The sequence below is a fragment of the Achromobacter sp. ACM05 genome, from assembly GCF_019218915.1.
In the GTDB taxonomy this organism is placed as follows: Bacteria; Pseudomonadota; Gammaproteobacteria; order Burkholderiales; family Burkholderiaceae_B; genus Achromobacter; species Achromobacter animicus.
Genome location: NZ_JAHUWQ010000004.1, coordinates 114,370 through 171,834, shown reverse-complemented (window position 1 = coordinate 171,834; position 57,465 = coordinate 114,370). Strand labels below are relative to the sequence as shown.

Below are 57,465 nucleotides of genomic sequence, written 5' to 3'. Positions count from 1 at the left end.
AATAGCGCGGAACTCTGATAAAGCGACTGCGTGCCTTCGGCACGCGCGTCGGCCTCGGTCAGGTTCTGTAGCCGCTGAATGCGTACGCCCACGACGACGGCGCTGGCAAAAGGCGAGCCCGCTTCATCGGCCAGGATGATGGTTTCGCCTGATTTGCCATAGGGGCACCTGACCCAGCTCGAAGTCTTGCGCAATTCGGAAGGCTTATCCGGTGACGGTCCCATGGCCACCCATCTTCCGGAATCCGCGGCGTCCGCATACCAGACCGTGGTGAACTTGGACGGCTGCGGCTTGAGGATGCGCCGGCTTTGCACCTTGGCGCCATCCAGAATGGCTTGCTTGAGCGGTTCGCTGAATTGAAGTAACTGCCGTTTCATGTGCTAGCTGTATCCCTCGCGATGAACGCTTGCGCGCTTATTGCTGTTATGGCCGGGGCCGGCACGTGCCACCTGCTTGAGACTTGCTCAAGCTCCGCATGCGGAGTATGACGTGTCACGACTTACCTGTCAGGTAGGGCGCTTCATATGTGTTGTCTTTTTGAAAACGCCTGGGCGTTATTTGTATACTCGACCAATGACTACCGACCTCCACAATCTCAAGCCCGGTTACTACTGGTACACCATGGCCAACGACCCGCTGGCCGTCATCCATATTCATGAAGACGGCGGCGCCACGCTCATGGGCACGGACTATCGCATCGGCGCCGAAGGCGTCGCCGACATGGTCCGGCAAGGCGAACGCTTCTTCTGGATCGAGCCGCCTCAAGTCTGAGATGGCGGATCTGCTCCTCAAGAACGTCCGCACGGCACAAGGCGAGGGCGTTGACGTCCTGGTGCGCGGCGGCCGCATCCTGCGGATCGGACCGGGTCTCGATGCCGATCCCGGCGTAAACGTCGAAGACGGCGGTGGCGCCTTGCTGCTGCCCGCCCTCATCGAGGGCCACACCCATCTGGACAAGACGACGTGGGGTTCCGCCTGGTACGTGAACAAGGTCGGACCGTCCCTCACCGATCGCATCGACAACGAACGCAACTGGCGCGCCGCCACGGCACATGACGCCGCCAGCCACTCGCACGCATTGGCGCTCGCATTTCTGCGGGCGGGCACGACGCGGATCCGCACCCACGTTGACGTCGACACCGACGCCGGGTTGAAGCATCTGGAAGGCGTGCATGCCACGCGGCAGGCGCTGGCCGGCCGCGTCGAAATCCAGACAGTGGCCTTTCCGCAATCCGGTCTCTTGGCCCGTGCCGGCACGGCCGAGCTGCTGGACCAGGCACTTGCCGGCGGGGCGGACGTGCTGGGCGGACTGGACCCATCCGCCATCGACCGCGACCCCGTGAAATCCCTGGACGTGCTGTTCGGCCTGGCCGACAAGCATGGCAAACCGGTCGACATTCATCTGCACGAACCCGGCGAACTCGGCGCCTTCACGCTGGAGCTGATCCTCGACCGGGTGCAGGCGCTGGACATGAAAGGCAAGGTCGTGATCAGCCACGCGTTCTGTCTGGGCGCCCTCGACGCCGCTCGTTTGAACGGGCTGCTTCGGCGGCTGGCGTTGCTGGACGTGGCCCTGCTGACCACCGCGCCGGCATCGCGGCCGGTGCCCGCAGTGCGCGCCTGCCGCGAGGCGGCCGTGACGCTTTTTGGCGGCAACGACGGCATCCGGGACACCTGGACGCCGTACGGCAGCCCGGACATGTTGGAACGCGCCGCGCTGATCGGGCTGCGCAACGATCTGCGCCGCGACGACGAGATCGAGTGGGCGTTTGAATGCGTGACCCGCGCGGCAGCCCGCGCCTGCGGGTTTGCGGATTACGGCCTGGCCCCCGGCGCGCGTGCCGACCTGGTGTTGGCCGACGCCAGTTGCATTGCCCAAGCCGTGGTGCAGCGCACGCCCCGGCGCCTGGTGGTGTCCAGCGGCGTGGTCGTGGCGCGCAACGGCGAAGACGCCATCGCCTAGCGGGCGCGCTGCGCGGCCGCGGCGCCCAGGCCGAGTTGCGACTCGGCCAATTCCACAAACGCCCGCATCAATTCCGAACGCACGCCGGAGCGCAACCAGATCGCCCCCACCGTCCTGACCGGACAAGGTTCGGGCAGCGGCCAGCGTTTGACGTGCGCGGACGGTGTGCCCGTACTGGCCCAATCGGGCAGCAACGCGACCCCCAACCCCTCGGCGACCAGTTTGGCAATGGATTCGATGCCGTCCAGTTCAAAGCGGACGCGCGGACGCAGGCTGCGCGCGCGCAGGTAGTCGTCCGCCATCTTGCCGCCCACCACGCTGCGGTCGTAGCAGATATACGGCTCCCGAACGATGACGGCCAAGGGGTCGTCGACCTGCATGTCGGCGGGGGTGACCAGCACCAGGGGCTCGTGCCGCAAGTCGCGCCACGCGCAGGTCTTGGGAATGGGAAACAGCGGGTGCACCAGCAGCGCGCCGTCCAGTTCGCCCGACAGCACCTTGCTGTACAGCAGCGTGGTCGGCGCGGGTTCTATGTAGATCTCGATGCCCGGATGCCGGGTCACCCACGTGCGCAGCACCGACGGCATGATGCCGGTCAAGGCAGTGGGGGTGGCGCCCAGCCGCAAGGGGCCGGCCGGCAGGTCCGTGTCCGACGCGGCCGAGCGCAGGTCACGCACGTCGCGCAGGATGGCGCGCGCGCGTTCCAGGATGCGCACGCCGGCGGGCGTGGGTTTGACCGTGCGGCCCGAGCGCGCAATCAGTGCGCTGCCGACATCCGCCTCCAGCGCGCGCAACCGCTGCTGCACCGTGGCCGGTGTCAGCCCCTGATGCCGGGCGGCCTGGGCGATGGAGCCGAGTTCCACCACATGCACATAGGTCTGTAGAAAGCGCGAATCCAAAGCCGCGTACCCTTGTCAGAAAATGGTTTTTCCATATTCTAAAGATGCGTGAAGATAATTGTTGTTTTCTTTGGTCCGGAGAAGAATACGTCCAGGCGATCAGGCAGCGCGCGGCGCGCCGATCGGTCCAGTCGATTTCACTGCTTTCAAGGAGCCACCCGTGCCCATCATTGAATCCATAGACGTATGCGCCGCGGCGGTGCCTCTGGATAAGGTCACCTCGTTTTCCAACCGCACCGTGTCCACCCGCCACTACGGCCTGGTCAAGGTGCGCTCCACCGATGGCGTGGAGGGTATCGGGTTCTGCTATGTCGGCAGCGCCGGCGGCGCAATCTTCGAGGCCGCCGTCCAGAGCCTCTTGGGCCCCGTGCTGCTCGGCAAGGATTCGCACGCGGTCGAAGGGTTGTGGCAATCCATGTATCAGGAAGCGCTGCTGCAAGGCCGGCAAGGCACGGTGATGCGCGCGTTGAGCGCGCTGGACATCGCACTGTGGGACCTGAACGCTAAGACGGCGGGCCTGCCCCTGCACAAGTTCCTGGGCGCGGTCGAGCTGGAATCCGTGCCGGCCTACGCCAGCGGCGGTTACTACCTCGATGGCAAGACCCCGCAGCATCTGGGCGAGGAAATGGCCAGCTACGTGGCCAAGGGGTTTGGCGCCGTCAAGATGAAGACCGGCCGCCTGTCGCCGCGCGAGGAAGAAGCGCGCCTGAAGGCCGCGCGCGAAGCCGTGGGTCCGGACGTCGAGCTGATGATGGACTGCAACAACGCCTGGCAGGACGTGACGCAGGCCATGCAATACATCCGCCGCTTCGAACAATACGAGCCGTACTTCATCGAAGAACCGTTCAGTCCGGATGACATCGACAGCCACGCCAAGTTGGCGCGCCTGACGCATCTACCGATAGCCACCGCCGAGATCGGCTACGGCCGCTGGTATCACAAGGAACTGCTGGACAAGGGCGCAGCGGGCATCCTGCAGACGGATGCGGCGGTCTGCGGCGGCATCACCGAATGGAAGCGTATCGCCGCCACCGCAGCCAGCTACGGCGTGGTCGTGTGCCCGCACTGGTTCCACGACGTGCATGCGCCGCTGGTCGCGGCCACGCCCAATGCGCGCTATGTCGAATTCTTCTGGGACGATCAGGTCCTGAATTTCCGCAAGCTGGTCGACCGCCAACTGACCCACAAGCAGGGCCGCGTGATTCTGCATCAGGAGCCGGGTCTGGGGTTCGGCTTTGACGAGCGCATGGTCGAACGCTTCGGCAAGTGGACGCGCGTCGCCCGTTAGGCCCGTCTTCCACTAGGCCCGTCTTCCATCAGGCTCGTCGACCGGCGCCGCGCAAAGGTTGCATGCCGTGCACATGCGGCAGCGGCGCCGGTTCATGCAGGCGTAGTACCCGAAGGTCCGCATCCAGGCCGCGTCAGACGGCCGGATGCAACAGCGGCAGGCAGTTCCACATAACCAGTTGCCGGCCGTCGGACCGGCGCGCGAGGAGACAACGATGCAACGTAGGCAATTCATGACCAGCGCCGCGGCGCTGGGGGCGGCCCTTGTGCTGCCGTCGGCGGCGCGGGCGCAGGACATGCCCTCCGGGCCGGTGAAGATCGTGGTGGGGTTTCCCGCGGGCGGCGGCACGGACGTGCTGGCCCGGCTGCTGGGGCAGAAGCTCGGCGTGCTGTGGAACATGCCCGTCATCGTCGAAAACCGCGCGGGTGCGGCCGGCATCATTGCGGCCGAACAGGTCGCGCGCCAGCCCGGCGACGGCAACACGCTGCTGATGGCGCACGTGAACAGCCATGGCATCGCGCCCGGCCTGCAGCCCAAGCTGGCGTATTCGGTGGACAAGGACTTCACGCCCATCGCGCTGGTCGGCAAGACGCCCACCATTTTGATCGGCGGCGCCAGCCAGCCGGCCAAGACGTTGCCCGAACTCGTCCAGCTATGCCGCGCGCAGCCCGGCAAGATCGTGTTCGGATCTGCGGGCAGCGGATCCGCGCAGCATCTGGCACTGGAAATCTTCAAGGCGCGCGCTGGCATCGACGTGCTGCACGTGCCGTACAAGGGATCGGCGCCGCTGATGAACGACCTGCTGGGCGGCCACGTGCAATATTGCTTCGAGGGAATGACCACCGCCACGCCGCTGATCCAGTCCGGCAAGGTCATCGCGCTGGCCCAGACGCTGCAGAAGCGTTCCAAGAGCCAGCCCAATGTGCCGACGGTGGCCGAGCAGGGCTATCCGGGATTCGAGGCCAGCATCTGGTTCGGTATGGTCGGCCCGGGCGGTATGCCTGCCGCCATGGTCCAGCGCATGAACCGCGACATTGACCAGGTGCTGGCGATGCCGGACGTGCAGGAGAAACTGGCGCAGGTGGGCGCGGAAGACGGCGGCGGGGGCGTGCAGCGCTTTGCCGAATTCATGAAGAGCGAACAGCAGAAGTACGCGAAGACAATCCAGGACGCGAAGATCGTGGCGGAGGGGTAGCGCTTACCGCGCCTCAGGATCCACCCAGCCCGCCGTCGCCGAGATCGAGCGGGCTTTTTCGCTGAGCAGGCGCGCGGTTTCGGATTCCAGGTCGTCGTCCACCGCGCCGACCGGTCCCATCAGTGTGATGGCGGCCTTCATTTCGCCCAGCATGTCGAAGATGGGCGCGGACAACGACGTGAAATGCGGCAGCAGCGCGTGGCGGCAGCGGCTGATGTGGTGCTTCTGCACTTCGTCGCGAATGGCCTGCACGTCCGCCATCGTGTAGGCATTGCCGGCGGTGCCGCCGTGGCTTTCGGGCACGGATGAGGCCAGCTCCTGTTCCAGCAGCTCGCGGGTCAGCGCATCGGGCAGGTGCGCCAGGAAATTTCGGCCCAGCGCGGACGACAGCAGCGGCATCACCGTGCCCACGCGCAATTCGAGCAGCGGCCGGCTGCGGCTGCCTTCGACGCGGTAGACAATCGTGGGGCCCTTGTTGCCCCACACGCCCAGGAACACCGTGTGACCCGTGGCCGCGGCCACCTCGGCCATGATCGGGCGCGCCGTCGTGAACACGTCGAATTGCTCCAGCGCGGCCAGCCCCAGCCGCAACGCATACGGACCCAGGCCGTAGTGGCCGGTGTCGGCGTGCTGCTGCACCACGCCCACTTTCTGGAAGCTCACCAGGTAATAGTGGACGTTGGGCACCGTCAGCGCACAGGCGTCAGCGATTTCCTTGAGCGGCATCGGGCGGCCGGTCTTGCGGATGACGTCCAGGATCCGGAACCCCACCTCGATCGACTGGATGCCCCTGCGCGCCGTGGCCGGCGCCTGTTCCGAATTCTTTTCAATCTTGCCGGCGGGCCTTGCCATTGCTGCCTCCACAGTGTGCGTGGCGGCAGTGTAGCAGCGGCCTTTTCCCCGCTTTTCCAGTCCGCGCCGGGTTTCCCCTAGCTTTTTCCCGTCCGGGCTTAGCTTTGATAATAGTTAATGCGTACAGCACTATCAATCTAAAACGACAGGGGAAAGCAAGCATGGAAGCAAATGTCGCAATGCCCAGGCTCGACGCCGGGCCGACGCTGAGCCGCAAGGAAGAACGTCAGGTCGTGGTCGCCTCGACGCTGGGCACGCTGTTCGAGTGGTATGACTTTTTCATCTACGGAACGCTGGCTGTCTTCATGAGCCAGGTCCTCTTTCCACAGGACAACCCCACCGTCGCGCTCTTGGCCGCACTGGGCGCACTGGCCGTGGGCTTCATCATCCGGCCGCTGGGCGCGGTGATGTTCGGCTATCTGGGCGACAAGCTGGGCCGCAAATACACCTTCCTGATCACCGTCGTCATGATGGGCGGCGCCACCGTGCTGATCGGCTGCCTGCCGACCTATGAAACGGCGGGCCACCTGTCCTGGATCCTGCTGCTGACGCTGCGGGTCGTGCAGGGCCTGGCGGTGGGCGGCGAATACGGCGGCGCGGTGATCTACGTTGCCGAACACTGCGAACCGCGGCGCCGGGGGCTCCTGACCGGATGGATCCAGATCACCTCGTCGGCCGGCCTGATCCTGTCGCTGGTCGTCATCCTGCTCGTCCAGGCCTCGATGAGCGCCGAGGACTTCCGCCAGTGGGGCTGGCGTCTGCCGTTCATCCTGTCGATCGTGATGCTGGCCATTTCGATCTACGTGCGCGCCAAGCTGCACGAATCGCCCGTCTTCACGCGCATGAAGCAGCAGAACCGCCTGTCGAAGAACCCGGTCAAGGAAACGTTCGGCCAATGGCCCAGCCTGCGCCTCGTGCTGCTGGCGCTGATCGGCGTCACCGCCGGCCAGGGCGCCACCTATTTCACCGGGCAGTTCTACGTGATGATCTTCCTGCAGCAGGCCGTGCAGCTTGATCAGACCACTGTCTACCGGCTGATCCTGATCGGCTTCATCATCGGCGCGCCGACCTTTGTGCTGTTCGGCTGGCTGTCGGATAAGGTGGGCCGCAAGTGGATCATGATGGCCGGCCTGTTCATCGGCGCCGTGGGTTACCACGCGATGTTCAACGTGCTGCTCAATGCCGGCAATCCGGCGCTGGCGCAGGCCATGCAGACCACGCCGGTCCGCGTGCATGCCGACACCAGCGGCGGCGCGTGCGACTTCGGCTTGCAGGCCGCCATGATCGGCAGCCATGCCGACCACAAGAAGGTGTGCGTGCAGGCCAAGAAATTCCTGGTCGGCAAGGGCATCAACTTTGAATATGCCGCGCCGATCCCGGGGCAGGAAATTGCGATGAGCGTGGGCGGCGCCACCGTCAACGGCTTTGACCGCGCGGCCTACGCCAAGGCGCTGACGGCGGCCGGCTATCCGGAGAAGGCGGATCCCGCGCGCATCGACCGCGCCACGATCATCCTGATCCTGGTGCTGATGACGGCCGTCGTCGCGATGGTCTATGGCCCGGTCGCGTCCTATCTGGTTGAATTGTTCCCGGCGCGCATCCGCTACACGGCGCTGTCGTTCCCGTATCACATCGGCGCGGGCATTTTTGGCGGTATCGTGCCCTTTACCGCCACGTACCTGGCGCAGGCCAGCGGCAATATCTTCGGCGGCCTGATGTACCCGGTGGCGGTGATGGTGGTCGTGGGCGTCATCGGCAGCCTGCTGCTGCCCAACACGCGTGCGAAGGCCATCGACGAAGATCCGGCCCACTGACAACAACGAGACAAAAAGGAAGCGAGCATAGATATGTCCATGCAAAAGACCTTCAAGGCCGCCGTCATCCAGGCGGCGTCCATTCCCACCGACAGCATGGCTTGCGCCGAAAAGGCCGCCGCGCTGATCCGGCAGGCGGCCGAGCAGGGCGCCCGGGTACAGGTGTTTCCCGAGGCCTTCCTGGGGGGATACCCGAAGGGCAATTCCTTCGGCGCTCCCATCGGGATGCGCAAGCCCGAAGGCCGCGACGCCTTTGCCGCCTATCATCGGCAGGCCATCCGCCTGGACGGCGAGGAGGTCGCGCTGGTGGCGCAGGCCGCGGCCGACACCGACAGCTTCGTGGTGATGGGTTGCATCGAGGCCGATGGCGGCACGCTGTACTGCACCGTGCTGTATTTCAACGGCCAGGCCGGCCTGGCGGGCAAGCATCGCAAGCTGATGCCGACCGCTGGGGAACGCCTGATCTGGGGTTTCGGCGACGGGTCCACCATGCCCGTCATCGACACCCCCTACGGCAAGATCGGCGCGGTGATCTGCTGGGAAAACTACATGCCCATGCTGCGCATGTACATGTACAGCCAGGGCGTCGCGCTGTATTGCGCACCCACGGCGGACGATCGCGACACCTGGGTGCCCAGCATGCGCCACATTGCGCTGGAAGGGCGCTGCTACGTGCTGACCGCGTGCCAGCACCTGCGCCGCAGCGCCTACCCCGAGGACTTCGAATGCGCGTTGGGCGACGCGCCGGACACGGTCCTGATGCGCGGCGGCAGCGCCATCATCGGTCCGCTGGGCGAGGTGCTGGCCGGTCCGGATTTCTCGGAAGAGACCATCCTGTACGCCGACATCGAACCCAACCAGATCCTGCGCGGCAAGTACGACTTCGACGTGTCCGGGCACTACGCCCGCCCCGACGTCTTCCAGCTTCAGGTGGACACCCGCGAAAAGCGCGCGGTCTCGGCCACGGGCGCCGCCGCCGGGCAGCAGGAGGCATGATCGATGCATTTTGATTTCAACGCCTTGCCGGCGCAGACGGTCTACAACATCCTCACCTCGACCGTCACGCCGCGTCCGATCGCGTGGGTCACCACCGTGTCGGGCAAAGGCGTCGTCAACGCGGCGCCCTTCAGTTTCTTCAACGTGATGGGGCATCAGCCGCCGACGGTCGCGATCGGCCTGATGCGCCATGCTGGCGGGGAATTCAAGGACACCGGCGCCAACATCATCGAGAACGGTGAGTTCGTAGTGAATCTGGTGCCGGAATCCCTGGTCCGCGAGATGAACCAGACCTGCGCCGACTACCCTGCGGACGTGGACGAAATGGCCGCGGCCGGTTTGACCGCGCTGCCCGCCACCCATGTGCGACCGCCCCGCATCCAGGGCAGTCCGGTGTCGCTGGAGTGTGTCAGCCAGGCAACGGTCGTGACCGGTCCGCGACAGATTGTGGTTATCGGGCGCGTGCTGGGCGCGCATGTCGAAGACGCCTATGTGCGGGACGCCGAACGCGGGCATGTGGATACGCCGGCGCTGGGCCTTATTGCCCGCATGCACGGCGGCGGCTGGTACGCGCGCAGTACGGACACCTTCCAGCTTGCGCGGCCGACGTCGCCGACCTGAGTTTCCGCGGCCTTCGGGCCGTTTTTCTTGCCTGGGTTTTCCCGTTGATTTGGTCAGCAATAGCGGCTTTTTTACAACGCTGCCGACACCTTTCAGGCAATGCGAAGAGGTTGCGTCAATAACGCCTTCATTTCCCCCGATGCCGCCCAAATCCGGACTGCTAGCATCCGTTCGACCGTCGCGAGAACCCTCGAAAATCCGAACTCTCCGCCGGCAATTTCAGACACAACGGACACCATTATTGGGGGCGGATAACCAGGGGCTTGCGAGCATCTGGCTTGAATTGGCGGCGGCGCAATTCCGCCGCCAAGGCATCCGCCCGAGCACGCATTCACACCGCCCTGGAAGTCGCCGGAGGCAGTATGAAAAACATGAAGCTTGGAACCCGCCTTGCGGGTGGTTTCGCCATCTTGCTGGCCATGATCATGGTCATGTGCATTGTCGGGCTGGTCAGCCTGGCCAACATCAACGAATCGGTCGAAACGCTGACGCAGCGATCCCTCACAAAGGAACGCCTGATCAACGACTGGGCGCGCAACATCCAGTCGGGCGTCACCCGGACCACCGCCATCGCCAAGAGTGCTGACGCCAGCCTGGCAGGCTTCTTCGCCGAGGAAGCCGCGGCATCGACCCGCAACTCGTCGGCGTTGCAGCAGAAGATCGAGCCCTTGATCGAAAGCGACGAGGAAAAGGTGCTTTGGCAAGGCATTGGCAAGGCGCGCAGCGAATACCTGCGCACCCGCGACGGCATCTTCAAGGCCAAGCAGGAAGGCAACGTGGACGCCGCCAACAAGATCTTCACGCAGGAGTTCTTGCCCGCGACGCGCCAGTTCATTGACAACATCAATCGCCTGTCCGAATTGCAGCGCGCCGATATCGACGCGCGCGCCGCAGAAATCGAAGCGTCTTACGGCAACGCGAATCTGTGGATAATCGTGATCGGCTCCATTGCGGTGGTGTGTGGCCTGTTGATGTCCGTGCTGCTGACGCGCAGCATCACCCGTCCGCTGTCCGACGCCGTGCGCGTCGCGCGCACGGTTGCGGCAAACGACCTGACCAGCACCATCGTCGTGCGCTCGCGCGACGAGATCGGCCAGTTGATGGCGGCGCTGGAATCCATGAACGCCAACCTGGCCAGCACGGTCGCCCGGATCCGCACCGGCGTGGACAGCATCGCGTCCGCCTCCGGCGAGATCGCGGCAGGCAACACCGATCTGTCCTCGCGCACCGAGCAGCAGGCTGCGTCGCTGGAGGAAACCGCCGCGTCGATGGAGCAGCTGTCGTCTACCGTGAAGCAGAACGCCGACAGCGCCAAGCAGGCCAACCAACTCGCCGCGGCGGCCTCGGAAACCGCGTCGCGCGGCGGCGCCACCGTGTCCGAAGTCGTCAGCACCATGAACGCGATCTCCGCCAGCTCGGTGAAGATCTCGGACATCGTGTCGGTGATCGACGGCATCGCGTTCCAGACCAACATCCTGGCGCTCAACGCCGCGGTGGAAGCCGCGCGCGCCGGCGAGCAGGGCAAGGGCTTTGCGGTCGTGGCCGCCGAGGTGCGAACGCTCGCGCAGCGCAGCGCGCAGGCCGCCAAGGAGATCAAGGTCCTGATCGAAGACACCGTGCAGAAGATCGGTCAGGGCTCGGGCAGCGCCGAACGCGCCGGCGCGACGATGCAGGAGATCGTCAGTTCCGTGCAACGCGTGACCGACATCATGGGCGAAATCGCGGCGGCCTCGGCCGAGCAGGCGGATGGCATTGAACAAGTCAACCGTGCCGTGTCGCAGATGGACGAGGTGACCCAGCAGAACGCGGCGTTGGTGGAAGAGGCTGCAGCGGCTGCGGGCTCGATGCAGGATCAGTCGGCGGATCTGACGCGGGCGGTGAGCGCGTTCAGGTTGCCGGGCGGTGCGGAGCGGGTGTTGGCGGTCGAGGCGGTGTCGTCCGTCCAGGCCGGCGGGTCGCAGGCGTCGCTGCGGTTGGCTGCTTATTGAGCTTGCGGCAACGGTGTGAATGACGCTGGAGCTATTTTTTGTGTTGCGGGAGGGCGCCTGCAGGTAGTGCAGTTATATGAAATCTCAAACAAGTGTGAAGGTATGCTATTAGAAAACCGGGTGGTGCCGAATTTAACGGAAGGACTAAAAGCTAGTCTAATTACTGGCCTTTGTCATTTTGAATGTCCTGCTTTGTGATTGAAGCAAGCCGACTTAGATCTATACGTATAAGTGTAACGTTGTTATCATTACGTAACATCTTGGAGGGCATACATGGCAAAGGCACGATTTCTACTACAGGCAGTAACTGAAGAAGATCACTCTTCGGTCATCAGAGAAGCACTGGGCAAAGACTTGGACGAGCTACTGATCAGTGTGGCCTTCGCGAAGAGTCAAGGCGCTGTTGTCATCAAGGCTGCACTAGAAAAGAACAAGGGGAAGTGCTCGGTTTTTGTAGGCATCCGAAACGACATCACCTCTTATCAAGCTCTAGAAGCTATTTTGGAGACTGGTGCAAAGCTCTATGCTGTTGATACAGGATCACGAACCACTATTTTTCATCCAAAGATATACCTTGCAAAATTCAAGAAGTCAGCAACGGCTATCATAGGTAGTGCCAATCTTACATTCGGCGGATTGCATAACAATATTGAAGCTAGTTCTATCCTTGATCTTGATTTGAGCTTGGCTGAGGATAAAGATTTTGTTGATCAAGCTGAAATCATATTTAATGGACTTGTAGCTACTCACCCTAATCATGTAATACACATCAAAAATAAGAGTGAAATAAAGGAAATTTTTGAGAGTGGTAGGGTTGTTGATGAAACGGTCGTCGTTAAACAAAAAAGCTCAAGAGCATCAAAAGGGAGAGGCGATACAACCCCTTTGATGAAGTTGTTCAAGAAAGTTCCTCTCCCAGTTACCAAAAAGAAGGCCGAAAAGGGATTTATCGACGAAATTGTTGTCAACGAAGACGGCAGGGAAGAAGTCACGTATCGTCCAAGTATTGGAAAGCCCAATACCCAAGACTACTACCTGGTTTGGCAGAGTAAGGAGTTGAAAGAGCGGGATCTGAATATTCCTACAGGTGGGAATACTAATCCAACTGGCTCCATGCTTTGGAAAAAAGGAGCAATGGTAGGCATAGATCAACGGCATTACTTCCGTGAAGAAGTTTTTATTGATGTGGGCTGGGTTGTTGATGCTTCATTAGCTCATTATGAGCGAGCCAAAATAACTACTCATATTTTCACCAAAGGGGAATACAAAGGGACCTTTGAGTTGAAAATTTCACATAATACCAGGACAACCTCAAGGTCATACCAGCAGAAAAATGCGATGACCAATGTTAGCTGGGGTGATGCCAAGATTTTTATTGCTCAAAATGATCTGCTGGGGCGGATAATGACTTTGCACAGAAAAGACTCCACCCCACCAGAATTTATGATTGAAATTGACTAGTCACTGATTCGCTGTCGCCGGTTCTTCAAACGCTTCCAAGCATTCAGCAGTGTTGCTTGTTTCTCGGTGGTAACTCCAAGTGCTCCTAAGACGATTCTTGATTGTTGTGCGAGAATTTTAGGGGCACTTTCTTTTTTATAGACCATGTTCAGAGCTTCCAAATCAAATTTGGTGAGCTCCTTAGGGTAAGCAATAGCTAGTTCTTCGATCTCAGAAGGAACAAGCTCAAGCACACCTCCCCCATAATGGCGGCCTTCGAGCTCTGCACTCAAAGCGGTTAGTGCTGTTGGGAAGCAAAATACCAACTTGTCAGCAGCAATGTTTTCTTTGGCTGTGATGCGATATGCTGTATCTGTCGTATAGGCTTCCACAGTATTGAGAATCAGCTTCGGAATGTCATGACTACGTTTGAGCATTCCAATCTTTGTTGAGTATACGGATGGAACCGTATACCAAGGATTTCTGATCCTGCATTTATAGCGAGTGTGTAGTTTTTCTGCTTCACCAAGAGCGATATAGTCTTTTACCTTTTTGGGAAGTTTAGTCAATTCATCCTTGATCAGAATGAAGTTGGTTGGATTCCCTTTTGTGGCATTTTCTTGATGCTGCTTTTCATCATAGATAAGTCCAGGGCAATGTTCACTCCGTCCAAACATTGGATGAGCATAGTTTCCCAATCCATATTCATGAACTACTTCATTAGAAACTAAGAAGAACTTATTTGCTCCTGTGACGATACCAACATCCACCTTGGCAATGTCATGAAATTTATGTACGCCACTAAGCTTCAATATTGACTTGTAGAGCGTCCGTTCCTCTGCGGTTAATAAAGCTTGCGTCCACTTGCCTTCAACGGTTTCACCATTGATGCGTGGTGTATTGTCAAAAATGTTCTCTGGGTCTTCTTTTAAGAAATCCTTGCCAGCTACTTTGTAGATGCCAAGCCCATAAGAGTGATCTTTAACTTCAAACTTCTTTTCTGCAAAAAGAATGACGGCGCCTTGAAGAGTGCCTTCAAACCAAATTTCTTCTGGATCTATGATAAGAAGCCTGCTGCATTGTTCACCAAGATAAGTCCTAAGTGATTGTGCATGCATAACATGAATAATTTCGGCAGGCAGAATCATTCCAAACCTGCCGCCAGGTTTCAAAGTCTTGATTGCTGCAATAACGAATGGAACCCAAGCATTTGTATGCTTGGTGAATTTTAAATGCTCATTCTTAAAGATAATTTCAGATTTTTCTTGAGATTCAGTGGGAAGATACTGATAGCGAATAAACGGTGGATTGCCCACTGCTGCATCATATTCAGCCTTTCGTGCCGACATGAGCTTGATCGCATGATCCAGAAAATCAGCGCACTTAATGGTGCTTTCTATTTTAAATTGCGACGCTCTTTTTTTTGATTTTTTTGCTTCATTATCAAACAGTTCAAAACCGTGAAAATGCAAATTTCCTGTATAGCCGACGTTATGAAATGCTTTGATAAAAATGCCATCCCCGCAGCTTGGCTCTAAGACGTGCTTAGGTGATTTCTTGGAAATCCATTTGGCGATGAAAGTAGCCAGATCTTCTGGGGTGTAGTATCCACCGCGAAGCTTTTGTTCTGATTCGTTTTCAATGAAGTTCATTTTTTATAATTCTTCATTGTGAAAATTTCGGGGTGATGGTTCTTCATGTGTTCTTCTACAGTCTTGATGAACCAATCTTTCAATGTGATTTGCTCCAATGCAAGACAGGCATAGAATTTCTTCTTGAGGTCTGGTTCTATCTCTAGAACTATACGGCCTGATTCTCCGATAGCCATGATGTGCCTTATGTGATGTTACATGAATCGCATAATGTTATCTGGATAGTAGTTTCACGTCAATAGAAAACACCCGAATGTGTTTTTTTGTTAGGCGTATGGCTTCTTAATTCATACGATATTTTCCAATATCTTCACCGGCTGCTTGAGCTTCAATTACCCACTCGAGTTTCCTATCTTGTTTGGCTCCCGACCATGTCAGATCAGCTTTCTGATGTACGACAACAGCCGATCCCTTGCTGGCTGCTTTCTTGGCAGATTTGGCATTAGTGGTGAAACCCCGTTGTGCGGAAGTCAACCCATACTTGCAATCGTAGTTTTCACGTCAGTCAAAAGGGCTTCAATCTCACCTATCTTGACGGCTCTAGCTTGAGCAGTCAGCTTCTTGACTTGCTCTTGAAGTTCATCATTGGTAGGGGTTTCAGTCGTCATTGGCAGCGACCACGGTGTACGTTCGAGACCTATAATCCGGCAACGATCTTCTTCTGCTACCTTATTGTGCTTCCAACAGACTAGAGGCATCGCTGCGGGTGAGCAACGTGATATTCAGCCCCTCGTGGCGGCTGGAGCCTGGACGGCAGCGGATACGAGAGACTTCAGCATGGAGGTGTAAGAATTAACGCCCCATCCGGGGGGCTTTAGTGAGATTTGGTGCAGATAAATCCATACCAACGGTCGCAGCTTATCTTCCCTAAATAATTGTGGCTTGGCGTTATCTCGTATTTAGACAGAGTAATGAGCGTTGCCTCGGCGTCAAGCCGTAGCCCCGATTTATGCGGGAGAGGAAGGCCTTATAGAGCGCGAAAAGCGGTTCTGTGTTGGTGGAGACAATTTCGAGTCGAAATATGTGTTGTTCGCCGGGCAATTCCTTTTTTGCGTCGCTGGAAAGGTGCTTTTCGCAGAATGCCGCAATTTGTTCTCGCTCAATTCGGCTTTATATGAGCTCCACATCAACTCAGAAGGGCGCATTGCCAGATTGAATTTCATCTCTGTCCAGGCTTCAAAACCCTCACGCAACGCTTTAATAAATTGCCGGGTGGATGCCGCCCGCTGGCGTATAATGCAAGGCTTATGTATTAAGAACGGCTCATTAAGTCCGCTTTTATGCTCAGAAAGCCGTTTCGCGCCTTTTCTCGTCAGAAGCCAAATTCCTGCCCTCGATTCGATATGGCGTAATGCTTGTCCGCTTGCGGCAAGCTTGTTCAGCGGGGGGGGGGGGGGGCACAGGACGTAATCCGCGTGTCGTGTGCTGCGACTGGGCGCCCCATGTGTCCACCACCGCCGGGCAGCGAGGTCAAACTGGAGTTACCAGGGTTCAGTGGACACCCTATTTCCGCTTGCTATGTGCAGCTTCGAATTCATTCGGACTAACTCCGCCGAGGTAGCTGTGCCGTCGCACGGAATTGTAGAAATCATCGATGTACTCCGCCAAGCTCACTCGGGCAGCATCTCGATCGGAGTAGATATGCCTTTTGATGTGTTCCTTCTTCAAGCTGCTAAAGAAGGACTCGGCTACAGCGTTGTCCCAACAGTTTCCCCGCCTACTCATGCTCGGCTCAAGGTGATTGACCTTGCAAAAGCGCCGCCAAGCATCACTGCCATACTGAGTGCCTTGGTCTGAATGGATCAGCGTGCCCCGAGGACGTCGATGTCGTACGGCTTTGATCACAGCGTCTAAGACTAATTCTCGATGGATCGTTGGCTTTGTGGCCCAACCAATGACCTTTCTGGAAAAAAGATCCATCACTACGGCCAAGTAAAGCCATCCTTGCCACGTTCGAATGTAGGTGATGTCTGTCACCCAGGCCTCATTGGGCTTCGAAACCGTAAATCTCCGCTGCAACAGGTTGGGGATCAGTGGTGATTGCTTGGGTACCGGAATATGTCTTGTGCGATAACCGTGCAAGGCCCGCAAGCCGTTCTCTCTCATGAGTCGAGCCACTCGATGTTTACTGCACGTCTCTCCGCGTTCTCGTAAGTCTTGCAAGACGCGGGGAGCGCCGTAGATGCCATGGCTCGCCATGAAAGAGGCACGAATCAAACGGAGAAGCCGAACGTCCTCCTGCGTCCGATCAGAAATTGGATCACTTAGCCAAGCGTAGTAGCCAGCACGCGCCACGCCAAGAACCCGGCACATAGCCGAAATGCTGTACTCGTCGCTATGGGCTTCAATGAACTTGTATGCTCGCCTTACTTTGCTTGGCGTCTTGTTCGCAGACATGGATCATCCCCAATCGGTTCAGATACTACTCTTGTCCACTGAACCCTGGTAACTCCAAACGTCAGGGGCCCGTGGCTCCGATGCCTCCTTTTTGAATGCCATGGGGTCCATGCCTGCTTCAAGGACTGATCGGGCGTCGTGATGCCGTTTCCGGGCCGTTGCGAGCGTCACCCGTGGGAAGACGCCAAAGGCCATGACTTCCTCTTTACCGCCGTACCGGTGCTTCCACGCCAGTACTTTCCGGCGTTGTTGACAAGTAGGTACTGCCCGCTGCTATCAGACAGTGTGCAGGGCTTTTCAGCGGGCTCGGCCTGGCGAACGGTGGCATCTGTGAGGGGCCTTGTTTTGGAGGTATCTGGCCGGACGAGCCAATAGTACCCCCAGATATACCCCCTCATAACCCCGGCTGTTAGCGCACTCCGGCGGACCCTTCCGGACAACAAAAACCCGCAGAGCGTTAGCTGGTGCGGGTTTCCGTACTTCTACGCATTTCTGCGTATGTAAAAATGGCGGAGAGGGTGGGATGTTCCGTTGAACATCCTAAGGCTCTGATGTACAAGAATTTTTAGAGGTTCCAGTCTATCATTTGTACCCACCTGTGTACACATGCAGATGGTCGCTAAGCGTGGTGACCATGCGCGTGCATTTGGCAATGGCGGGGTACTTCGCGTCACTGGCTGCCTTCGAGTAGTCCTGCTGGACTTCGCAGCCACCTTCCTGATGCTCCACGTCTGCCGCTGGGCCTTCTTCCTTCACTTTTCCGCAGCATGTGACTCAGCACAACTGCGTTGTGCACCGTGCACATGCTGCGGGTCATGTTGGCTCCCGGAGGTCCGCCAAGGATTAGTTTGCTAGTCTGTTTGGAGAAGGGCTCGCTGCTGCTCTCAGCTGATAATCAGCCGTCTCGTACAAAAAATCCAGACATGCCTTACTGCACAGCGTGCAACCTAACAGAAAATATATACTCCACGCTGCACCGGGCGTGCAACCTAACAGAAAATATATACTCCACGGTGCATTGGGCGTGCAGCCTAACAAGCTGCCGTGCAGTACTCTAGCTCGCTGCGCTTACTAACAGGAAGGACGGCAAGGCCGTCCTTCGCAGCAGCATAGCTGCTGCCTTGCTCGCTGCGCTCGCTCCCTGGCCAAGGGACGGCGGTGCCGTCCGTGCCCCTTACCCTGGATTTGGAGGGGTGTCCAAAGAATAAAGGTTATCCGCTAGACCTCAGACTATCAACGCCATGGAGCGCTACGATGTCTGAACCGTCAATGAACCAAAAAACAAGCATTAAAAATAGCTGGATACCGTTAAATGACTTTGGGGTAGCGCGGTTTGCGCAAATCCCGCCACATGTCTTTCTCGATAAACGACTCGCATTTCCACTGATTCACCTTTATTGCGTCATGTGCTTGCATGCCAATCAAAATGGGGTGTGCTATATGAGCCAGGCTAGACTCGCGGAGTTGTTAGGATATATGGCCAAGGGTGAGCCAAATAGGGCGCATGTCTCTCGATTGATAAAGAAACTCGAAGGCTTCGGTTATTTAAAGAATTCAGGTCAGCGCGGATACAACAAGACTAACCTGTACAGGCTGAGCGTTCCTAAGAACGGCGATTTTAGGGCTGCCACCCATCGACAGCTTCCGGATGATGATTATAGGGATGCATTAGAGCTTTCGGTTGTGCGTCAGCAAGGCTGCGAGAGCGCTGAGCTGCTAATCGCGGAGATTGAGGGCTATGACGCTGACAAAGGGTAGTGGGCAACGCATGCGCAAATGGGAGTAGTGGGAAAATTCCGTATAGAACTCGTTTTCTGATGCCAATCGCCCCGACGCTGTCGGGGCGATTGCTCATTGATTAATAGCGAGTAGGTCGTACCACAGATTGCCGCTAATCTCGCCGGCGATGTTATAGCTTTGGCTGATTTCGTACCTTGATGTGTCACAAGGGACGCCTCCGCTTCTGCCATGTAACCTCTTTCATGGCTTGAGAGGAAGTCGTTGTACAGTGCCGCGAGAGGCTCCTTGTTGGTCGAGACAATTTCAATGCGGAAAAGATAGCATCCTGTTGCCATCTCCGGTTTTGTATCCCCGGATAGGTTCCGCTCGCAAAGGGTGAGGATTTTCTCGCGCTCGATTCTGCTCTTATAGGCATTCTCTACTTCAATCCAGATTGCCCCCTCTTCAGTCTCGATTAGTCCGTCAGGAATCTTTCCTTGGTAGTCTACGAAGGGGGCGTAGCCTGATTGAATCTCGTGTTCCGTCCAGACCTGATGTCCTGATGCAATTGCATTGATGGGCCGCCAATTTGATGCGGCTCTGTGGCGCATGTTGCCCAACTTCTGGACCCCAAGGGGTTCCCTGTTGAGGTTTGCCTCGCTGGCCAACCGTTTTGCCCCTTTCCTCGACAGCAGCCAGAAGCCCACGCCTGTGTCTAGGTGGCGTTCCGCCTCTTTGTTGGCTGCGAGCTTGTTCAGAAGGCGCCGTGCCAAGGCGTCTTTCTGAGATTTTCTGGAGAAAACTAATTCTCCGCACATGGATACCGTCAACCAGCCAAACCGGGCTAGGTAGTGCAGCATTGCCAGCTCTTGCTCAAGGCCTACCGCCTTCTTGTCTATCGTCATCAGTCGCTCCGGGAAGTGTCAGCGCATCTGCTTTCTGATGTGCTTTCCATGTATAGCGACGAGAAAAAAAAACGCTGCCGGCGGCAGCGCTGTCTACCGCCCCTCAAGCCCTCGCTGGACGCGAGGTACGGGGCTACACGCTAGTGCGTGTCACGACAGAAACGACGCGCCCCCTGCCGCTGCTTCGCAGCAGGGCAACCCCCTTTTTCCTACAGCTGGACGCCCTAGGAGCGGTGCACTGGCTTACGCAGCGTTTCCCTAAAACGGCGTTGCCCTGCTGCTACGCAACAGGGGGCGGGGCTATGCCCCCAAAATGCTGTATCCGCTGGGGCGCATACCGGGGCTAGGGTCGCCCCTCACGCATTTCGGCTCCCCCAACCCCGGCGACGCTAGGTCGCTTTGCCGGGCTGTATCGTGCTGGACGCACTCTACAGAGCCACGGGCGAGTGACGTTCAGTCCCCGTGTGTGGCCGGGTCCACTTTAAGGCTATTAAGCATTCATGGGCGGCAGCATTTTTTGTATTTTTTTCCCGAGCCGCAATAGCATGGTTGGTTAACGCCGGGGGGATTAGACGGTATGGGTCGCCAATTTCCGAAAACATTTCCTGTGGTTGGTGCATACGTTGAGCGACTAACATGCTTAAGCTCACTTATGTCAGTTAGTACCCTATGTTCTTCCATCATTGCCAGAGTTTCCGCCTTTTCCCTTTCCGGCATTTCGGGGTTGCCTTTGACAACTAAAACCGTCTCGGAGCTTCCTTTCGACGAATTTTTGGTGTCGGCTCCCAGAATAACGATTTCAGAATAGGCGGGATACTTTAATTGCGCTGCGCGTGCATAAAGTTTCATGCACGCGGTGCGCTCCGCCCTGTAGCCGTCGTAAGTTTTGTGCTCATCTATCCAGGGAAAGAGTAAAAAGATATAAAGCCGGTTTGGGTTTGATGAGGATTGAACCACCCTTGCGCTGCGCGCGTTGGTTGGTACGGTGTGGAATTTTTCAAGAAGCGCATGTCCAAGAGCAGCGCGCGATATCCTATTTTCCGACGCCATTGCACGAAGCGCTCGCTCGTGTGTTTCTAGTGATTCTTCGCGTGCTTCGCCGACCGTTGCAGTCAAAATGGATTGCGAAAAATCGTCGATTACCGATTTCCAGAATCCCGCGTGCTTACGCTGCTGTTCATGGATAGCATAGTAGGGCAATAATTTGAAGAGCTGCCACATTCCCTCTTCAATGGTAGGCAAAGCATTCTCGGGTGCTGTAGGTAGGGACTTGTCTGCGCGGAAACAGCCAAAACCATTGGCTTGTATATTTTTCAGGTAGACAGCAAGAAAGTCTTCCTCGCCATAGAAGAACGATACTGTCTTACCTCGGATTGATTGCTCTCGCGCACATAGATAGTCTATAAAATCGGGGCCAGTGTCTAGCTCTGTCAACAGAAGACTCAAGGAGTCTTCATCGAAGACATGGATAAAGGGCTTTTTGGGGTCAAAGTCTCCGATGTGGAACGGGTTCAACAGCATCTCCTGCTCACGAAGTGGGGAGAGGAAGACAAGGGTCCCAGTGCTAGTTGATGCGCCTTCTTCTTGGTTTTGCGCAAAATAGCCCTTGGCTCGCTCGCATGAATTTCTGCAGAAGGCGATTAGGTGGACCCGAAGTTCAGATGCATTTAGTTGGAACGGAAACGGTTTGGTGCATTTTTCATCGAGGAATAGAGCATTGTCTTTGGATTTTATATATTTTTCGGCACCTCTTAGTTGGCTTACCGATTTTGATATTGATTTCCGAAACCAGCGGCCCCAGTCTTCGACTATGTTGTTTGAGTCAGGGAATGTGATGTCTTTTTCGGAGAATATTATTACGTCGTTCCCGAATACGACAAGAAGGTCAGCAACTTCGTGCTTGATGCTGCCATTGCCTTTAAGCCTGTGAACCGAGGCGTAGCTCCAAAGTCCAAAAAAAGATAGGTTGGCGAGCCTTGTGAGTTCTCTTTCGCCAGGCGTTGTGCCCTCTGTTTTGTGGATTTGATTTAGCATCGGGCGTGCGTCCCTTCTTTGAATGTTCTGTATGGTCGCTATCGGCCGCAATAGGTTGTATGACGCGTTAACGTGTGTCAAGCTTCATATGGCTTTGGAAGGAGAATTTGCGAATTCCAAACCGAATCCAAGTACGGTTTCATCGACTTGACGCTGTAGCCGTTCCCATAGTCGCCAGCGGACCCTTCTTCCTTCTGGCCGTCTTCACGACCACTAATCTGAGCCCTCATCCCGGGAGGCCACGCTGCATTCTGATGTTGAGCGATTGCGGCTCGTCGAGTATCTTCCCATAGATGGCGAAAGCTGTAGGTCGTATATCCAGCGGTGGCGTCTAGCTTGTCTCGGATGTAGCGATTGAATTTCTGAGTGAAGGCGTCGTTATTCCTCTCGTAGCTTTCAAAGACGTCTAAAAGCAGTTTACCGCCTCGTTTCTTTCGGCCCGCTAGCCACTGGTCGAAGCCCAAGTCAATCAACTTCTGATGGACGCTGACGGAGCGATTGGTCGCTTCCGTCTTGCCTTCTTTTATGCGAAAGGCCAAAAGACCATCGTCGTAGTACACATCATCTAGCATCAGGCCGCTGATTTCGGACGGCCTGAACCCCTGACATAGGGATATCAAGGGGAACCAATAACGGGCAGACCAATCCCGCACAATTCTGCTAGAGCCAATTTTCTCATCCCTTTTATACCATTCCGAACGGAAGAGGCGGTTGACGAACTCCACTGTGAAGGGTTGGCGAGGTCTGCTTCTCTCATTAATGGCACTCTTGGTGAGCTTCGAACTTGTACGACTCAATCGTGTTCGGACGCAGGCCTTGGACGTGCAGCCGTTCCCATTCGGGCATGTATGTGAGAATAGACGGCAGGGCGAAGTTCGGCGGGATGGTGGGGATTTCGATGAAATCCCCGTTGCTCCTGCTCCTCAGCTCCTTGGAGACCTTAAGTTGGGTAGCAGCAAATTTCTTGACTAGTTGCTGGAGCAGCGCGTCAGTGGCGCTTATGTCCAACCCCATGGTTTCCGCAAACTCGATAACCGCATCTTTGACGACTGGATAGCTTGGTGCGCCTTTGCCTTGTGCAGCAATCTGCCTGGCGTCTCGTTCGAGCGATTGGAGATAGGTCTCCAGTTCATCAAGTTCTTCGGTCGGAATGCCCTGGTCTCGCTGTCATCCGACCTTATTGAAGAGCCGTACCAACGATGGCATATCTGCTCAATGAGTTCGTCAGATAGAGGGGTCGACTTTGCTTCGACTAACGGGGGCGTTAATGCGGCGGCGCTGTCGCGGAGGCGTTGATACTCCTGTTCCCATTGGGCAACCAGCTTGGCAGCGACAAGGCGGGCTTGCCGAGGGTCTTCGGTGGAGCATGAACGACGTTCATAGCGCTTGCCACGAAGCGCCTGGACGTCCCGAGGTACAGGGTATCGAATATAAAGCGCGCGGGACTCGGGCGAAGGTGCAGATAAGCGTCCATGGGGTGCACATGTTTGTACACACCGGAACCTTTCTTTTCCCTGCGTTTACTGGAATCTCTGGTCATGCCAGAGATTCTAATGAATTTGGCGGAGAGGGTGGGATTCGAACCCACGGTACGGGGATACCGTACGCCTGATTTCGAGTCAGGTACATTCGACCACTCTGCCACCTCTCCGTGGCTGGGTTCCGCAGCGGTGAATTTTCATTCACTAAAAGATCCCTGGTCGGAAGGATCTTCGTTGTCGGAGCAGCGAAGCCCGCAATTCTACAGGATTTTTTTCTTTTGTGTAAAGGGGGGCGAAAAAGAACGGGTAAAAGGACCACAGCGGGTTTCATCCGGCTTTCAGCCGGCGCAATCTTTGGCCAGAATTCACCCCATTCCGCCCTCTGCGCATTCCATGGACCTCATCCTCATCCTTCTGCTCGCGGCCGTGCTTTGCGTGCCCATCACGCAAAGACTGGGGCTGGGCGCCATTCCGGGTTACCTGATCGCGGGCGTTCTCGTCGGACCGTCGTGCTTCAAGCTGGTCACGAACGTGGACACGATGATCGGCGTGTCGCAGTGGGGCGTCGTGATGATGCTGTTCATCATCGGGCTGGAACTGTCGCCCAAGCGCCTGTGGGCGATGCGCAACGAAGTCTTCATCCTGGGCACCCTGCAGATGCTGGTCTGCGGCCTGCTGCTGGGGGTGGTGTTCGGCGCGGCGCTGCGGCATCTGGCGGGCATGGAGTGGCAGGCGGCGGTGTTGTGCGGTCTGTCGCTGGCGCTGTCGTCCACGGCGGTGGCGCTGCGGTTGCTGGACGAGCGTCAGTTGACCCGCACGCCGCTGGGCCGCTCGGCGCTGGGCGTGCTGCTGTTCCAGGACATGGCGGCGATTCCGATGCTGGTCGCGGCCGGATTGCTGGGGTCGGACGGGACCTCCGCGCCGTCCTTCAAAGAAGCGCTGGTGGCCGTGGCGGTCGTGGCGCTGGCCTACCGGCTGCGTCTGCTGGGCTGGGCGGCGAAGGCGGAATTGAACGAACTCTTTACCGCCGCGGCGCTGCTGATGGTGGTGGGCGCAGCTCAACTATTCGACTATGCGGGCCTGTCGGCGGGCCTGGGCGGATTCCTGGTGGGCGTGTTGATGGCCGAGTCGCGCTACCGGCATGAGCTGGAAAAAGCGATCGACCCGTTCAAGGGCTTGCTGCTGGGCCTGTTCTTCGTGGCCATCGGCATGTCCATCAACCTCAAGGTCGTGGCCCATCACTGGATGTTCATCTGCGCGGGCGTCGCGGCGCTGCTGGCGGTGAAGGCCGTCATCCTTTATGGATTCGCGCGCTTTCTGGGGCTGCCGCGCTATCACCGGCTGCTGTTTGCGCTGGTGCTGGCCCAGGGCGGCGAGTTCAGCTTCGCCATCTTCAACGAAGCCTGGGACAACCATCTGGTGAACCTGGAGCAGCGCGACGTGCTGTCGGTGATCGTCGCGGTGTCGATGGGCGTGGTGCCGGTGCTGATCAAGGTGCTAGAGCGCGTGCCGGAAAAATACGGCGGCATGGCGGGCCTGCCTGTGACGGACGCGTTGCCGGTCACGGACACTGCGCCGTCTGCCGACGCCGCGCCGTCGTCCTCCTCGGACAAGCCGCCCACCGCTTGACCCCGCAGCGGGTAAGGGCATGGCATGATTGGCGGCTTGCCGGGCAGCTACACTTGAAGCCCGTTTCGTTTCCCCACGCCAGCTCACAGGAGAAAGCTCATGCTCAAAGGAAAAGTAGCGCTTGTCACCGGTTCCACCAGCGGCATCGGCCTGGGTATCGCCACGGCCTTCGCCGAGCAGGGCGCCGATATCGTCCTGAACGGTTTTGGCGACGCGGCCGAAATCGAGAAGCTGCGCGCGGAGCTTGCCGCCAAGCATGGCGTGAAGGTCATCTACGACGGCGCGGATCTTTCCAAGGGCGCCGCCGTGCGCGAGCTGGTCGAAAACACCGTCTGCCAGCTTGGCCGCATCGACATCCTGGTCAACAACGCGGGCATCCAGCACACCGCGTTGATCGAAGACTTTCCGGCCGAAAAGTGGGATGCCATCCTGGCGCTGAATCTGTCCGCCGTGTTCCACGGCACCGCCGCCGCCTTGCCGCACATGAAGAAGCAGGGTTCGGGCCGCATCATCAACATCGCGTCCGCGCATGGCCTGGTGGCATCGGCCAGCAAGTCGGCCTACGTGGCCGCCAAGCATGGCGTCGTGGGATTCACCAAGGTCACGGCGCTGGAAACGGCCGGGCAGGGCATCACCGCCAACGCCATCTGCCCGGGCTGGGTGCGCACCCCGCTCGTCGAAAAGCAGATCACCGCGCTGGCTGAAAAGAATGGCGTGGACCAGGAAACCGCTGCCCGCGACCTGCTCAGCGAAAAGCAGCCGTCGCTGCAATTCGTGACGCCGGAACAACTGGGCGGCACCGCCGTGTTCCTGGCCTCGGACGCCGCCGCGCAAATCACCGGCACGACCGTCTCCGTCGATGGCGGCTGGACGGCGCGCTAAACAAGGAAATTCTGAATGCTGTTGTTGCTTTCCCCCGCCAAGAAGCTGGACTACGACTCGCCGCTGCACGTCGAGACGCATACCCAGCCGATGTTCGTGGATCAGGCCGCCGGCCTGATCAAGGTCCTGAAGACCAAGACCGCCGAGGACATCTCGGACCTGATGAGCCTGAGCCCGGCCCTGTCCGAGCTGAACGTCCAGCGCTACGCGCACTGGAAGCGCAGCTTCACGCAGGCCAACTCGCGCCAGGCCGTGCTGGCCTTCAATGGCGACGTCTACGAAGGCCTGGACGCCGCCACCCTGTCGGCCAAGCAGCTCGACTGGGCGCAGGAGCACGTCGCCATCCTGAGCGGCCTGTACGGCGTGCTTCGCCCGCTCGACCTGATGCAGCCGTACCGCCTGGAAATGGGCACGCGGCTGGAGAACCCCAAGGGCAAGAACCTGTACGAGTACTGGGGCAGCACCATCGCGGACTACCTGAACGAGCGCCAGGCCGGCCAGAAGTCGCCGGTCGTCATCAACCTGGCCTCCGAGGAATACTTCAAGTCCGTCGATCAGAAGGTCCTGAAGGCGCGGGTGGTGCAATGCGTGTTCCAGGACTGGAAGAACGGCGCCTGGAAGATCATCAGTTTTCACGCCAAGCGCGCACGCGGCCTGATGGCGCGTTACGCCATCCAGCACAAGGTTGCCAAGCCGGAAGGGCTGCAGGGGTTTGATCTGGAAGGCTACGCGTACGACGCGTCGGCGTCGTCGGCGGACAAGCTGGTGTTTCGCCGCAAGCTGGACTGACGAAGTCGGCGGCGGGGGAAGGTGTCAGACACCTGGCTGGGACCTCGCCCTTTCACAAAAAATGCCGGCCTGGCATCTCCGCCCGGCTGGCATTTTTTTTGCCCGTCGAATCGACGGACGGCGGCTTACGACGCCGCGGCCGCCACCGGCGGCGCATGCAGCGGATCGGCCAGCGCCTGCAGTTCCTGGCGGATCATGTGCGTGGCCTTGAGCATCTGCTTCACGGGATAGACCAGCGCAGCCTGATCGCCCGCAGTGTCGAACTGCGTGGGCAGGTCCAGCGGCACGCGCGGGCTGTTTTCATCCAGCAGCACGGTCATGCCGTCCAGCGCTTGCCGGACCGGCTCGGGCGTGGCGGGCAGCGCCGCCAGAATCGGAATTGCCGCGGTAATTTGCGAGGCCAGCACATGGTTCTGGATCAGCAGATTGTTCAGCTCCGGCACGTCCACTTGATGCGACTTGGGCTCGCTCATCATGCGGTAGAACGCCTCGGCGAAATTGCTGAAGGCGATGTGCACGTTCTTACGCGCCAGGCGCCAGGCCAGGTCGGCGTCGGTGACGGCGGGCGTGTCGGTGGCAGCCGCGCCCACGGGCGCGCCGTGCGCCTGCATGGCTTCGACGTAACGCAGGCCGGCCAGCAGATACTCGCGGTTGGCGCGGGTTGCGGCGGAAGCCAGCGGCTTCAGGTAACGCGCCTCCCACCACGGCAGGATGTAGCTGCAGACCAGCGCGAGCGCGCAGCCCAGCAGCGTGTCGATGGCGCGTTCGCCGATCACCGACATGGACACGGTGCCCGGCGACACGAAATGGAACACCAGCACCACGAACAGCGTATTGAAAATGGCGCTGGCCATGTAGTTGAGCTGCACCATGCTGTTGCCCATGATGCAGGCGCCCAGCAGGACGGCGAACAGGACGCTGGGCTCGTCGGTCACGTTGAACAGCAGCAGCGCGGCGATGCAGCCGATCAGGGTGCCCATCAGCCGCCAGCCATTGCGCTGGCGCGTCAGCGCAAAGCCAGGCTTCATGATGATGACGATGGTCAGCATGATCCAGTAGTTGTGCGCCGAGAACTCGGGCGATAGCCAGCGGCTGGCCAGCGTCATGGCGATCGCGGCAGCGGCCGTCACGCGCAGCGCATAGCGGAAGTGCGGGGAATCCAGCCGCAGGTTGCTGGTCAAGAGGCCAAAGCGGAATTCCTGGCGCGAAATGAACCGCGTCAGCGACTTGTTGATGCGCAGCACGTCGGTGGGCTTGGCATCGGGCGAGGCTGCGGTGTGATCGGCCAGCCGGTCCACGATGCGCGCCGAATTGCGCAGGCGCCGCAGCACCTGCACGATCAGCGCCAGCATCTCCGGATCGCGTTCGCCCAGGCCTTGCTGCTTGAGTTGCTCGATCTCGTACTCGATGGCGCGCAGTTCCGCCTTGGCGCTGCTGCGGTATTGCACCTTGCGTCCGCGCGACACGTCCAGCGCGATGCGGTTCAGTTCCAGCGACATCTTCACCAGCGCGTCGCGCATGAACATCAGGCAGTCGTTGCCGGCCAGCGTGCGGCGCAGCGCGGCGTAGTCGGTGTGCGTGGCGACCAGCGTGTCCAGCAACTGCAGCATGTCCACGAACATGTTCCAGATCATCACGCGCTGGCGGTCGCCCAGGCCTTTGCCGCGGGGAAGGGCGCGCAGCACCATGTCGCGGGCCGCCTGGTGCTTTTCGGTCATGACGGACTGGCGTTGGATCAGGTTTCGGTAGGCTTCGTCCAGATCGGCGGTTTCGTCGTAGAAGTTTGCGCGCGCGGCCACGTAGTCGGCGGTGGCAAACAGTGCGACGGACATGGCCTGTTGCTCTTCACGCAGCCAGAACAGGCGCGAAAACCCCAGGCTGAACGCCACATAGAACAGCGCGCCGCCCAGCGTGGCGGCGGCATGGGCCAGCACTTCTTGCGGCGCCAGCGGCGAGTGCATGGTCAGCGTCATCAGCAGAAGGCCTGCAAAGCCGATCAGGCCGCCGCGCTTGCCGAACACGGTGAACATCGAATAGACGAAGCACTGCGCGATGACGGCCAGCCAGATCAGCACCGGATGCGAGGACGCCAGCCCCGTGATGATGACGGTGATGGTGCCCAGCGCCGCGCCGCCCAGCATTTCGTTGGTGCGGTGCCGCTGCGGACCGCCCGGCTGGTCGATGATGGCCAGGCATTGCGCGCCGAAGGTCGCTACCAGCCCGGTCGTGTAATTGCCGAAGAGGCCGCCCAGCACCAGCACGGGCAACAGCATGCCGACCCCCTGGCGCACCCCTCCGAAGAAGTAGTGGCTATAGAGAAAGCGGCGAATGCTGGCAATGCGTAAATCCATGGGCGGCGGCTCGGTTCTGGACGACGCAACAAGTATAGAGAGGGCATCGCGCGTTTTGGGGCCGGATAGTGACCGAACCTTCCACGCAACGGTCGGCAAAAGCCGATTTGCCACCTTTGACGCAACGCGGTAAATTGCTCCACTTGCTTCGGTCTGCCTATCCGATACCGGAGCGTTGATGCGAACGGCCAGGGTCACATCCCAGCCGTTGTGCAGCAAGTCTCACCTGCCGTTGGCCGCGCCACAAGCGTGTGTTGCCAAGGCTTCCATTTCGACCTCCAGCGTCCCCCAGGGGCGTTTGCACTGCGTTCTGTCGAGCGTGTGCCGGGTCGGCAAGGTGTCCGGGTGGCGTGGCTCCGTGAGCCGCTAAGCGCCGGATCATGTTGTCGTAACCGGTATGGGTTCAGTTGCCGCCGTATCCGGGCGCGCAGCAGTCAGGGTTGCAGGGCCGGTTTTGAAAGGAACTACAACATGGAAATGAATGGCGCCGATATCGTCGTGCGCTGCCTGGCCGATGAAGGCGTGGAACACGTTTTCGGCTACCCTGGCGGCGCGGTGCTCTACATCTACGACGCAATCTTCAAGCAAGACAAATTCCAGCATATCCTGGTTCGTCACGAGCAAGCTGCCGTGCACGCGGCCGATGCCTACTCGCGCTCGTCGCAAAAGGTCGGCGTCTGCATCGTGACCAGCGGTCCGGGCGTGACCAATGCCGTCACCGGCATTGCCACCGCCTACATGGACTCCATCCCGATGGTCATCATCAGCGGGCAGGTGCCCACTGCGGCCATTGGCGAAGACGCTTTCCAGGAATGCGACACCGTCGGCATCACGCGTCCCTGCGTCAAGCACAATTTCCTTGTGCGCGACGTGAAGGACCTGGCTGAAACCATGCGCCGCGCGTTCTATATTGCGCGCACGGGCCGTCCCGGTCCGGTGCTGGTGGATATCCCCAAGGACATCACCGTCGCGCAGTGCAAGTACGTGCCGCCCAAGGGCGAGATCTCGATGCGTTCCTACGCCCCCGTCAACAAGGGCCACCAGGGACAGATCAAGAAGGCCGTGCAGATGCTGCTGGCCGCCGAGCGCCCCATGATCTACACGGGCGGCGGCGTCATCCTGTCGAACGCCGCGCCTGAGCTCAACAAGCTCGTGACGCAGCTGGGCGCGCCCTGCACCAGCACCCTGATGGGTCTGGGCGGCTTCCCGGCCAGCAGCGGCCAGTTCGTGGGCATGCCCGGCATGCACGGCACGTACGAGGCCAACATGGCCATGCAGCACTGCGACGTGCTGCTTGCCATCGGCGCCCGCTTCGATGACCGCGTGATCGGCAATCCCAAGCACTTTGCGCAGAACGCCCGCAAGATTATCCATATCGACATCGATCCCTCGTCGATCTCCAAGCGCGTGCGCGTGGATGTCCCGATCGTGGGCAACGTCAAGGACGTCCTGGCCGATCTCAGCGCGCAGTTCGAGATCGCCGCCGCCGAGCACAAGCCGGCCTCGCTCGCTAAATGGTGGGACCAGGTCGAGACGTGGCGCGGCAAGGAATGCCTGAAGTTCGCCAACTCGGACGAAGTCATCAAGCCGCAGTACGTGGTGGAAAAGCTCTGGGAAGTGACCGGCGGCGACGCCTTCGTCACCTCGGACGTCGGCCAGCACCAGATGTGGGCCGCCCAGTACTACAAGTTCGACAAGCCGCGCCGCTGGATCAACTCCGGCGGCCTGGGCACGATGGGTGTGGGCCTGCCGTACGCCATGGGCGTGCAGATGGCCAATCCGGGCAAGGACATCGCCGTGATCACTGGCGAGGCCTCGATCCAGATGAACATCCAGGAACTGTCGACCTGCCACCAGTACCGCCTGACGCCCAAGATCGTCTGCCTGAACAACCGTTTCCTGGGCATGGTGCGCCAATGGCAGCAGATCGACTACGGCTCGCGCTATTCCGAGTCGTACATGGATTCGCTGCCCGATTTCGTCAAGGTCGCCGAAGCCTATGGCCACGTGGGCTTGCGCATCGAGCGTCCCGCCGACGTCGAACCGGCGCTGCGCGAAGCGTTCGGCAAGCACAAGGAGCGCCTGGTCTTCCTGGACTTCATCACCGACCGCACCGAAAACGTGTGGCCGATGGTCAAGGCCGGCCGCGGGCTGACTGAAATGCTGCTCGGCTCTGAAGACCTGTAAGGAGGCCCCGCAATGAAGCACGTGATTTCCGTCCTCCTCGAAAACGAACCCGGCGCGCTGTCGCGCGTGGTGGGCCTGTTTTCGGCGCGGGGCTACAACATCGAAACCCTGACCGTGGCGCCCACCGAGGATTCCACGCTGTCGCGCATGACCATCGTCACGACCGGTTCGGACGAGGTCATCGAACAGATCACCAAGCATTTGAACCGCCTGGTCGATGTCGTGAAGGTGGTGGACCTGACCGAAGGCGCCCACATCGAGCGCGAGCTGATGCTCGTGAAGGTGCGCGCCGTCGGCAAGGAACGCGAGGAAATGAAGCGCATGGCGGACATCTTCCGCGGCCGCATCATCGACGTCACCGACAAGTCCTACACCATCGAATTGACCGGGGTGCAGGAAAAAGTACAGGCCTTCCTCGAGGCCCTGGACCGCAGTGCCATCCTTGAAACCGTGCGCACCGGCGTGTCCGGCATCGGACGCGGTGAACGGATTTTGAAGATTTGACCGGCCTTCCAGGCCTGCCTCACCCTACATCTGAATCAAACGAATATCCAAATACTGGAATCTGGAGCACAACATGAAAGTTTTCTACGACAAAGACTGCGATCTGTCCCTCATCAAAGGCAAGACCGTTGCCATCATCGGCTACGGTTCGCAAGGTCACGCCCACGCGCTGAACCTGCATGAGTCGGGCGTGAAGGTCATCGTCGGCCTGCGCAAGGGCGGCGCCTCGTGGAACAAGGCCGCCAACGCCGGCCTGGAAGTCAAGGAAGTCGCGGAAGCCGTCAAGTCGGCCGACATCGTCATGATGCTGCTGCCCGACGAGAACATCGCCTCGGTCTACAACAACGAAGTCCACGGCAACATCAAGGCGGGCGCCGCCCTGGCCTTTGCCCACGGTTTCAACGTGCACTACGGCCAGGTCGTGCCGCGCGAAGACATCGACGTCATCATGATCGCCCCGAAGGCCCCCGGCCACACGGTGCGCAACACGTACAAGCAGGGTGGCGGCGTGCCCCACCTGGTGGCCGTGTACCAGGACAAGTCGGGCGCCGCGCGTGACGTGGCCCTGTCGTACGCCAGCGCCAACGGCGGCGGCCGTGCCGGCATCATCGAAACCAACTTCCGCGAAGAAACCGAAACCGACCTGTTCGGCGAACAGGCCGTGCTGTGCGGCGGTACCGTCGAACTGATCAAGGCCGGTTTCGACACGCTGGTGGAAGCCGGCTACGCGCCCGAAATGGCTTACTTCGAGTGCCTGCACGAACTGAAGCTGATCGTCGACCTGATCTACGAAGGCGGCATCGCCAACATGAACTACTCGATTTCGAACAACGCCGAATTCGGCGAGTACGAAACGGGCCCGAAGATCGTCACGGACGAAACCCGCAAGGCCATGCGCCAGTGCCTGACGGACATCCAGACCGGCGAATACGCCAAGAAGTTCATCCTGGAAAACGCCGCCGGCGCCCCGACCCTGACCTCGCGCCGCCGCATCAACGCGGAATCGCAGATCGAGCAAGTGGGCGGCAAGCTGCGCGCCATGATGCCCTGGATCGCCGCCAACAAGCTGGTGGACAAGTCCAAGAACTGATCCCCACGGCAGGCGGGGCGTTGCCCCGCCGGTCAGGATCGAAGCGGCATGCCTTTCATGGGCATGCCGCTTTTTTCTTATTTTTTGGCCTTTTCGCAGCCATTTGGGCGCTTTGGCGCCAAATGGGGCCGGGCACGATCCTTGCTGTAGCCCGCAAGCAGGGCCAGATAGGTTAACCTTTCAAAGTCCGTCGTAAGTTATTGAGACCATGCCCAATTTTTCCATGCGCGATTCCGAGAACCGCCACCGGAGCATTTACCTGCTCCCCAACGCGTTCACCACCGCCGCTTTGTTTGCCGGGTTCTACGCCGTTGTGCAGGCCATGAACGACCGCTTCGAAGTCGCCGCCATCGCCATTTTTGTCGCCATGGTGCTGGACGGCATGGATGGCCGGGTGGCCCGCCTGACCAACACGCAGTCCGCATTCGGCGAGCAATACGACTCGCTGTCCGACATGACGTCGTTCGGTGTGGCGCCGGCGCTGGTCATGTATGAATGGATCCTGAACGACCTGGGCCGCTGGGGCTGGCTGGCGGCTTTCGTCTATGTGTCCGGCGCGGCATTGCGGCTGGCGCGTTTCAACACCAATATCGCCGTCGTGGACAAACGTTTCTTCCAGGGATTGCCCAGCCCGGCCGCGGCTGCGCTGGTGGCGGGTTTCGTCTGGCTGGCCGTGGACAACAAGCTGCCCATCCATGACAGCCTGATGGCCTGGGTGGCGTTCACGCTGACCATGTACGCCGGCATCACCATGGTGTCGAACGCGCCGTTCTTCAGCGGCAAGAGCTTCGCCCTAGGCCGCAGCGTGCCGTTCTGGGGCATCCTGCTCGTCGTTGCGGTGTTCGTGTTCGTGTCCAGCGATCCTCCCGTTGTCCTGTTTGGCCTGTTCGTGCTGTACGGCCTGTCGGGCTGGGTCACCTGGCTGTGGCGCTGGAACAAGGTGCGCCGTCTGCAGCAGGAGCGCCGCGGTCATTCGTCCTGACGTCCAGACGCCGCCAACAAAAAACCCGCCATCGCAAAGATTGGCGGGTTTTTTGTTCCGGGTGGTGCTACCAGAAGTTGAACCGGTCGTCGTCGTACATGGGGTCTGGTCCGGGATGGAAATGGGTGACCTTGCTGCCGTCGCGGCTCATGTAGACGTACATCAGGGAATTCCAGACGCTGTTTTCCTTATAGCGATACGACCACACGACCTCGCGCTTTTCGCCCAGGCCAGCCTGTTCGATACGAGCTGGCGGGCCGAACTCGCAGCGCACCCGATCCGGCCCCCAATCTCCAGTCTCCAGCACTTTGAAGTGCGCGTCGGTCAGAAGCGGCATCACCCGGTCGACCCGGCCATCGGGGCCGACGTTCGCGCCCCAGGCGTACTGGCCCATGGGCTGCTGCGTCCAGATCACCCGGCGGCCGCCATTGGCCTGGGGACATTCGAAGTTGGGCGCGCCGAACTGCGCCTGAACTTGCGAAAGCGGGGTGCCGGGCGGCACCTCGGTCATGTTGGCGCAGGCGGCCAGTCCGGCCAGTGCGATCGAGGCCAGGGTCACGCGGGCCGTTCTGTATAAGCTGATCATGTCCATGCTCCTTCGGGTGCGCACTGCGGCTTGGCCGGCCCTCGCGGCGGGCCCGGTCTTCTTGCTGGGGTAATTCTAGCGAATCAGCTATAATCGCCGAGCTTTATCAAATGTATTGATTCTGCAAGATCCTTTGCGCCAGCCGCCGGCGGCTTGTCGCAGTACCCGCAACATGGCGCCAAGCCTCATGTGCCGGTCCTGCCCGATCCCGCCAATGGCAGCAGTGAGAAAGCGAATTCAAGCCTGGCTCGCGCAAAATTTTCCAAACCACGTCAGGGCGCCTCGGCCCTGTCGCATGTCCGAAGAGGTCATCAATGTCTGTAGCTGACATCAAGAAATCCGATATCGTTGCGCAATTCCAACGCGCTCAGGGCGATACCGGCTCCCCCGAAGTTCAGGTGGCTCTGCTCACCGCCCGTATCAACGAGCTGACCGGTCACTTCAAAGAACACATGAAGGATCATCACTCGCGCCGCGGTCTGCTGCGTATGGTCAGCCGTCGCCGCAAGCTGCTCGACTATCTCAAGGGCCGCAATCCCGATTCGTACCGCGCACTGATCGAAAAACTCGGTCTGCGCAAGTGATCGACGGGGCTGGCTCCCCATGACGCAACCGTGGTCGGTGCGACGCATGTCGCAGCGGCCACGGTTTTTCATTTGTAAGGAATAATCGTCATGTTCAACAAAGTGACTAAATCGTTCCAGTACGGCCAGCACACGGTCGTCCTGGAAACTGGCGAAATCGCTCGCCAGGCCTCCGGCGCCGTTGTGGTGTCGATCGAGGACACCGTCGTCCTGGCCACCGTCGTGGCTGCCAAGAAGGCCAAGCCGGGTCAGACGTTCTTCCCGCTGACCGTCGACTACATCGAAAAGACCTACGCTGCCGGCCGCATCCCGGGCGGGTTCTTCAAGCGCGAAGGCAAGCCCTCCGAAAAGGAAACGCTGACGTCGCGCCTAATCGACCGTCCGCTGCGTCCGCTGTTCCCTGAAGACTTCTACAACGAAGTCCAGGTGGTCCTGCACACGCTGTCGGTCAATCCTGAAATCGATCCCGACATCGCCGCCATGATCGGCGCCTCGGCCGCACTGGCCATCTCGGGCATCCCGTTCAACGGCCCGATCGGCGCCGCGCGCGTGGGTTACATCGATGGTCAATACACCATCAACCCGACCGCATCGGAACTGAAGTCCTCCAAGCTGAACCTGGTTGTCGCCGGTACGGAAAACGCCGTGCTGATGGTCGAATCGGAAGCTGACCAGCTGTCCGAAGAAGTCATGTTGGGCGGCGTGGTCTATGGCCACCAGCAAATGCAGACCGTCATCAACGCCATTCACGAACTCGTGAAGGATGCTGGCAAGCCCGATTGGGATTGGCAAGCTCCCGCCAAGGACGAGGCCCTGATCGCCGCGGTCACCGCCGCCGCCCAGGAAGGCCTGAACGCCGCCTACCAGATCCGCGAAAAGCAGGCCCGCACCGCCAAGCTGCGTGAAGTGTCGGCCGAGGTGTCGGCCAAGCTGGCTGCCGCCGCTGCCGAAAAGGGCGAATCGGCTCCCGACGCCGTCACGGTCGACAACATCATGTTCTCGCTGGAATCGGCCATCGTCCGCGGCCAGATCCTGAACGGCGAACCGCGCATCGACGGCCGCGACACCCGCACCGTCCGTCCGATCAGCGTGCGTCTGGGCGTGCTGCCCCGCGCGCACGGCAGCGCCCTGTTCACCCGTGGTGAAACCCAGGCGCTGGTCGTGGCCACGCTGGGCACCAAGCAAGACGAACAGATCATCGACGCGCTCATGGGCGAGTACCGTGACCGCTTCATGATGCACTACAACATGCCTCCGTTCGCCACCGGCGAAACCGGCCGCATTGGTGTGCCGAAGCGCCGCGAAATCGGCCACGGCCGTCTGGCCAAGCGTTCGCTGGTGCCGCTGCTGCCGGCCCCCGAAGACTTCCAGTACACGATCCGCCTCGTGTCGGAAATCACCGAATCCAACGGCTCCTCGTCGATGGCCTCGGTCTGCGGCGGCTCGCTCGCCATGATGGACGCTGGCGTGCCCATCAAGGATCACGTGGCCGGCGTGGCCATGGGTCTGATCCTGGACGGCGGCAAGTTTGCCGTGCTGACGGACATCCTGGGCGACGAAGATCACCTGGGCGACATGGACTTCAAGGTTGCGGGCACCGAAAACGGCGTCACCGCACTGCAGATGGACATCAAGATCCAGGGCATCACCAAGGAAATCATGCAGGTTGCGCTAGACCAGGCCCGCGAAGGCCGTCTGCACATCCTCGGCAAGATGAAGGAAGCCCTGGACGGTTCGCGCGGCGAGCTGTCGGCGTTCGCGCCGCGCATGCTGACCATCAAGATCAACCCCGAGAAGATCCGTGACGTGATCGGCAAGGGCGGCGCCACCATCCGCGCGCTGACCGAAGAAACCGGCACGCAGATCGACATCTCCGACGACGGCACGATCGTGATCGCCAGCGTCGACGAAGCGCAGGCCAAAGAAGCCCAGCGCCGCATCGTCGAGCTGACCGCCGACGTCGAAGTGGGCCAGATCTACGAAGGCTCGGTCCTGCGTCTGCTGGACTTCGGCGCCATCGTGCAAGTGCTGCCGGGCCGCGACGGTCTGCTGCACATCTCCGAAATCGCCAACTACCGCATCGCGAACATCAACGATGTGCTGAAGGTCGGCCAGCAAGTCCGCGTCAAGGTCATCGAGGCCGACGACAAGGGCCGTCTGCGCCTGTCCATCAAGGCAATCGGTGGCATCGAGCAGCAGCAAGCCGCTGCCGCTCCCGAAGCTGCCCCCCAATCGGAACCGCAAGCTGAATAAGCCTGCAGCCTCCTGATTGAAAAGCGGCGCCTCATCCGAGGCGCCGTTTTTTTTGCCTGGCGCGGCCGAATGTGAGGGGGATGGGCCGCTGCTCCCCAGTTCGTCCGCCTTCCTGTAAAGTCTTGCGCGAGAGACGCGCCGCCGGGTGCAATGGCGCGCTTCACGCTTGATCGAAGGGGGCATACGGATGAACAAGGCATGACGGCGTGGCCGATAACCGCAGTCACCGCAGCGCTGTTGGCTGCGCTGTTGACCGGCTGCATGCCGCCCCCCGGGGCGGGCCAGCGTGGCCCCAAGGGCGAGGACATGACGGCGGACCAGTTCGCGCAGACGGACTTCAACCGGACGGTCACGCTCGAGGTACGCGACAACCTGACCAGCCTGTATTCGTTGCTGGACAAGCTGTACCGCCGCAATCCGCGGGAATGGCGCAAGACCGGTGCGCCGGACCTGGCCACGGCGGTGAACCGCGTCAAGCATTCCATCGAAGTCCGCGTGCCGCCGCGAGATCTGAGCGGGCTGCGCGACATCCAGATCCTGGCAGTCGCCCTGGATCCCAACTATCCGGGCGACCGGGTCGGCGCCTTCATCTACGGGCTTGCGGACACCATCATCGCCGCGCACAACGGCAAGACGCGCCTGTACGCGACAGACGCCCTGGATGGCCAGCGGGTCTACAATGCCGCACGGAACGTCGAGGCCGCGGCCTGGCTGCTGGCCACGCGCCGCAACAACCAGGGCGAATTGCTGTTGCTGGCCAACGAAATTTCCCCGACCGCCACGAATCTCAGCTTCGAGCGCGAGTTCGGCGCCATCATCGGCCGGCTGGACCTGATCGCCAACCTGCTCGGCGAGAACTCCCGGCGCATCGGCATCAACTACGCCCAGGGCCTTTTGCTGTTCAACTTCCTGCCTGTGCGTTAACCGGATTTCCATCGTGATCGATATCGCATCCATCCAGGCCGCCCGCGAAAAGCTGCGCGGCCAGGTCCTGAAGACCCCGTTCACCCTGTCCCGCACGCTGTCCGACATTTTCGGCGCCGAGATCTGGCTGAAATTCGAGAACCTGCAGTTCACCGCGTCCTTCAAGGAGCGCGGGGCGCTGAACCGCATGCTCACGCTGTCGGACGAGGAGCGCGCCAAGGGCGTGATCGCGGTGTCGGCGGGCAACCACGCGCAAGGCGTGGCCTACCATGCGCAGCGCATGGGCGTGCCGGCGGTGATCGTCATGCCGCGCTTCACGCCGACGGTGAAGGTCGCCAACACGCGGCGCTTCGGCGCCGAGGTCGTTCTGGCAGGCGACACCTTTGATGATGCCAAGGCGCGCGGCTACGAGCTGGCTCGCGAACGCGGCCTCATCATGATCCACCCCTACGACGACGAAGCCGTCATGGCGGGGCAGGGGACCGTCGCCCTGGAAATGCTGGAAGACCAGCCCAAGCTGGACACCCTGGTCATCGCCATCGGCGGCGGCGGGCTGATCTCGGGCATCTCCACCGCCGCCAAGGCCGTGAACCCCGGCATCGAGATCGTGGGCGTGCAGACCGAGCGCTTTCCGGCCATGTACGCGGCCGTCAAGGGCGTCACCATGCCGCCGGGGCAGTACACCATCGCCGAGGGCATCGCCGTCAAATCGCCCGGCGATCTGACGCTGGCCGTCGTGCAACGACTGGTCGACCGCATCGAACTGGTCAGCGAAGCGGACATCGAGCACGCCATCGTCGTGCTGCTGGAAATTGAAAAGACCGTCGTGGAAGGCGCTGGCGCCGCGGGCCTGGCCGCCTTGTTGCGCGCGCAGGAAGAGGGCAGCGACCGTTACAAAGGCAAGCGCATCGGGCTGGTGCTGACGGGCGGCAACATCGACCCGCTGATGCTGGGCGAGCTGATCGAGCGCGGCATGGTGCGGGCCGGGCGGCTGGCGCGGATCCGCGTCGACCTGCGTGACCTGCCCGGGGCGCTGGCCCATGCCACCAAACTGATTGCCGACGCGCAGGCCAACATTACAGAAGTGCACCACCAACGCGCGTTCACATCGCTGCCCGTGCGCAATGTCGAGGTGGATTTCGTGTTGCAGACGCGCGGTCCCGAGCACATCCAGGAAGTGATCGACATCCTGAACGCGGCCGGGTTTGCGGCGAGCAATCACGATCATTGACTGCCCGGGCGGCATCGCGATGCGGCCCTATTCTTTCAATCTGCTGTCAGAAAACTGTCGCTCCGGCCGAACTTTCGGCCGGAGCGTTTTTGTATGGGCGGCGTGTACATCGACGCCGCGTTGCGAGCATCAGGTGCGAGTCCCGGCAGGGCCTCGCCAGTGACGGATTCCCCGCTCCAGATCCTGCAAAAAATGCATCTGAATATTTCTACGCAGGCTCGCATCCATTCTGTACGGAACTTTTCCTCTAATGGCTAACTCACCTGAAAAATCGGCTATTTAAGCCAATTTCGCGGATTTGTGACCCTTCCCGCAGGTGCCAGGATGCCGAATTGCGTCCATTCGATGGTCTAGGGATATCCCCCACAAAGTCATGGTTGATACCCATAGCAGATATGTCGTTCCACGATTTACCATCCCGCGTTCATGTCGTTGCCGCCCGTCAAAGCGGCTGCGTTGAAAGAGAAATGAGCGCGTCTGAAGTCAGGATTTCCGGGACGCGATGGATTTGGGAGAAAGCAGATTGATAAGAAACAGACAGGATTTCTGGTCTGGCGTCATGTTCATCGTGGTGGGGGGAGGCTTTGCGTTGCAGGCGACCCAATATTCCATGGGCAGCGCGGCGCGCATGGGCCCCGGTTACTTTCCGTTCTGGCTCGGCATCGTGCTGGCGCTGATGGGCGCGACGGTGCTGATGAGCGCCTTGTCCCCCCGCGCCGAGAAAACGACGATCGGCCGCTATGACTTCCGCATTCTTTTTCTCGTCGTCGGGTCCGTGTTTCTGTACGGCTTTTCCCTGCGTTATCTCGGCCTGTACCTCTCGGTGTTCCTGCTTGTCCTGATCAGCAGCGTCGCCAGCCACGAATTCAACTGGAAGGTTGCCGTCGCCAACGGCCTGTTCCTCGTGGCGTTCTCCTACCTCGCGTTCATTCGCGGGTTGGGCCTGATCTTTCCGCTGTGGCCCAGCGTGCTGACCAACTGAGGTACCGGACATGGAATTGCTTCAAAACCTGATGCTGGGTTTCTCGGTGGCCTTCACCCCCGAAAACCTGACTTACGCATTCATCGGCTGCCTGCTGGGCACGCTGGTCGGGGTGCTGCCGGGACTGGGTCCCGTGCCGACCATCGCCATGCTGCTGCCCATCACCTACGTGCTGCCGCCTACCGCCGGCCTCATCATGCTGGCCGGCATCTACTACGGCACGCAGTACGGCGGGTCGACGACAGCCATCCTGGTGAACCTGCCGGGCGAGACCTCGGCGGTGGTGACCGTGCTGGACGGGCACCAGATGGCGAGAAACGGACGGGCGGGCGCCGCCCTGTCGCTGGCGGCCATCGGCTCGTTCTTCGCGGGCAGCGTCGCCACCGTGCTGATCGCCGCCTTCGCGCCGCCGCTGGCCGAAGTGGCATTCGCGTTCGGCCCGGCCGAATACTTCTCGCTGATGGCGCTGGGTCTGATCGGCGCCGTGGTGCTGGCGTCGGGCTCGCTGCCCAAGGCGATCTGCATGATCCTGCTCGGCCTGCTGCTGGGCATGGTGGGCACCGACGTGAATTCGGGCGTGGCGCGCTATGACTTCAGCATCCCCGAACTGCAGGACGGCATCGACTTTGCCATCGTCGCCATGGGCGTCTTCGGTCTGTCGGAAATCATGAGCAACCTGGAGCTCAAGGAGAACCGGGTCGAGATCACCGACAAGGTCGGTTCGCTGTATCCCAGCCGCCAGGAATTCCGCGAGGCCGCGCCCGCCATCGTGCGCGGCACGGCGCTGGGTTCGGCGCTGGGCATCCTGCCGGGTGGCGGTTCCGTGCTGTCGGCGTTTGCGTCCTACACGCTGGAAAAGAAGCTTTCGAAAGAGCCGCAGCGCTTCGGCAAGGGGCATCCCGCCGGGCTGGCCGGTCCCGAATCCGCCAACAACGCGGGCGCGCAGACCTCCTTCATTCCGCTGCTGACGCTGGGCATCCCGGGCAACGCGGTGATGGCGCTGATGGTGGGCGCGATGACCATCCACAATATCCAGCCGGGACCGCAGGTCATGTCCAGCCACCCCGAGCTGTTCTGGGGCCTGATCGCCTCGATGTGGATCGGCAACCTGATGCTGGTGGTGCTGAACCTGCCGCTGATCGGCATCTGGGTGAAGCTGCTGCGCGTCCCGTACCGCATGCTGTTCCCGGCGATCCTGGTCTTCTGCACGATCGGGGTGTATTCGTTGAACTACAACGCCTTCGACATCTTCATGTTCGCCATCTTCGGCATCATCGGCTACGTGTGGAGCAAGCTTGGCTGCGAAGGCGCGCCGCTGCTGCTTGGCCTGGTGCTGGGGCCCATGATGGAAGAGAACTTCCGCCGGGCGCTCCTTCTGTCGCGCGGCGAGTTTTCCACCTTTGTCACGCGCCCGCTGTCGGCCACGCTGCTGGCGCTTGCCGCGATCCTGCTGGTGCTGGTTGCGATGCCTGCGCTGCGCAAGAAGCGCGAAGAGGCTTTCGTCGAGGTCGATTGACGTAACGGTTACGGTTGGCTCCGGGTCTGGTTCGGCGAAAGCCGGCCAGGCCCCTTTTTTATTGGCGGCTTCTTATTGCCTGCCTTATTTCCGCTGGCTTATTGCCGCCGCTTTGATCGCCGAGCGGTCTATTGACGCGCCACCAGGTTCTTCAGACCGTACAGCCGTTCGCGATGCAACGTCGCGGTCAGCGGCTCCGGCTCGCGGCCCAGCGCGACGTAGTCGGCGGGAATCTGCGCAATCGCGTCCTGCATGTTTTCAGACCCCGCGTGCCACCACTGCACCAGCATCCGGTCCGGGTTGTAGACGTCCAGCCCCTGGCGTCGCAGCTCGGAACGATTGAAATCCTTCAGATTCCACGTCAGCACCTGCACGGTCGGCGTCTGAGGCAGCCCGCAGCGCGCGCGCCGCGCCAACCCGGCCGCGATCACGTGGAAATCCTTGGGATCGCTGTAGCGTAGCGACGCTTCATAGACCTGTGTGTCCGATTCCATGGCCGCCGGAAACCGCGCGTTCATGTCTGTCCAGAATTCCGCCATCACCTCCGGCGGAATGTCCCAGATGCGGCAGGCGTTGCGGCGCCATTCCTCGCCGATGCGCTCGGTCCATACGGGCTGGAACACGCCGGCCTCGGCCAGGCGCAGCAACAGGCGGCGCAGGATGCCGGACATGAGGACGCACGCGTCCAGGACGATGAACGGGGGAGAGGCGGGGAGGGAGGTCAAGATCGGTTCGGTCGCTGGCCCGGGCAACGCGCACGAATGGTGCGGCGATGGTCGCCGGGCGGGCGGGAAATATGAGGCGAGGCAGAAGAATAGTGGTTTTTCCGGTGGTCTGCCGAGCGGGTTATCTGTTCAGGAGGTCGTCCGGCACCTGAAGGTTTCGGTCGTCGGGACCCTGTTGGGTACCGCTGAGGACGGGTCGGGCCATGGGGGTGGCCGTCAGCATGTCTGCCGGAAACGGAACCAGCATCTCGCGGCTGTGGGCGGCCGATGCGGTCAGCCAATCGCCATAGGCGCCTTCCGGCAGAATGACCACCATGCGCTTTTCCGTGTTGGGCTGGTGATAGCGGCTGAACAGGGGATCGTTGTCGGCGTTGATGGTGAGCATGGTGTAGCTCTCCTGCCAATGCCCGGCCGCATCGCGATAGCGATCCCACAAGCCCGCGATGCCCAATGGCTTGCCGTCGGCGCGGGTGAACCGGGTGGCCACGGCCTTGCCGGACGTCCAGTCCGGCTCGAAGATCGCGTCGGCGGGAATGATGCAGTGCTGCGCGCGGCGCCAGGCGTTGCCGAACGTGTACGAGCCCGCGGCGGTCTCCGCGCGGGCATTGAAGGTGGAAAGCTTGCTGGCCCGTTCCAGGCCACCCGAGCGCGTCATGGCGCTGATCAGACCCCAGCGGCCGGCAGCGGCTTCGCGTTCAGGTACGGCGTCGTCACCGGCGTCATGTTCGGGGGGACGCCGCACGAACACCCCTTCATAGCGGGGCCACATGTCGTACTTGCCGATAGCGGCGGGCTTGGATCGCACGCCGAATTTCTGCAGCAGCAGTTCGGCGTCCTTGAGCGTCTGGTAGTGCGAACACATGCACGAGCTCCCGGAATGACGGGGAGGCGCGGTGTGGCGCCTCCGGGGTATCCAAGCTTGCCGTGTGGGCGTGCGATTTGTCCAGCGCGAGGGGATGCGAGGGGTGGTGCCCGAGACCGGAATCGAACCGGTACGGCCGCGAGGCCGAGGGATTTTCTTACCACTTCGGCTTTCGCCGCCAGCACAGGCTTGCTGTTCGTGGTCTGGAGCACGCCTTCACCATAGCCTTTTCGGCCTTAGGTGCCCGCCGTCTGCTCTCTACACCTTCCCCGATATATCATCGGGGCTTGGCTCGGCGTTAGCGCGGAACGGGTCCAGGGCCTTCGCCGAGTTTGACGGGCTTCACCTTTGGAGTTTCCTCCAGAGGGCTCAAATTTGTTCAAGTCCCTTGTGTCTACCAATTTCACCACTCGGGCGATGCGCGTCCCGCGAGGGGCCGGCAGCGGGCGAGACTATACCACCTTGGCAGCGGGGATATTGGCGGCGCGCGCTGGTAATGGGTAATCGCGGCAGGAACCAGACCGGCGGGCGGGTAAACCCCGATCCCTGCGCGGCGGGACTACGGACGACACTTTGCGCCATGAAGCCCAGTCCGCCCGCCCCGCCGTCCCGCGACATCGACCCCGTTTCCCTGCGCCTGTTCCTGGCCGCGCTGGAGGAAGGCAGCCTTGCGCGCGCCGCCGCCCGCGAGAACATCGTGCCGTCGGCCGTCAGCAAGCGGATGTCGGAGATGGAAGACGCGTTCGGCGTGCCGCTGCTCGAGCGCGGCGTGAAGGGCGTGCAGCCGACGCCGGCGGGCGATGCGCTGGCCGCGCACGTGCGCCGCGTGCTGGAGGATATGGACCGCATGCACCGCGACATGGCGGGATTTGCAACCGGGGTGCGCGGGCATATCCGGCTGGCCGTCAGTTTTGCCGCCTTGTCGGGCGACCTGCCGGCGCAGATCCAGTCCTTCCGGCGCGCGAATCCGCAAATCGATATCTCGCTGGAAGAGGACACCACGCAGACGGCGTTTCGCGCCGTGCTGGAAGGGCGGGCGGACGTGGCGGCCGGTTCCGACTTCGGACACGAAGGCCTGCAGGTGTTTCCCTTTGGCCATTGCGAACTGGCGGCGGTGGTGCCGGGCCGGCATCTGCTGGCTGACCGCGAGACGCTCGGTTATGCACAGCTGCTGCCGTTCGAGCAGATCGAGCTGAACCGCGATAACGGCATCAGCAGCGTATTCGATCAGGCGGCGCGCGAGGCGGGTATGACGCGCCGCATCAGCGCGCGTGTCAGTTCGCACGAGACCATTTGTCTGCTGGTGTCGCGCGGCATGGGCGTGGCGGTGGTGCCGCATTATCTGAAGCCGCGACTGGCGCACCTGGACATTCGCTTCATTCCGCTGGAAGGGCCTTGGTCCAGCACGCCGCTGTGCATTGCGGTGCGGGATCCGGAAGCGCTGTCGCCGGCTGCGCGTGCGCTGCTCGCGCATCTGGGCGTGCTGGGGGATTGACGCCCTCAGGGCTAACCCGGACGTTCCGAAACGAGAATGCCCCCGTGCTGAAAGACCGCTACCCGCCGGTGCCGCCCGCCCGCGATGATGCAGACATGCCGGCGCGGCGCGGACAAGTTTCCGAGGCTGACGCCGCGCTCCCATCGAACAGGCTGGCAAGAGGAACCGCAGATGACAGCAGCACCGGCTTCACCCTTCATGGACAGCACCGAACTGCCGCTGCGCGGCATCAAGGTCCTGGAACTGTCTCACATGATCATGGGGCCGGCCGCCGGCCTGTCGCTGGCGGACCTGGGCGCGGACGTCATCAAGGTCGAACCGATCGACGGCGACCGCACGCGGCGCTTGAAGGGATCCGGCAGCGGCTACTTTCCGGTCTTCAACCGCAATAAGCAGAGTCTTGCGATCGACCTGAAGTCGCCGGAAGGCCAGGAGGTCGTGCGCAAGCTGGCGCTGCAGACCGACATGATCGTGGAGAACTTCCGCGATGGCAGCCTGGCGCAGTACGGACTCGATTACGAATCGCTGTCGGCTGAGAACCCGGGGCTGATCTATGTGTCGCTCAAGGGCTTTCTGTCCGGTCCCTACAAGCACCGCACCGCGCTGGACGAGGTGGTGCAGATGATGGGCGGGCTGGCCTACATCAACGGCGGCGCGGACACGCCGCAGCGGGTGGCGGCGTCGGTCAACGACATCCTGGGCGGCACGTTCGGCGTGGTGGGCGCGTTGGCCGCGCTGCACGACCGCCACGCCACCGGCCGCGGGCGCCATGTGCGGTCCGGCCTCTTTGAAAACAATCTGCTGCTGGTTGCACAGTTCATCGCGCAGTTCCAATTGACGGGCACGGCACCCAAGCCGATGGGCGCCGAGCGCAAGCCGCCATGGGGCGTGTACGACGTCTTCGAAACCGCCGATGGCCGCGTGTTCGTCGCGGTGGTGGGCGATGCGCAATGGCGCAACTTCGCGCAGAAATTCCTGCCGCCCGAATGGGCCGCGGATCCGCGCCTGGCGACCGCCATCGACCGCGAGGCCGCACGTTCGTGGCTGGTGCCGGGCGTCGGTGAAATCCTGAAAACCTGGAAAACCGACGAACTGTGCGCCGCGCTGGAGGAAGCCAATCTGTCGTATGGCCCGATCCGCCAGCCGCACGATCTGCTTGATGATGCGCATCTGAACGCGGGCGGCGCGCTGCTGCCGACCCGGCTGCCGGACGGCGTCGAGATCTCGGCCGCCGCGCTGCCCATCGAGTTCGATGGCCGCAAGGCGGGCAAGCGGTTCGATCCGCCCACCCAAGGCGCGCAGACGCACGCCATTCTTCAAGGCCTGGGCCTGGATGCCGCGCGCATCGACGCCTTGCGCACGGCGGGAGTGATTGCATGACGCCAGGGCGTTAGCGCCCGATTTCTGTCGAGGCGGCGTCAGACCGCCAAGACATCCATCAAAGAGGAGACACCCATGATCCGCAAACTCGTTGCGCTGGCTGCACTGGCCGTCGCATGTACCGCCACTGCGCAGGACTATCCGAACAAGCCCATCCGCATCATCATCCCGTCCACGCCGGGCGGCGGCACCGACTACATCGGCCGCCTGATGAGCACCAAGCTGCACGAGCTGAACGGCTGGGCGGTCGTGCCCGAGAACAAGCCCGGCGCCGGCACCGCGCTGGGCTTGGCCGAAGCGGCGCGCTCGCCCGCGCAGGGCTATGACCTGGTGATCGGCCAGTCCGACAACGTCACGCTGATTCCGCTGCTGATGAAAGTGGCCTACGACCCGGTCAAGGATCTGACGCCGGTAGCGCTGGTGGCCACGACGCCGATGGTGCTGCTGGTGGCGGAGGCCTCGCCCTACAAGACGCTGCCTCAGGTGATCGAAGCGGCCAAGAAGGCGCCCAACCAGATTTCGTACGGCACGTCGGGCACCGGCGGGGGCGTGCACATCGCAATGGAAATGCTGCAGCACGAAGCCGGCTTCAAGATGCAGCACGTGCCGTACAAGGGTTCCGCGCCGGCGCTGGCCGACCTGATGGGCGGGCATCTGCAGTTCGCGGGCTCGTCGATCTCGTCGGCGGCCACGCTGATCAAGTCGGGCAAGGTGCGCGCGCTGGCGGTGACCTCGCCCAAGCGCAACCCGGCCTTGCCGGACGTGCCGACCGTGGCGGAGCTGGGATACAAGGACTTCAGCGTGGTGACCTACTACGGCGTGCTGGCCCCGGCCAAGACGCCCGACGCCATCGTCACGCGGCTGAACAGCGACTTCAACAAGCTGCTGGCGCGCCAGGATGTGAAGGACGCGCTGGCGGCGCAGGGACTCGAGACCGACCCCGTATCCAGTGCCCAGTTCGCCGCGCTGATCCAGTCGGACATCGGCAAGGCGCAGCAGACCATCAAGAGCGCCGGCATCGTCATTCAGCAATAGACACGGGAACGCACATGAACCAGGAAGTCAGGCTTTGCGAGGTCGGGCCGCGCGACGGGTTGCAGATGGCCAAGGGCATGATGCCGGGCGCCGACAAGCTGCGCTGGATCCGGCAACTGGCCGATGCCGGGCTGCGCGAGATCGAAGTGGGCAGTTTCGTGTCGCCGCGGCTGGTGCCGCAGATGGCGGACACGGGCGACATCCTGCCCGAAGTGCTGAAGATCGACGGGCTGACCGTGTGCGCGCTGGCGTGCAATCTGAAGGGCGCCATCGCCGCCTACGAGGCCGGTGCGCACGTGCTGGCGTTTCCCGTGTCGGTCAGCGACACGCACAGCCGCGCCAATGTGGGCAAGGGCACCGACGCGCAGGTCGACATGCTGGCCGCCATCGTCGACTGGGTGCGTTCGCAGGCGCGGCCGATGCGTATCGACGCCGCTGTCGCCACCGCGTTCGGGTGTTCGATGGAAGGCGAGGTGCCGGTGCGGCGGGTGGCCGAGGTCGCGGCCGCGGTGGCGCGCGTGGGCGCCGATGAAATCGCGCTGGCCGATACCGTGGGCTATGCGCATCCCGGGCGCGTGCGCGAGGCGGTGCGTGCCGCACAGGACGCCGTGGGCGCGCGGCTGACCAAGCTGCATCTGCACGACACGATGGGATTGGGCCTGGCGAATGCGCTGGCGGGGCTGGACGAAGGCATCCGCGCCTTCGATTCCTGCCTGGGCGGGCTGGGCGGTTGCCCGTTTGCGCCGGGGGCGTCGGGCAACATCGTCACCGAGGACCTGGTGTTCATGCTGGAAAGCATGGGGTATCGCACGGGCGTTGATCTGTCCCGCCTGCTTGCGGCACGGCCCCTGCTGGCCGAATCATTGCCGCAGGAAACCCTGCGCAGCGGCGTGGCCGCCGCCGGCATTCCCGGGACCTACGCGGCCACCGCTTAGGTCAGCGATACACCAGGACGGGCAGGGTGGTGTGCGCCAGCACCTTCTGCGTCTGGCTGCCCAGCAGCAGCGCGGCCATGCCCCCACGGCCGTGCGAAGACATGGCAATCAGGTCGCAGTTGCGCGTCATGGCCACGTCGACGATCACCTGATAAGGCGAGTCGCTCTCGCGCATTTCCGTGACGCAGGCCACGCCGGCGGTGCTGGCCTTGCCGGCGGCTTCGGACAGATACGAGCTGGCCAGCTCGCGCGCCTGGTTTTCGTAGATGCCGCGCACGCCTTCAAGCTGCACGGATTCCATGGAGGGCATCTCGAACGGGCTGTAAACGGTCAGGACCGTGACGCTGGCGTCCAACGCACGCGCAAGCGCAAGGGCTTGTTCCAGGCCGGAATTGGCCAGGCTGGATCCGTCGATGGGGATGAGTATGTGCTTGTACATGGCAACCTCCAGAAGGAATCTGCGTCCATGGTACGCCCGTTGGGGACGGCCCGTTTGGGACGGCCCGTTTGGGACGGCCTGTGGAGGACGGCCTGTGGAGGACGGCCTGTGGAGGACGGCCCATTTGGGACGGTTGCCTCTGAATCTGGCGGAAGCGGTGAGATTCGAACTCACGAACGGTTGCCCGTTGCCGGTTTTCAAGACCGGTGCAATCGACCACTCTGCCACGCTTCCGGGGTGTTGCCAGTACTGCCGGCGATTTTGCCTGCCGGATTGCCCGCAGTGCCGCCAGTCTATTGCGGCCGCCAGGCAAACATTCTGCCCGAACGGAATCACGATATGCCGCAAAGGGCGCAATAATAATCCATTTGCTGCAAAGGAGGCACGCGATGCACGCTGTTGAAATCACCCGCCCCGGTGGCCCCGAAGTCCTCGTCCCCGTGGAACGCCCCACGCCCGAGGCCGGCGCCGGCGAAGTTCTGATCAAAGTGACCGCTGCGGGCATCAACCGCCCCGACGTGTTCCAGCGCAAGGGCAACTACGCCCCGCCGCGCGGCGCATCCGACCTGCCGGGTTTGGAAGTGGCCGGTGAAATCGTCGGCGGCGACGTGGCCGGCAGCGGCTTTGCCGTGGGCGACAAGGTCTGCGCGCTGGTCGCGGGCGGCGGCTATGCCGAATACTGCGTCGCGCCTGTGGCGCAATGCCTGCCGATTCCCAAAGGCCTGTCCGACATCGAGGCCGCCGGCCTGCCGGAAACCTATTTCACCGTGTGGAGCAACGTGTTCGACCGCGGCCGCCTGTCCGAAGGCGAGGCGCTGCTGGTCCATGGCGGCGCCAGCGGCATCGGCACCACGGCCATCCAGTTGGCCCGTGCGATGGGTCACAAGGTCTACGCGACGGTCGGTAGCGACGATCGCGCCCGTGCCGTCGAGGCGCTGGGCGCCGACAAGGGCATCAACTACAAGACGCAGGACTTCGTGAAGGAAGTGCTGGACGCCACCGGCGGACGCGGCGTCGACGTGATCCTGGACATGGTGGCCGGCGATTACATCGCCCGGGACATGCAGTGCCTGGCCGATGACGGCCGTATCGTCATCATCGCGCAGCTTGGCGGCTCGCACGCCAATGTGGATACCGCCCAGGTCATGCGCCGTCGCCTGACCATCACCGGTTCCACCCTGCGGCCCCGTCCGGTCGCCTTCAAGGGCGCCATCGCCCGCGCTCTGCGCGAGCAGGCCTGGCCGCTGCTGGAAAAAGGGGCCATCAAGCCCATCGTCCACGCCACGTTCCCGCTGGCCGAGGCCTCCAAGGCGCACGCCATGATGGAAGGCGGGGAAAACATCGGCAAAATCATCCTGACCATGTAAGAAACGCGCGGCGTTCGGCGTATCGCCGCGCAACAGGATACAATCTCGGGTTTCGCCTGGAATTTTTTCCAGGCAGGCCCGTGGGCGGTTGCTGCACAAGTCCCCTGTATCAGGACCTGCAGGCTCACCCCCTCACTCCCAATCGTCAGACAAATTCGCCATGACTTCAGTCGAAAACCGCGCCCGCCTCGTGCTGGGCAACTGGAAGATGCACGGCAACCTTGCCGAGAACGCCGCGTTGCTGACCGAGCTTCGTGCCGCGGATGCGGCGGGCCACTGCGAAATCGGCATCTGTGTTCCGTTTCCCTACCTGGCGCAGGCTGCTTCGGCCCTGACCGGCAGCAGCGTGTCCTGGGGCGCGCAAGACGTCAGCGCGCACGACAAGGGCGCGTACACGGGTGAAGTTTCCGGTTCGATGCTGAAGGAATTCGGTTGCCGCTGGGCGCTGGCCGGCCACTCCGAGCGCCGCGTCCTGCACGGCGAAACCGACGAGATCGTGGCCGCCAAGGCCCAGGCCGCGCTGGCCGCCGGCCTGACCCCCGTGGTCTGCGTCGGGGAATCCCTGGCTGACCGCGAAGCCGGCAACACGCTGGCCGTGATCGAACGGCAGCTCAAGCCCGTGCTGGCGTTGGGCGCCGATGCGGTTTCCCGCATGGTTCTCGCCTATGAGCCCGTCTGGGCCATCGGCACGGGCCGCACCGCTTCGCCGGAGCAAGCCCAGGAAGTCCACGGCGCCATCCGCGCCGCCCTGCGCGCGCTCGGCGCCGCGCAAGTTCAGGTGTTGTACGGCGGCAGCGTCAAAGCCGCCAACGCCTCCAGTTTGTTCGCCATGACTGATATCGACGGAGCCCTGGTCGGCGGCGCGTCGCTCGTGGCCGAAGAGTTTTTGCGAATTGCCGCCATCTAAGTTTCCGTTCCGGAGTCTGTAATGCCCCTGATGCTCAAAATTCTGCTGGCCGTCCAAGTGATCTCGGCGCTGGCTATCATCGTCCTGGTCCTGCTTCAGCAGGGCAAAGGCGCCGACATGGGCTCCGCTTTCGGTAGCGGCTCGTCGGGCAGCCTGTTCGGCGCCACCGGTGCGGCCAACTTCCTGTCGCGCGCCACCAAGTGGGCCGCGGTCGTGTTCTTTGCCTCCACCGCTGGTCTGGCCTACTTCAGCCACAAGGGCACCGCTGGCCCCGCTGTGGATTCCGGCGTGATGCAAAGCTTCCCGGCCGACCGTTCGGTCCCGCAAGCGCCGGGTTCCTCGGTGCCGGCCACGCCGGGCGCATCGTCCGTCCCGGGCGCATCGTCCGTGCCCGCCACGCCGGCGCCCGCCCAGCCCGACGCCTCCGTGCCGACGGCTCCGGCTGCCCCGGCCGCCCCGGCTGGCGAAAAGCCGGCGGCCGCGCCCGCCGCCCCGGCAAAGTAAGGCGCAGCAGCAGAAAGGCCGGCGTAAGCCGGCTTTTTTTATGCTTGCCGCATTGAAGCGACCTGCCTGGAAAAGCCATGGAAAAGCGATTGATGCCGTCGATGATGGCGCTGCAGTGTTTCGAGGCGGTGGCGCGGCACATGAGCTTCACGCGCGCGGCCGAGGAACTGCACATGACGCAGAGCGCGATCAGCAAGCAGATCTCGCAACTGGAGGCCCTGCTGCGCAACCCGCTGTTCCTGCGCGTGCGCCGCCGGCTGCAACTGACGCCCGCGGGCGCGCTGTACCAGTCCGAGGTCAGGGCAATCCTGAATCAGATCGACGTGGCATCGCGCGACATCCTGACCTATGGCAGCGAGACTCAGGTGCTCACCATCGGCACTCAGCCCACCTTCGGGTCGCGCTGGCTGATCCCGCGCCTGCAGCGCTTCATGGCTGCGCATCCGGAAATCCAGTTGAAGGTGCGCAGCGAAACCCATCCGTTCGATCTGATGCAGGCCAAGATCGACATATCGCTTTTCTTCGGCCATGGCGCGCTGCCCGGCGCACAGTGCGTGGAACTCTTCGAGGCTGACGTCGTGCCGGTGTGCTCGCCCGCCATCCTGCACGGGGGCAAGCTGGCCAGCCTTGCCGACCTGAGCCGGCAGACGCTGATCCAGTGCGCCTCCCGCCCGGAGGCTTGGCACGACTACTTTTCCCATCAGCAATTCCAGTCCGACCGCAGCTATCTCGGACCGCGCTTTGACACCTTCTACATGTGCGTGCGCGCGGCCGAGGGGGGGTGCGGCATCGCGCTCACGCCGCGCCTTCTGGCCGAAGAAGAACTGCAGGCCGGCAAGCTGGTCATTCCCTGGGATTACGTGCAGCCCAGCGATGGCGCGTACTTCGTGGCGTATTCCGAGCACTCGGCCGAGGTGCCGAAGATCAAGCAGTTCGTGGCATGGGTGCGGGACGAAGCTCGCCAGCCGGACGGCCGGGGCGCGCCGCGCGCCCGGTCCATGAAAAAACGGACTGATTAGGCCGAATTTTTTCATTTGATTGGCGCGGGGCGGCGTGATTACATGCGGGCCATCCTTTTCCACCGATGTGCCGAGCCCGTCATGAGTCAGAACTACGTCAATCCCGATCAGATCCGCGCCTGGTTTTCGCGCGCCATGTCCGACATGTACAAGCAGGAAGTCCCGCTGTACGACACGCTGCTGGACCTGGTGGCGCAGGTGAACGCCCGGACGATGGACGAGCAGCCGGAACTAGCCGCGCATCTGGCGCGCACCGGCGAGATCGAGCGCCTGGACATCGAGCGCCATGGCGCCATCCGCGTCGGTACGCCGGAAGAACTGGCCAACATGCGCCGCGTGTTTGCCGTGATGGGCATGCTGCCCGTCGGCTACTACGACCTGTCGCCCGCCGGCGTGCCGGTGCATTCGACGGCTTTCCGCGCCACGCATGAAGCGGCCCTGCAGGCCAGCCCGTTCCGCGTCTTCACCTCGCTGCTGCGCCTGGAGCTGATCGACGACGTGGCCCTGCGCGAAAAGGCCGCCCGCATCCTGGCCGCCCGGCAGATCTTCACGGACCGCGTTCTGGCGCTGACCGCCAGCTGTGAGGCGCAAGGCGGCCTGAATGAGGCCGACGCCCGGGAATTCGTGGCCGAGGCGCTGCACACGTTCCGCTGGCACAGCGAGTCCACGGTCAGCCTGGCCGACTACCGCGAATTGCATGGCCAGCATCGCCTGATCGCCGACGTGGTGGCATTCAAGGGGCCGCACATCAACCACCTGACCCCGCGCACGCTGGACATCGACGAAGCGCAGGCCGAGATGCCGCGCCGCGGCGTGTCGGCCAAGGCCGTCATCGAAGGCCCGCCGCCGCGAAAGTGCCCGATCCTGCTGCGCCAGACCAGCTTCAAGGCGCTGGAGGAACCGGTGCGCTTCGCCGGCGCGGATGGCTCCAGCGCGGTGGGCAGCCACACCGCCCGTTTCGGCGAGATCGAGCAGCGCGGCGTGGCGCTGACCCGCAAGGGCCGCGCGCTGTACGACCAACTGCTGGACCTGGCCCGCAGTCGCATCAGCGGTGCGCCCAACGAGGGCAATGCGGCGGCCTACATGCAGAACCTGCAGGATTGTTTTGCGGCGTTTCCGGACGATTACGCGGCGCTGCACGACCAGGGGCTGGCGTACTTCCGCTATTTCCTGACCGGCAAGCCTGGCACGCCGGAAACCTCGGATCTGTCCGCCCTGATCGATGCGGGCTACATCCAGTTTGAACCGCTGGTGTACGAAGACTTCCTGCCGGTCAGCGCAGCCGGCATCTTTCAGTCGAACCTGGGCGACAAGGCGCAGGCCGAATACGCGCAAAACGCCAGCCAGGCCGCGTTTGAAGCGGCGCTCGGCGCGCCGGTGATGGACGAACTGGCGCTGTACGACGCCACGCAGGCGCGATCGCTCGCGGCGTGCCTGCAGGCGCTGGGCGTGGAGGCGGTGGCGGCCTGAAGTTGTCCGGGCTGAATGGGCCGCAACCCGGCGCCTTGCAGATAAAGCGGGACGGCTTTCCCGCTTTCCAAATTACGTGATAGAATGCTCGACTTTCCAGCAGGGTTCGCCTTGTTGGGTTGGTCAAGCCGACGTGGTGAAATTGGTAGACACGCTATCTTGAGGGGGTAGTGGCGAAAGCTGTGCGAGTTCGAGTCTCGCCGTCGGCACCAAGAAATTCCTCGCAATGAACCCGCATTTCTCTTTTGGAGGATGCGGGTTTTTGTTTGTCGGTCCCTTCGGTGGGGGGGCCGCAAGCCAACTGGTCCCTTCCATGGTGGGTCCGCAAGCCAACTGTGGCTATCCCCGGATCCGCTGGAAAACAGATTTCCAGATACCGGAACAAAGGACAGAAGGGCCTCGGATCCCCCGTGAACCGCGCCATCTCAGGGGAAACCCCATCCGGTCGCGTATTGCCGCTGCGCTTGTGCCGTCGCCGCCTCGCGACTAACATGTCGCAAGCCAACTATCAAGCCAACATTGCAATCTGTCGCTCGTGCCCCGAGATTGCGCAAAATTCTTCAATGCTTTCCTGCACCTTCGAATCCCCGAGCCGACATCGGCATGACCGACCGCATCCTCATGCCGGGGCTTTCCGGCATTTGCCGAGGCCGCGTCCGTGCTGAACGTGTCGGTCCGGCAAAAGACCGCCCATCCGAAGACGACACCCTGGAAGGGCCTGCAAGTCATTCCGCGGCGGGCGCTCGCCCCGTCGGAATCGGCCAGTCCGTTCGAAATCCTGGATTTGAAACCGCTGAACATCGCCGCGGCGGGCAGCGAGCGGGACGTGTATCTGCATCCGGCCGACAACTCGCTGCTGATCAAGATCGTCAATGGCGTGCGCCGCAGCCAGGCCGACCGCAAACGTCCCTGGTACAAGCGTTTCAGGCGTGATGCCTCGCATCGCGTGTTCATCATGGAAGCCGTCGAATACATCGCCACCACGGCCCAGCAGGGCGCGCGGGGAGGCAATGTGCTGATGGCGCGCATCTTCGGTTTGGTGTTGACCTCGAAGGGCTTGGGCCAGGTGGTCGAGCGCATCGTCGATGCGCATGGCAACCTGGCGCCCACGCTGAAGGAAGTCGTGGCGCGGCACGGGTTCTCGCCGGAACTGCGCTATCGCGTGCACGAATTCATCATGGCGCTGATCGACGCGCATGTGGTGTTCAACGATGTCAGCGCCAGCAACATCGTCGTGGGTTTCAATGCCGAAGGGCGCGAAGGGCTTTATCTGGTGGACGGGTACGGCTCCAAGCAGCTCATTCCCGTCTATTCATGGAGCAAGTCGCTGAACGGCCGCCGCATTCTGCGCCGTTACGACACGATGACCAAGAAGCTCCTGGCCGCTAGCGAACGCCGGCGCTAGGCGTTCTCGACGCTCAGCCCTTCAACCGCTCCGGCACGTCCTCCATATCGCTGCACACGGCCAGCACCTCGGCCGGCTTTCTGCTCAGCGACAGATAAACGTGGCCGATGCTGCTGTCGAAGTACGCCGATTCCAGCCGGTTCAGCACGACGCTGTCGCCGTTTTCGAACTGGATGCGAACCTTGCCCGACAGGACCACGACGAACTCCTGGCCCGGATGGCGGATGTAGTCTTCAAACTCCACGACCTTGCGCGAATCGATCATGGCGACCATCGGCAGCATCTTCTTGCCGGGGTATTCGCCCATCAGCAGGCGATAGTGATAGTTCTCGGTGATGTAGTCGCGGGCGTCGCTGAGCCGGTTCTTGACGAAGGTGGGGGCGACCGCGGCCTGCGCGGCGTCGCGCAGCATGAACATGCGCGTCATGTCGATGTCGAGCGCGCGGGCCAGCGCGGCGAATTTTTCGTAACTGAGGGCGATCTGGCCGAGTTCGGCCTTCGATAGCGTCGACACCGCGATGCCGCTGGCCTTGGACAGCGCCTGCAAGGTCATCTTCCTGGCCTTGCGCTCGGCGCGCAGGCGGGCGCCCATTTCTTCCTTGCCCACGATTTCGGGCGGGGATGTGTTGCCGGTTGGGGCCATGTAGCGGTCTGGCTTATAGGGTTGAGGGCAGGGGCAGGGCCCGCAAGCCCCGCCGCGTGTAGCCGGATTGTACGGGGTGGGCCGGGTCAGGCGGGGGGCTGGGCGCCGGTGCGTTCGACGATCATCCGGTAGTGCTCGGGCCGGCGGTGGGCGGCGAAGTTGAAGATGTTGGCGCGGTAGTGATCCGACACCGACAGGTCGCAGACGAAGTTGATGACTTCGTCCTCCTCGGAGAACGTGCGCACCATGATTTCGCCGGTGGGCGCGACGATGCAGGATCCGCCGATCATGGGATTGCCTTCCTCGACGCCGGCCTTGGCGGCGGCGGCCACCCAGCAGGCGTTCTGGTAGGCGCCGGCCTGCAGCGACAGCAAGTGGTGGTGCATGCGCAGGTGGATCGGCTCGTTCCATTGCACGTAGCCGGAGGGCGTGTTGTACCCGGCCATGACGACCTCCACGCCTTGCAGTCCCATGACGCGGAACGTCTCGGGCCAGCGCCGGTCGTTGCAGATGCACATGCCGATGGCGGCGTCCGGGGTCTGCCAGACGGGAAACCCCAGGTCGCCGACCGCGAAGTACTTCTTCTCCAGGTGCTGCAGGGTCGCTCCGTCGACGGCTTGCGCGTCGCCGGGGATATGGATCTTGCGGTACTTGCCCACGATCTGCCCGTCGCGCCCGACCAGGATGCTGGTGTTGTACTGCACGCCGTCCGCCAGCTCGGCGTAGCCCAGATAGAAGCCCACGCCCTTGTCGCGGGCCGCGTCGAACAGGGGGCGGGTCAGGGGGCCCGGCATTTCGGTTTCGAAGAACGCCTGCACCTCGGCCGGATCGTCGATGGACCAGCGCGGAAAGAACGTGGTCAGCGCCAGCTCCGGAAACGTCACCCAGGCCGCGCCGCGGCTGTGGGCGTCTTCCAGCAGGTCGATCAGCCGGCGAACGACCTGGACCCGGGTGTCGCTGCGCTGGACGGGGCCCAGCTGCGCGACGGCAAGGTGGAGCTTGCGGGCGGTCATGCGGCGCTCCCGGCGTTGCCTGGAGCGGCGCTCCCAACGGCGCTCCGCGCCAGGACGCGGCCGGCGTGCTGACCGGTGAAGGCCTGCTCCTCCCACACGGGCGCGCCGTTCACGTAGACCGAGTGAATGCCGGCCGCGCGTTCGGTGGGGCGTTCGAAGGTGGCGGCGTCGGCCACCGTGGCCGGATCGAAGACCACGAGGTCGGCGAAGTAGCCTGGCTGCACCTGCCCGCGTTCGGCCAGGCCGAACTTGGCGGCGGTCAGGCCGGTCATTTTCCAGACCGCGGTTTCCAGCGGGAAGAGGCCCAGGTCGCGGGAGTAATGGCCCAGCACGCGCGGAAAGGTGCCCCACAGGCGCGGATGCGGACGCTCGTCGTGGGGCAGGCCGTCCGAGCCGATCATGGTGGGGCCGAACTTCAAAATGCGCTGCACGTCGGGCTCGTCCATCATGAAGTAGATGGCGCCGGCCGGTTGCAGCTCGGGCACCACGTCGAATTTTGACTTGCCGCGTTCGGCGGCAATTTCGTCCAGGT

Annotated in this window: 51 protein-coding genes and 3 tRNA genes (2 of these 54 cut by a window edge); 34 read left to right on the top strand and 20 right to left on the bottom strand. The window is 61.7% G+C overall.

The window, feature by feature from the left end; genetic code table 11:
* Positions 1–377: the 5' portion of an ASCH domain-containing protein gene (locus tag KW836_RS23005; RefSeq protein WP_175123123.1), read on the bottom strand. 136 nt of this gene lie to the left of the window's left edge; 377 of the gene's 513 nt are visible here — the first part of the coding sequence; the start codon lies at positions 375–377; the stop codon falls past the left edge of the window.
* A 196-nt stretch (positions 378–573) separates the two neighbouring features.
* Here KW836_RS23005 and KW836_RS23000 point away from each other — a divergent pair, with 196 nt between their 5' ends.
* Positions 574–771, top strand: a complete 198-nt coding sequence (locus tag KW836_RS23000; protein ID WP_056568607.1) for a hypothetical protein — start codon at positions 574–576, stop codon at positions 769–771.
* Position 772: 1 nt separating this feature from the next.
* On the top strand, positions 773–1,963 hold the full coding sequence (locus KW836_RS22995; RefSeq protein WP_218344880.1) for an amidohydrolase family protein: 1,191 nt from the start codon (positions 773–775) through the stop codon (positions 1,961–1,963).
* Here the strand turns inward: KW836_RS22995 and KW836_RS22990 are convergent.
* Positions 1,960–2,862 carry a LysR family transcriptional regulator gene (locus KW836_RS22990; protein WP_218344879.1) on the bottom strand — a complete coding sequence of 301 codons (903 nt, stop codon included), beginning with the start codon at positions 2,860–2,862 and terminating at the stop codon, positions 1,960–1,962. The genes KW836_RS22995 and KW836_RS22990 overlap by 4 nt on opposite strands.
* 160 nt (positions 2,863–3,022) lie before the next feature.
* Between KW836_RS22990 and KW836_RS22985 the strand changes: the two genes are divergently transcribed.
* Together KW836_RS22985 and KW836_RS22980 are read left to right on the top strand one after the other, a co-directional pair.
* Positions 3,023–4,150, top strand: a complete 1,128-nt coding sequence (locus KW836_RS22985) for a mandelate racemase/muconate lactonizing enzyme family protein (RefSeq protein WP_105237620.1) — start codon at positions 3,023–3,025, stop codon at positions 4,148–4,150.
* Positions 4,151–4,364: 214 nt separating this feature from the next.
* On the top strand, positions 4,365–5,345 hold the full coding sequence (locus KW836_RS22980) for a tripartite tricarboxylate transporter substrate binding protein (protein WP_175137231.1): 981 nt from the start codon (positions 4,365–4,367) through the stop codon (positions 5,343–5,345).
* A gap of 3 nt (positions 5,346–5,348) precedes the next feature.
* Here KW836_RS22980 and KW836_RS22975 read toward each other — a convergent pair whose 3' ends face one another.
* A complete protein-coding gene (locus KW836_RS22975) occupies positions 5,349–6,197 on the bottom strand; it encodes an IclR family transcriptional regulator (RefSeq protein ID WP_218344878.1) in 849 nt (282 codons plus the stop codon).
* A 161-nt stretch (positions 6,198–6,358) separates the two neighbouring features.
* Here KW836_RS22975 and KW836_RS22970 point away from each other — a divergent pair, with 161 nt between their 5' ends.
* From KW836_RS22970 to KW836_RS22950, 5 genes are all read left to right on the top strand, one after another.
* Entirely contained in the window at positions 6,359–8,011 is a 1,653-nt protein-coding gene (locus tag KW836_RS22970) for an MFS transporter (RefSeq protein ID WP_191577666.1), read from the top strand.
* 33 nt (positions 8,012–8,044) lie between these two features.
* Positions 8,045–9,007 carry a carbon-nitrogen hydrolase family protein gene (locus KW836_RS22965; protein ID WP_218344877.1) on the top strand — a complete coding sequence of 321 codons (963 nt, stop codon included), beginning with the start codon at positions 8,045–8,047 and terminating at the stop codon, positions 9,005–9,007.
* A gap of 3 nt (positions 9,008–9,010) precedes the next feature.
* Positions 9,011–9,628: a flavin reductase family protein gene (locus KW836_RS22960; protein ID WP_175123116.1), complete on the top strand. Its 618-nt coding sequence runs from the start codon at positions 9,011–9,013 to the stop codon at positions 9,626–9,628.
* A gap of 371 nt (positions 9,629–9,999) precedes the next feature.
* Entirely contained in the window at positions 10,000–11,616 is a 1,617-nt protein-coding gene (locus tag KW836_RS22955) for a methyl-accepting chemotaxis protein (RefSeq protein ID WP_304505134.1), read from the top strand.
* Positions 11,617–11,889: 273 nt separating this feature from the next.
* Positions 11,890–13,077: a phospholipase D-like domain-containing protein gene (locus KW836_RS22950; RefSeq protein WP_218344875.1), complete on the top strand. Its 1,188-nt coding sequence runs from the start codon at positions 11,890–11,892 to the stop codon at positions 13,075–13,077.
* Here the strand turns inward: KW836_RS22950 and KW836_RS22945 are convergent.
* The 3 genes from KW836_RS22945 to KW836_RS28195 form a co-directional block, all read right to left on the bottom strand.
* The gene (locus KW836_RS22945) at positions 13,074–14,708 is read right to left on the bottom strand and encodes an N-6 DNA methylase (protein ID WP_218344874.1); all 1,635 of its coding nucleotides are present in this window, start codon (positions 14,706–14,708) and stop codon (positions 13,074–13,076) included. The genes KW836_RS22950 and KW836_RS22945 overlap by 4 nt on opposite strands.
* Positions 14,709–16,211: 1,503 nt before the next feature.
* On the bottom strand, positions 16,212–17,105 hold the full coding sequence (locus KW836_RS22940; protein ID WP_218344873.1) for an IS3 family transposase: 894 nt from the start codon (positions 17,103–17,105) through the stop codon (positions 16,212–16,214).
* An 18-nt stretch (positions 17,106–17,123) separates the two neighbouring features.
* Positions 17,124–17,339: an Arm DNA-binding domain-containing protein gene (locus tag KW836_RS28195; protein ID WP_370633075.1), complete on the bottom strand. Its 216-nt coding sequence runs from the start codon at positions 17,337–17,339 to the stop codon at positions 17,124–17,126.
* A gap of 1,020 nt (positions 17,340–18,359) precedes the next feature.
* Between KW836_RS28195 and KW836_RS22930 the strand changes: the two genes are divergently transcribed.
* Entirely contained in the window at positions 18,360–18,863 is a 504-nt protein-coding gene (locus KW836_RS22930; protein WP_218344871.1) for a helix-turn-helix domain-containing protein, read from the top strand.
* Here KW836_RS22930 and KW836_RS22925 read toward each other — a convergent pair.
* From KW836_RS22925 to KW836_RS22910, 5 genes are all read right to left on the bottom strand, one after another.
* The gene (locus tag KW836_RS22925; protein ID WP_218344870.1) at positions 18,842–19,729 is read right to left on the bottom strand and encodes a hypothetical protein; all 888 of its coding nucleotides are present in this window, start codon (positions 19,727–19,729) and stop codon (positions 18,842–18,844) included. The genes KW836_RS22930 and KW836_RS22925 overlap by 22 nt on opposite strands.
* A gap of 498 nt (positions 19,730–20,227) precedes the next feature.
* Complete coding sequence (locus KW836_RS22920) at positions 20,228–21,763, bottom strand: SEC-C metal-binding domain-containing protein (RefSeq protein WP_218344869.1); 1,536 nt, start codon at positions 21,761–21,763, stop codon at positions 20,228–20,230.
* Positions 21,764–21,840: 77 nt separating this feature from the next.
* Complete coding sequence (locus tag KW836_RS22915; RefSeq protein ID WP_218344868.1) at positions 21,841–22,335, bottom strand: hypothetical protein; 495 nt, start codon at positions 22,333–22,335, stop codon at positions 21,841–21,843.
* Positions 22,336–22,761: 426 nt separating this feature from the next.
* Complete coding sequence (locus KW836_RS28190) at positions 22,762–23,193, bottom strand: DUF6538 domain-containing protein (protein ID WP_370633074.1); 432 nt, start codon at positions 23,191–23,193, stop codon at positions 22,762–22,764.
* A 130-nt stretch (positions 23,194–23,323) separates the two neighbouring features.
* A tRNA-Ser gene (locus KW836_RS22910) sits at positions 23,324–23,414 on the bottom strand.
* A 223-nt stretch (positions 23,415–23,637) separates the two neighbouring features.
* On the opposite strand from KW836_RS22910, the gene KW836_RS22905 reads away from it, so the two are divergent.
* The 3 genes from KW836_RS22905 (at position 23,638) to yaaA (ending at position 26,544) form a co-directional block, all read left to right on the top strand.
* Positions 23,638–24,873 (top strand): cation:proton antiporter, encoded by a 1,236-nt coding sequence (locus tag KW836_RS22905; protein WP_175184160.1) that lies wholly within the window; start codon positions 23,638–23,640, stop codon positions 24,871–24,873.
* Between the two features lie 99 nt (positions 24,874–24,972).
* Positions 24,973–25,755, top strand: coding sequence for a 3-hydroxybutyrate dehydrogenase (locus KW836_RS22900; protein WP_218344867.1), 783 nt, complete (start codon positions 24,973–24,975; stop codon positions 25,753–25,755).
* Positions 25,756–25,770: 15 nt separating this feature from the next.
* On the top strand, positions 25,771–26,544 hold the full coding sequence (yaaA, locus tag KW836_RS22895) for a peroxide stress protein YaaA (RefSeq protein ID WP_175184162.1): 774 nt from the start codon (positions 25,771–25,773) through the stop codon (positions 26,542–26,544).
* A 125-nt stretch (positions 26,545–26,669) separates the two neighbouring features.
* Here yaaA and KW836_RS22890 read toward each other — a convergent pair whose 3' ends face one another.
* Entirely contained in the window at positions 26,670–28,895 is a 2,226-nt protein-coding gene (locus KW836_RS22890) for an FUSC family membrane protein (protein ID WP_175123111.1), read from the bottom strand.
* A 417-nt stretch (positions 28,896–29,312) separates the two neighbouring features.
* Between KW836_RS22890 and KW836_RS22885 the strand changes: the two genes are divergently transcribed.
* The 4 genes from KW836_RS22885 (at position 29,313) to pssA (ending at position 33,658) form a co-directional block, all read left to right on the top strand.
* Positions 29,313–31,082 carry an acetolactate synthase 3 catalytic subunit gene (locus KW836_RS22885; protein ID WP_279971975.1) on the top strand — a complete coding sequence of 590 codons (1,770 nt, stop codon included), beginning with the start codon at positions 29,313–29,315 and terminating at the stop codon, positions 31,080–31,082.
* A 12-nt stretch (positions 31,083–31,094) separates the two neighbouring features.
* Positions 31,095–31,586, top strand: coding sequence for an acetolactate synthase small subunit (gene ilvN / locus KW836_RS22880; protein ID WP_006223608.1), 492 nt, complete (start codon positions 31,095–31,097; stop codon positions 31,584–31,586).
* Between the two features lie 73 nt (positions 31,587–31,659).
* On the top strand, positions 31,660–32,676 hold the full coding sequence (ilvC, locus tag KW836_RS22875) for a ketol-acid reductoisomerase (protein ID WP_056568560.1): 1,017 nt from the start codon (positions 31,660–31,662) through the stop codon (positions 32,674–32,676).
* A 208-nt stretch (positions 32,677–32,884) separates the two neighbouring features.
* A complete protein-coding gene (gene pssA / locus KW836_RS22870) occupies positions 32,885–33,658 on the top strand; it encodes a CDP-diacylglycerol--serine O-phosphatidyltransferase (RefSeq protein ID WP_105237630.1) in 774 nt (257 codons plus the stop codon).
* A gap of 67 nt (positions 33,659–33,725) precedes the next feature.
* On the opposite strand, the gene KW836_RS22865 is transcribed toward pssA, so the two are convergent.
* Positions 33,726–34,244: a hypothetical protein gene (locus KW836_RS22865; RefSeq protein WP_175123109.1), complete on the bottom strand. Its 519-nt coding sequence runs from the start codon at positions 34,242–34,244 to the stop codon at positions 33,726–33,728.
* Positions 34,245–34,558: 314 nt separating this feature from the next.
* On the opposite strand from KW836_RS22865, the gene rpsO reads away from it, so the two are divergent.
* From rpsO to KW836_RS22835, 6 genes are all read left to right on the top strand, one after another.
* Positions 34,559–34,828: a 30S ribosomal protein S15 gene (gene rpsO / locus KW836_RS22860; RefSeq protein ID WP_006223612.1), complete on the top strand. Its 270-nt coding sequence runs from the start codon at positions 34,559–34,561 to the stop codon at positions 34,826–34,828.
* 90 nt (positions 34,829–34,918) lie between these two features.
* The gene (gene pnp, locus KW836_RS22855) at positions 34,919–37,081 is read left to right on the top strand and encodes a polyribonucleotide nucleotidyltransferase (protein WP_142050570.1); all 2,163 of its coding nucleotides are present in this window, start codon (positions 34,919–34,921) and stop codon (positions 37,079–37,081) included.
* Positions 37,082–37,279: 198 nt separating this feature from the next.
* Positions 37,280–38,005: a hypothetical protein gene (locus tag KW836_RS22850; protein ID WP_218344866.1), complete on the top strand. Its 726-nt coding sequence runs from the start codon at positions 37,280–37,282 to the stop codon at positions 38,003–38,005.
* Positions 38,006–38,018: 13 nt separating this feature from the next.
* The gene (locus KW836_RS22845; protein WP_218344865.1) at positions 38,019–39,236 is read left to right on the top strand and encodes a threonine ammonia-lyase; all 1,218 of its coding nucleotides are present in this window, start codon (positions 38,019–38,021) and stop codon (positions 39,234–39,236) included.
* Positions 39,237–39,795: 559 nt separating this feature from the next.
* Complete coding sequence (locus KW836_RS22840) at positions 39,796–40,218, top strand: tripartite tricarboxylate transporter TctB family protein (protein WP_175184167.1); 423 nt, start codon at positions 39,796–39,798, stop codon at positions 40,216–40,218.
* 10 nt (positions 40,219–40,228) lie between these two features.
* Positions 40,229–41,734 (top strand): tripartite tricarboxylate transporter permease, encoded by a 1,506-nt coding sequence (locus KW836_RS22835; RefSeq protein WP_175137244.1) that lies wholly within the window; start codon positions 40,229–40,231, stop codon positions 41,732–41,734.
* A 128-nt stretch (positions 41,735–41,862) separates the two neighbouring features.
* On the opposite strand, the gene KW836_RS22830 is transcribed toward KW836_RS22835, so the two are convergent.
* Complete coding sequence (locus KW836_RS22830; protein ID WP_218344863.1) at positions 41,863–42,459, bottom strand: PIN domain-containing protein; 597 nt, start codon at positions 42,457–42,459, stop codon at positions 41,863–41,865.
* Between the two features lie 121 nt (positions 42,460–42,580).
* On the bottom strand, positions 42,581–43,321 hold the full coding sequence (locus KW836_RS22825; protein WP_218344862.1) for an SOS response-associated peptidase: 741 nt from the start codon (positions 43,319–43,321) through the stop codon (positions 42,581–42,583).
* A gap of 580 nt (positions 43,322–43,901) precedes the next feature.
* On the opposite strand from KW836_RS22825, the gene KW836_RS22820 reads away from it, so the two are divergent.
* The 4 genes from KW836_RS22820 (at position 43,902) to KW836_RS22805 (ending at position 48,166) form a co-directional block, all read left to right on the top strand.
* The gene (locus tag KW836_RS22820) at positions 43,902–44,816 is read left to right on the top strand and encodes a LysR family transcriptional regulator (RefSeq protein ID WP_218344861.1); all 915 of its coding nucleotides are present in this window, start codon (positions 43,902–43,904) and stop codon (positions 44,814–44,816) included.
* Positions 44,817–44,987: 171 nt separating this feature from the next.
* Complete coding sequence (locus KW836_RS22815) at positions 44,988–46,196, top strand: CaiB/BaiF CoA-transferase family protein (protein WP_218344860.1); 1,209 nt, start codon at positions 44,988–44,990, stop codon at positions 46,194–46,196.
* A 75-nt stretch (positions 46,197–46,271) separates the two neighbouring features.
* Positions 46,272–47,231 (top strand): tripartite tricarboxylate transporter substrate binding protein, encoded by a 960-nt coding sequence (locus tag KW836_RS22810; RefSeq protein ID WP_175123098.1) that lies wholly within the window; start codon positions 46,272–46,274, stop codon positions 47,229–47,231.
* Between the two features lie 14 nt (positions 47,232–47,245).
* On the top strand, positions 47,246–48,166 hold the full coding sequence (locus KW836_RS22805) for a hydroxymethylglutaryl-CoA lyase (RefSeq protein WP_218344859.1): 921 nt from the start codon (positions 47,246–47,248) through the stop codon (positions 48,164–48,166).
* Between the two features lies 1 nt (position 48,167).
* Here KW836_RS22805 and KW836_RS22800 read toward each other — a convergent pair whose 3' ends face one another.
* A complete protein-coding gene (locus tag KW836_RS22800; protein WP_218344858.1) occupies positions 48,168–48,605 on the bottom strand; it encodes a universal stress protein in 438 nt (145 codons plus the stop codon).
* 146 nt (positions 48,606–48,751) lie between these two features.
* Positions 48,752–48,839, bottom strand: a tRNA-Ser gene (locus KW836_RS22795).
* A 155-nt stretch (positions 48,840–48,994) separates the two neighbouring features.
* Between KW836_RS22795 and KW836_RS22790 the strand changes: the two genes are divergently transcribed.
* From KW836_RS22790 to KW836_RS22760, 7 genes are all read left to right on the top strand, one after another.
* Positions 48,995–49,972: an NAD(P)H-quinone oxidoreductase gene (locus KW836_RS22790; protein WP_175123095.1), complete on the top strand. Its 978-nt coding sequence runs from the start codon at positions 48,995–48,997 to the stop codon at positions 49,970–49,972.
* Positions 49,973–50,132: 160 nt separating this feature from the next.
* A complete protein-coding gene (gene tpiA, locus KW836_RS22785; RefSeq protein ID WP_056321524.1) occupies positions 50,133–50,879 on the top strand; it encodes a triose-phosphate isomerase in 747 nt (248 codons plus the stop codon).
* A gap of 21 nt (positions 50,880–50,900) precedes the next feature.
* Entirely contained in the window at positions 50,901–51,383 is a 483-nt protein-coding gene (secG, locus tag KW836_RS22780) for a preprotein translocase subunit SecG (protein ID WP_218344857.1), read from the top strand.
* A 77-nt stretch (positions 51,384–51,460) separates the two neighbouring features.
* On the top strand, positions 51,461–52,402 hold the full coding sequence (locus tag KW836_RS22775) for a LysR substrate-binding domain-containing protein (protein ID WP_218344856.1): 942 nt from the start codon (positions 51,461–51,463) through the stop codon (positions 52,400–52,402).
* 81 nt (positions 52,403–52,483) lie between these two features.
* Positions 52,484–53,872 (top strand): VOC family protein, encoded by a 1,389-nt coding sequence (locus tag KW836_RS22770; protein ID WP_218344855.1) that lies wholly within the window; start codon positions 52,484–52,486, stop codon positions 53,870–53,872.
* A gap of 127 nt (positions 53,873–53,999) precedes the next feature.
* Positions 54,000–54,084 (top strand) — tRNA-Leu (locus KW836_RS22765).
* Positions 54,085–54,530: 446 nt separating this feature from the next.
* On the top strand, positions 54,531–55,277 hold the full coding sequence (locus tag KW836_RS22760) for a YrbL family protein (protein WP_246282848.1): 747 nt from the start codon (positions 54,531–54,533) through the stop codon (positions 55,275–55,277).
* A 13-nt stretch (positions 55,278–55,290) separates the two neighbouring features.
* Here KW836_RS22760 and KW836_RS22755 read toward each other — a convergent pair whose 3' ends face one another.
* The 3 genes from KW836_RS22755 to KW836_RS22745 form a co-directional block, all read right to left on the bottom strand.
* Complete coding sequence (locus KW836_RS22755) at positions 55,291–55,920, bottom strand: helix-turn-helix domain-containing protein (protein WP_191576859.1); 630 nt, start codon at positions 55,918–55,920, stop codon at positions 55,291–55,293.
* Between the two features lie 86 nt (positions 55,921–56,006).
* Positions 56,007–56,933, bottom strand: coding sequence for an N-carbamoyl-D-amino-acid hydrolase (locus KW836_RS22750; protein ID WP_218344854.1), 927 nt, complete (start codon positions 56,931–56,933; stop codon positions 56,007–56,009).
* Positions 56,930–57,465, bottom strand: partial view of an amidohydrolase family protein gene (locus KW836_RS22745; protein ID WP_218344853.1) — the final stretch only. Its footprint extends 961 nt past the window's final position; 536 of the gene's 1,497 nt are visible here — the last part of the coding sequence; its start codon lies beyond the right edge, outside the window; its stop codon occupies positions 56,930–56,932. The genes KW836_RS22750 and KW836_RS22745 overlap by 4 nt, the downstream gene beginning before the upstream one ends.

Coding starts and splice junctions, on each gene's coding strand:
- KW836_RS22980 (WP_175137231.1), top strand. CDS start 4,365: ATGCAACGTAGGCAATTCATGACCAGCGCCGCGGCGCTGGGGGCGGCC.
- KW836_RS22750 (WP_218344854.1), bottom strand. CDS start 56,933: ATGACCGCCCGCAAGCTCCACCTTGCCGTCGCGCAGCTGGGCCCCGTC.
- KW836_RS22775 (WP_218344856.1), top strand. CDS start 51,461: ATGGAAAAGCGATTGATGCCGTCGATGATGGCGCTGCAGTGTTTCGAG.
- KW836_RS22825 (WP_218344862.1), bottom strand. CDS start 43,321: ATGTGTTCGCACTACCAGACGCTCAAGGACGCCGAACTGCTGCTGCAG.
- KW836_RS22810 (WP_175123098.1), top strand. CDS start 46,272: ATGATCCGCAAACTCGTTGCGCTGGCTGCACTGGCCGTCGCATGTACC.
- KW836_RS22840 (WP_175184167.1), top strand. CDS start 39,796: ATGTTCATCGTGGTGGGGGGAGGCTTTGCGTTGCAGGCGACCCAATAT.
- pnp (WP_142050570.1), top strand. CDS start 34,919: ATGTTCAACAAAGTGACTAAATCGTTCCAGTACGGCCAGCACACGGTC.
- KW836_RS22865 (WP_175123109.1), bottom strand. CDS start 34,244: ATGATCAGCTTATACAGAACGGCCCGCGTGACCCTGGCCTCGATCGCA.
- KW836_RS22960 (WP_175123116.1), top strand. CDS start 9,011: ATGCATTTTGATTTCAACGCCTTGCCGGCGCAGACGGTCTACAACATC.
- KW836_RS22900 (WP_218344867.1), top strand. CDS start 24,973: ATGCTCAAAGGAAAAGTAGCGCTTGTCACCGGTTCCACCAGCGGCATC.
- KW836_RS22915 (WP_218344868.1), bottom strand. CDS start 22,335: ATGCTAGATGATGTGTACTACGACGATGGTCTTTTGGCCTTTCGCATA.
- KW836_RS22755 (WP_191576859.1), bottom strand. CDS start 55,920: ATGGCCCCAACCGGCAACACATCCCCGCCCGAAATCGTGGGCAAGGAA.
- KW836_RS22925 (WP_218344870.1), bottom strand. CDS start 19,729: ATGACGATAGACAAGAAGGCGGTAGGCCTTGAGCAAGAGCTGGCAATG.
- KW836_RS22945 (WP_218344874.1), bottom strand. CDS start 14,708: ATGAACTTCATTGAAAACGAATCAGAACAAAAGCTTCGCGGTGGATAC.
- KW836_RS22965 (WP_218344877.1), top strand. CDS start 8,045: ATGTCCATGCAAAAGACCTTCAAGGCCGCCGTCATCCAGGCGGCGTCC.
- KW836_RS22930 (WP_218344871.1), top strand. CDS start 18,360: ATGTCTGAACCGTCAATGAACCAAAAAACAAGCATTAAAAATAGCTGG.
- pssA (WP_105237630.1), top strand. CDS start 32,885: ATGCCCAATTTTTCCATGCGCGATTCCGAGAACCGCCACCGGAGCATT.
- tpiA (WP_056321524.1), top strand. CDS start 50,133: ATGACTTCAGTCGAAAACCGCGCCCGCCTCGTGCTGGGCAACTGGAAG.
- KW836_RS22940 (WP_218344873.1), bottom strand. CDS start 17,105: ATGTCTGCGAACAAGACGCCAAGCAAAGTAAGGCGAGCATACAAGTTC.
- KW836_RS22800 (WP_218344858.1), bottom strand. CDS start 48,605: ATGTACAAGCACATACTCATCCCCATCGACGGATCCAGCCTGGCCAAT.
- KW836_RS22995 (WP_218344880.1), top strand. CDS start 773: ATGGCGGATCTGCTCCTCAAGAACGTCCGCACGGCACAAGGCGAGGGC.
- rpsO (WP_006223612.1), top strand. CDS start 34,559: ATGTCTGTAGCTGACATCAAGAAATCCGATATCGTTGCGCAATTCCAA.
- KW836_RS22805 (WP_218344859.1), top strand. CDS start 47,246: ATGAACCAGGAAGTCAGGCTTTGCGAGGTCGGGCCGCGCGACGGGTTG.
- KW836_RS22815 (WP_218344860.1), top strand. CDS start 44,988: ATGACAGCAGCACCGGCTTCACCCTTCATGGACAGCACCGAACTGCCG.
- KW836_RS22970 (WP_191577666.1), top strand. CDS start 6,359: ATGGAAGCAAATGTCGCAATGCCCAGGCTCGACGCCGGGCCGACGCTG.
- yaaA (WP_175184162.1), top strand. CDS start 25,771: ATGCTGTTGTTGCTTTCCCCCGCCAAGAAGCTGGACTACGACTCGCCG.
- KW836_RS23000 (WP_056568607.1), top strand. CDS start 574: ATGACTACCGACCTCCACAATCTCAAGCCCGGTTACTACTGGTACACC.
- KW836_RS22770 (WP_218344855.1), top strand. CDS start 52,484: ATGAGTCAGAACTACGTCAATCCCGATCAGATCCGCGCCTGGTTTTCG.
- KW836_RS22955 (WP_304505134.1), top strand. CDS start 10,000: ATGAAGCTTGGAACCCGCCTTGCGGGTGGTTTCGCCATCTTGCTGGCC.
- ilvC (WP_056568560.1), top strand. CDS start 31,660: ATGAAAGTTTTCTACGACAAAGACTGCGATCTGTCCCTCATCAAAGGC.
- KW836_RS22975 (WP_218344878.1), bottom strand. CDS start 6,197: ATGGCAAGGCCCGCCGGCAAGATTGAAAAGAATTCGGAACAGGCGCCG.
- ilvN (WP_006223608.1), top strand. CDS start 31,095: ATGAAGCACGTGATTTCCGTCCTCCTCGAAAACGAACCCGGCGCGCTG.
- KW836_RS22820 (WP_218344861.1), top strand. CDS start 43,902: ATGAAGCCCAGTCCGCCCGCCCCGCCGTCCCGCGACATCGACCCCGTT.
- secG (WP_218344857.1), top strand. CDS start 50,901: ATGCCCCTGATGCTCAAAATTCTGCTGGCCGTCCAAGTGATCTCGGCG.
- KW836_RS22950 (WP_218344875.1), top strand. CDS start 11,890: ATGGCAAAGGCACGATTTCTACTACAGGCAGTAACTGAAGAAGATCAC.
- KW836_RS22890 (WP_175123111.1), bottom strand. CDS start 28,895: ATGGATTTACGCATTGCCAGCATTCGCCGCTTTCTCTATAGCCACTAC.
- KW836_RS22905 (WP_175184160.1), top strand. CDS start 23,638: ATGGACCTCATCCTCATCCTTCTGCTCGCGGCCGTGCTTTGCGTGCCC.
- KW836_RS22920 (WP_218344869.1), bottom strand. CDS start 21,763: ATGCTAAATCAAATCCACAAAACAGAGGGCACAACGCCTGGCGAAAGA.
- KW836_RS22850 (WP_218344866.1), top strand. CDS start 37,280: ATGACGGCGTGGCCGATAACCGCAGTCACCGCAGCGCTGTTGGCTGCG.
- KW836_RS22790 (WP_175123095.1), top strand. CDS start 48,995: ATGCACGCTGTTGAAATCACCCGCCCCGGTGGCCCCGAAGTCCTCGTC.
- KW836_RS22835 (WP_175137244.1), top strand. CDS start 40,229: ATGGAATTGCTTCAAAACCTGATGCTGGGTTTCTCGGTGGCCTTCACC.